General features: G+C 33.3%; 58 protein-coding genes and 5 tRNA genes (1 of these 63 running past the window's edge). 24 read left to right on the top strand and 39 right to left on the bottom strand.

Translation table 11 applies throughout. The features are described 5' to 3' along the window. The 9 genes from C6H31_RS03915 to C6H31_RS03875 all read right to left on the bottom strand — a co-directional run. A protein-coding gene (locus C6H31_RS03915) for a tetratricopeptide repeat protein (RefSeq protein WP_104697513.1) crosses the window boundary here: on the bottom strand, positions 1–344 show its 5' portion. It extends 919 nt beyond the left edge of the window; the window shows 344 of its 1,263 coding nt (coding positions 1–344); the start codon lies at positions 342–344; its stop codon lies off the left edge, out of view. Then, complete coding sequence (locus tag C6H31_RS03910; RefSeq protein ID WP_104697512.1) at positions 328–717, bottom strand: YkgJ family cysteine cluster protein; 390 nt, start codon at positions 715–717, stop codon at positions 328–330. Before C6H31_RS03910 ends, C6H31_RS03915 begins: the two co-directional genes overlap by 17 nt. Further along, entirely contained in the window at positions 717–2,087 is a 1,371-nt protein-coding gene (locus tag C6H31_RS03905) for a major outer membrane protein (protein WP_104697511.1), read from the bottom strand. The genes C6H31_RS03910 and C6H31_RS03905 overlap by 1 nt, the downstream gene beginning before the upstream one ends. 110 nt (positions 2,088–2,197) lie before the next feature. Beyond that, positions 2,198–2,767, bottom strand: a complete 570-nt coding sequence (locus tag C6H31_RS03900; protein WP_104697510.1) for a hypothetical protein — start codon at positions 2,765–2,767, stop codon at positions 2,198–2,200. Continuing rightward, the gene (locus C6H31_RS03895) at positions 2,767–3,300 is read right to left on the bottom strand and encodes a hypothetical protein (RefSeq protein ID WP_104697509.1); all 534 of its coding nucleotides are present in this window, start codon (positions 3,298–3,300) and stop codon (positions 2,767–2,769) included. The genes C6H31_RS03900 and C6H31_RS03895 overlap by 1 nt, the downstream gene beginning before the upstream one ends. Beyond that, the gene (locus C6H31_RS03890; RefSeq protein ID WP_104697508.1) at positions 3,300–4,274 is read right to left on the bottom strand and encodes a hypothetical protein; all 975 of its coding nucleotides are present in this window, start codon (positions 4,272–4,274) and stop codon (positions 3,300–3,302) included. The genes C6H31_RS03895 and C6H31_RS03890 overlap by 1 nt, the downstream gene beginning before the upstream one ends. A gap of 37 nt (positions 4,275–4,311) precedes the next feature. Beyond that, positions 4,312–4,947: a lysophospholipid acyltransferase family protein gene (locus tag C6H31_RS03885; RefSeq protein WP_104697507.1), complete on the bottom strand. Its 636-nt coding sequence runs from the start codon at positions 4,945–4,947 to the stop codon at positions 4,312–4,314. Continuing rightward, positions 4,944–6,254 (bottom strand): tRNA (N6-isopentenyl adenosine(37)-C2)-methylthiotransferase MiaB, encoded by a 1,311-nt coding sequence (gene miaB / locus C6H31_RS03880; RefSeq protein ID WP_104697506.1) that lies wholly within the window; start codon positions 6,252–6,254, stop codon positions 4,944–4,946. Before miaB ends, C6H31_RS03885 begins: the two co-directional genes overlap by 4 nt. Before the next feature lie 16 nt (positions 6,255–6,270). Beyond that, complete coding sequence (locus tag C6H31_RS03875; protein ID WP_104697505.1) at positions 6,271–6,507, bottom strand: HP0268 family nuclease; 237 nt, start codon at positions 6,505–6,507, stop codon at positions 6,271–6,273. A 233-nt stretch (positions 6,508–6,740) separates the two neighbouring features. Between C6H31_RS03875 and nusA the strand changes: the two genes are divergently transcribed. Next, positions 6,741–7,856 carry a transcription termination factor NusA gene (gene nusA, locus C6H31_RS03870; protein WP_104697504.1) on the top strand — a complete coding sequence of 372 codons (1,116 nt, stop codon included), beginning with the start codon at positions 6,741–6,743 and terminating at the stop codon, positions 7,854–7,856. Here the strand turns inward: nusA and flgG are convergent, their stop codons facing one another. From flgG to C6H31_RS03850, 4 genes are read right to left on the bottom strand one after another with little or no spacing between them, the layout of a single operon-like run. Continuing rightward, a complete protein-coding gene (flgG, locus tag C6H31_RS03865) occupies positions 7,857–8,645 on the bottom strand; it encodes a flagellar basal-body rod protein FlgG (RefSeq protein ID WP_104697503.1) in 789 nt (262 codons plus the stop codon). Positions 8,646–8,699: 54 nt separating this feature from the next. Next, positions 8,700–9,464 carry an ABC transporter ATP-binding protein gene (locus C6H31_RS03860; protein ID WP_104697502.1) on the bottom strand — a complete coding sequence of 255 codons (765 nt, stop codon included), beginning with the start codon at positions 9,462–9,464 and terminating at the stop codon, positions 8,700–8,702. Then, a complete protein-coding gene (locus tag C6H31_RS03855; protein WP_233709967.1) occupies positions 9,464–10,429 on the bottom strand; it encodes a FecCD family ABC transporter permease in 966 nt (321 codons plus the stop codon). The genes C6H31_RS03860 and C6H31_RS03855 overlap by 1 nt, the downstream gene beginning before the upstream one ends. Next, positions 10,429–11,346: an NAD(P)H-dependent glycerol-3-phosphate dehydrogenase gene (locus tag C6H31_RS03850; protein ID WP_104697501.1), complete on the bottom strand. Its 918-nt coding sequence runs from the start codon at positions 11,344–11,346 to the stop codon at positions 10,429–10,431. The genes C6H31_RS03855 and C6H31_RS03850 overlap by 1 nt, the downstream gene beginning before the upstream one ends. 249 nt (positions 11,347–11,595) lie before the next feature. On the opposite strand from C6H31_RS03850, the gene C6H31_RS03845 reads away from it, so the two are divergent. Continuing rightward, complete coding sequence (locus C6H31_RS03845) at positions 11,596–12,282, top strand: di-trans,poly-cis-decaprenylcistransferase (RefSeq protein WP_104697500.1); 687 nt, start codon at positions 11,596–11,598, stop codon at positions 12,280–12,282. 9 nt (positions 12,283–12,291) lie between these two features. Here C6H31_RS03845 and C6H31_RS03840 read toward each other — a convergent pair whose 3' ends face one another. The 9 genes from C6H31_RS03840 to C6H31_RS03800 form a co-directional block, all read right to left on the bottom strand. Next, the gene (locus C6H31_RS03840) at positions 12,292–12,624 is read right to left on the bottom strand and encodes a putative quinol monooxygenase (RefSeq protein ID WP_199768131.1); all 333 of its coding nucleotides are present in this window, start codon (positions 12,622–12,624) and stop codon (positions 12,292–12,294) included. Between the two features lie 254 nt (positions 12,625–12,878). Next, on the bottom strand, positions 12,879–13,448 hold the full coding sequence (locus C6H31_RS03835) for a nucleotidyltransferase family protein (RefSeq protein WP_158654746.1): 570 nt from the start codon (positions 13,446–13,448) through the stop codon (positions 12,879–12,881). Beyond that, positions 13,435–14,025, bottom strand: coding sequence for a sugar O-acetyltransferase (locus tag C6H31_RS03830; protein ID WP_104697498.1), 591 nt, complete (start codon positions 14,023–14,025; stop codon positions 13,435–13,437). The genes C6H31_RS03835 and C6H31_RS03830 overlap by 14 nt, the downstream gene beginning before the upstream one ends. Continuing rightward, a complete protein-coding gene (locus tag C6H31_RS03825; protein ID WP_104697497.1) occupies positions 14,013–14,795 on the bottom strand; it encodes an XdhC family protein in 783 nt (260 codons plus the stop codon). Before C6H31_RS03825 ends, C6H31_RS03830 begins: the two co-directional genes overlap by 13 nt. Next, complete coding sequence (locus tag C6H31_RS03820) at positions 14,795–16,930, bottom strand: xanthine dehydrogenase family protein molybdopterin-binding subunit (protein ID WP_104697496.1); 2,136 nt, start codon at positions 16,928–16,930, stop codon at positions 14,795–14,797. The genes C6H31_RS03825 and C6H31_RS03820 overlap by 1 nt, the downstream gene beginning before the upstream one ends. Next, the gene (locus C6H31_RS03815; RefSeq protein WP_104697495.1) at positions 16,927–17,385 is read right to left on the bottom strand and encodes a (2Fe-2S)-binding protein; all 459 of its coding nucleotides are present in this window, start codon (positions 17,383–17,385) and stop codon (positions 16,927–16,929) included. Before C6H31_RS03815 ends, C6H31_RS03820 begins: the two co-directional genes overlap by 4 nt. 92 nt (positions 17,386–17,477) lie before the next feature. Then, complete coding sequence (locus tag C6H31_RS03810) at positions 17,478–17,891, bottom strand: MerR family transcriptional regulator (protein WP_104697494.1); 414 nt, start codon at positions 17,889–17,891, stop codon at positions 17,478–17,480. A gap of 8 nt (positions 17,892–17,899) precedes the next feature. Further along, positions 17,900–18,481 (bottom strand): NAD(P)H-dependent oxidoreductase, encoded by a 582-nt coding sequence (locus tag C6H31_RS03805; protein ID WP_104697493.1) that lies wholly within the window; start codon positions 18,479–18,481, stop codon positions 17,900–17,902. A gap of 500 nt (positions 18,482–18,981) precedes the next feature. Continuing rightward, complete coding sequence (locus C6H31_RS03800) at positions 18,982–20,190, bottom strand: argininosuccinate synthase (RefSeq protein ID WP_104697492.1); 1,209 nt, start codon at positions 20,188–20,190, stop codon at positions 18,982–18,984. 186 nt (positions 20,191–20,376) lie between these two features. Here C6H31_RS03800 and C6H31_RS03795 point away from each other — a divergent pair, with 186 nt between their 5' ends. Continuing rightward, a complete protein-coding gene (locus tag C6H31_RS03795; RefSeq protein ID WP_158654745.1) occupies positions 20,377–21,930 on the top strand; it encodes a phosphoethanolamine transferase in 1,554 nt (517 codons plus the stop codon). Between the two features lie 58 nt (positions 21,931–21,988). After that, positions 21,989–23,356: an amino acid permease gene (locus C6H31_RS03790; protein WP_104697490.1), complete on the top strand. Its 1,368-nt coding sequence runs from the start codon at positions 21,989–21,991 to the stop codon at positions 23,354–23,356. Here C6H31_RS03790 and C6H31_RS03785 read toward each other — a convergent pair. The 4 genes from C6H31_RS03785 to accD are packed head-to-tail and all read right to left on the bottom strand — an operon-like array spanning position 23,336 to position 26,035. Then, positions 23,336–24,355, bottom strand: coding sequence for a hypothetical protein (locus C6H31_RS03785; RefSeq protein ID WP_104697489.1), 1,020 nt, complete (start codon positions 24,353–24,355; stop codon positions 23,336–23,338). The genes C6H31_RS03790 and C6H31_RS03785 overlap by 21 nt on opposite strands. Beyond that, entirely contained in the window at positions 24,352–24,723 is a 372-nt protein-coding gene (gene dksA / locus C6H31_RS03780; protein WP_104697488.1) for an RNA polymerase-binding protein DksA, read from the bottom strand. Before dksA ends, C6H31_RS03785 begins: the two co-directional genes overlap by 4 nt. 18 nt (positions 24,724–24,741) lie before the next feature. Further along, positions 24,742–25,191, bottom strand: coding sequence for a 23S rRNA (pseudouridine(1915)-N(3))-methyltransferase RlmH (gene rlmH / locus C6H31_RS03775; RefSeq protein WP_104697487.1), 450 nt, complete (start codon positions 25,189–25,191; stop codon positions 24,742–24,744). After that, positions 25,163–26,035 (bottom strand): acetyl-CoA carboxylase, carboxyltransferase subunit beta, encoded by an 873-nt coding sequence (gene accD / locus C6H31_RS03770; protein ID WP_104697486.1) that lies wholly within the window; start codon positions 26,033–26,035, stop codon positions 25,163–25,165. Before accD ends, rlmH begins: the two co-directional genes overlap by 29 nt. A 227-nt stretch (positions 26,036–26,262) precedes the next feature. On the opposite strand from accD, the gene recO reads away from it, so the two are divergent. From recO to C6H31_RS07005, 7 genes are all read left to right on the top strand, one after another. Continuing rightward, positions 26,263–26,880, top strand: a complete 618-nt coding sequence (recO, locus tag C6H31_RS03765; RefSeq protein WP_104697485.1) for a recombination protein RecO — start codon at positions 26,263–26,265, stop codon at positions 26,878–26,880. Positions 26,881–26,882: 2 nt separating this feature from the next. Then, positions 26,883–27,371, top strand: coding sequence for a CinA family protein (locus C6H31_RS03760; protein WP_158654744.1), 489 nt, complete (start codon positions 26,883–26,885; stop codon positions 27,369–27,371). An 83-nt stretch (positions 27,372–27,454) separates the two neighbouring features. Continuing rightward, positions 27,455–27,530 (top strand) — tRNA-Lys (locus C6H31_RS03755). A 13-nt stretch (positions 27,531–27,543) separates the two neighbouring features. Continuing rightward, positions 27,544–27,618 (top strand) — tRNA-Glu (locus C6H31_RS03750). 31 nt (positions 27,619–27,649) lie between these two features. Then, a tRNA-Val gene (locus C6H31_RS03745) sits at positions 27,650–27,725 on the top strand. Between the two features lie 6 nt (positions 27,726–27,731). Continuing rightward, positions 27,732–27,808: transfer RNA gene (locus C6H31_RS03740), tRNA-Asp, on the top strand. A gap of 26 nt (positions 27,809–27,834) precedes the next feature. After that, positions 27,835–27,910: transfer RNA gene (locus C6H31_RS07005), tRNA-Glu, on the top strand. Here C6H31_RS07005 and C6H31_RS03735 read toward each other — a convergent pair. Genes C6H31_RS03735 through flgB form a run of 5 tightly spaced genes read right to left on the bottom strand, consistent with a single transcriptional unit; the run spans position 27,911 to position 31,669 of the window. After that, on the bottom strand, positions 27,911–28,609 hold the full coding sequence (locus C6H31_RS03735; protein WP_104697483.1) for a hypothetical protein: 699 nt from the start codon (positions 28,607–28,609) through the stop codon (positions 27,911–27,913). It abuts the tRNA gene before it with no gap. Positions 28,610–28,613: 4 nt separating this feature from the next. Next, positions 28,614–30,383, bottom strand: a complete 1,770-nt coding sequence (locus tag C6H31_RS03730; protein WP_104697482.1) for a peptidoglycan D,D-transpeptidase FtsI family protein — start codon at positions 30,381–30,383, stop codon at positions 28,614–28,616. Between the two features lie 7 nt (positions 30,384–30,390). Continuing rightward, entirely contained in the window at positions 30,391–30,693 is a 303-nt protein-coding gene (gene fliE / locus C6H31_RS03725) for a flagellar hook-basal body complex protein FliE (RefSeq protein ID WP_104697481.1), read from the bottom strand. Positions 30,694–30,710: 17 nt separating this feature from the next. Further along, positions 30,711–31,205, bottom strand: coding sequence for a flagellar basal body rod protein FlgC (flgC, locus tag C6H31_RS03720; RefSeq protein WP_104697480.1), 495 nt, complete (start codon positions 31,203–31,205; stop codon positions 30,711–30,713). Positions 31,206–31,231: 26 nt separating this feature from the next. After that, positions 31,232–31,669, bottom strand: coding sequence for a flagellar basal body rod protein FlgB (flgB, locus tag C6H31_RS03715; protein WP_104697479.1), 438 nt, complete (start codon positions 31,667–31,669; stop codon positions 31,232–31,234). 150 nt (positions 31,670–31,819) lie between these two features. Here flgB and C6H31_RS03710 point away from each other — a divergent pair, with 150 nt between their 5' ends. Continuing rightward, entirely contained in the window at positions 31,820–32,998 is a 1,179-nt protein-coding gene (locus C6H31_RS03710) for an FtsW/RodA/SpoVE family cell cycle protein (RefSeq protein ID WP_104697478.1), read from the top strand. On the opposite strand, the gene tpx is transcribed toward C6H31_RS03710, so the two are convergent. Further along, a complete protein-coding gene (gene tpx / locus C6H31_RS03705; RefSeq protein WP_104697477.1) occupies positions 32,992–33,489 on the bottom strand; it encodes a thiol peroxidase in 498 nt (165 codons plus the stop codon). The two genes, C6H31_RS03710 and tpx, sit on opposite strands and share 7 nt — an antisense overlap. Before the next feature lie 69 nt (positions 33,490–33,558). Continuing rightward, the gene (locus C6H31_RS03700) at positions 33,559–34,599 is read right to left on the bottom strand and encodes an AI-2E family transporter (protein ID WP_233709965.1); all 1,041 of its coding nucleotides are present in this window, start codon (positions 34,597–34,599) and stop codon (positions 33,559–33,561) included. Between the two features lie 98 nt (positions 34,600–34,697). Here C6H31_RS03700 and dapF point away from each other — a divergent pair, with 98 nt between their 5' ends. Then, entirely contained in the window at positions 34,698–35,462 is a 765-nt protein-coding gene (gene dapF / locus C6H31_RS03695) for a diaminopimelate epimerase (RefSeq protein ID WP_104697476.1), read from the top strand. On the opposite strand, the gene C6H31_RS03690 is transcribed toward dapF, so the two are convergent. Genes C6H31_RS03690 through C6H31_RS03675 form a run of 4 tightly spaced genes read right to left on the bottom strand, consistent with a single transcriptional unit; the run spans position 35,459 to position 41,129 of the window. Beyond that, positions 35,459–36,013, bottom strand: a complete 555-nt coding sequence (locus C6H31_RS03690) for an outer membrane beta-barrel protein (RefSeq protein WP_104697475.1) — start codon at positions 36,011–36,013, stop codon at positions 35,459–35,461. The genes dapF and C6H31_RS03690 overlap by 4 nt on opposite strands. Next, the gene (locus C6H31_RS03685; protein ID WP_104697474.1) at positions 36,010–39,090 is read right to left on the bottom strand and encodes an efflux RND transporter permease subunit; all 3,081 of its coding nucleotides are present in this window, start codon (positions 39,088–39,090) and stop codon (positions 36,010–36,012) included. Before C6H31_RS03685 ends, C6H31_RS03690 begins: the two co-directional genes overlap by 4 nt. Next, positions 39,090–39,794, bottom strand: a complete 705-nt coding sequence (locus C6H31_RS03680; RefSeq protein WP_104697473.1) for an HlyD family efflux transporter periplasmic adaptor subunit — start codon at positions 39,792–39,794, stop codon at positions 39,090–39,092. Before C6H31_RS03680 ends, C6H31_RS03685 begins: the two co-directional genes overlap by 1 nt. A 3-nt stretch (positions 39,795–39,797) precedes the next feature. After that, positions 39,798–41,129, bottom strand: a complete 1,332-nt coding sequence (locus C6H31_RS03675) for a TolC family protein (protein ID WP_104697472.1) — start codon at positions 41,127–41,129, stop codon at positions 39,798–39,800. 417 nt (positions 41,130–41,546) lie between these two features. Between C6H31_RS03675 and C6H31_RS03670 the strand changes: the two genes are divergently transcribed. The 4 genes from C6H31_RS03670 to ileS all read left to right on the top strand — a co-directional run bounded on the left by C6H31_RS03670 (position 41,547) and on the right by ileS (position 46,872). After that, positions 41,547–42,191, top strand: coding sequence for an outer membrane beta-barrel protein (locus C6H31_RS03670; protein ID WP_104697471.1), 645 nt, complete (start codon positions 41,547–41,549; stop codon positions 42,189–42,191). A 78-nt stretch (positions 42,192–42,269) separates the two neighbouring features. Next, entirely contained in the window at positions 42,270–42,986 is a 717-nt protein-coding gene (locus C6H31_RS03665; RefSeq protein WP_104697470.1) for an outer membrane beta-barrel protein, read from the top strand. A 100-nt stretch (positions 42,987–43,086) separates the two neighbouring features. After that, the gene (locus tag C6H31_RS03660) at positions 43,087–44,061 is read left to right on the top strand and encodes an asparaginase (protein ID WP_104697469.1); all 975 of its coding nucleotides are present in this window, start codon (positions 43,087–43,089) and stop codon (positions 44,059–44,061) included. A 57-nt stretch (positions 44,062–44,118) separates the two neighbouring features. Next, on the top strand, positions 44,119–46,872 hold the full coding sequence (gene ileS / locus C6H31_RS03655; protein WP_104697468.1) for an isoleucine--tRNA ligase: 2,754 nt from the start codon (positions 44,119–44,121) through the stop codon (positions 46,870–46,872). A 19-nt stretch (positions 46,873–46,891) separates the two neighbouring features. On the opposite strand, the gene uvrA is transcribed toward ileS, so the two are convergent. After that, on the bottom strand, positions 46,892–49,717 hold the full coding sequence (gene uvrA, locus C6H31_RS03650) for an excinuclease ABC subunit UvrA (protein ID WP_442778071.1): 2,826 nt from the start codon (positions 49,715–49,717) through the stop codon (positions 46,892–46,894). Positions 49,718–49,815: 98 nt separating this feature from the next. Further along, complete coding sequence (locus C6H31_RS03645; RefSeq protein ID WP_104697466.1) at positions 49,816–50,508, bottom strand: Bax inhibitor-1/YccA family protein; 693 nt, start codon at positions 50,506–50,508, stop codon at positions 49,816–49,818. Between the two features lie 163 nt (positions 50,509–50,671). On the opposite strand from C6H31_RS03645, the gene gap reads away from it, so the two are divergent. From gap to mqnF, 7 genes are all read left to right on the top strand, one after another. After that, positions 50,672–51,652 (top strand): type I glyceraldehyde-3-phosphate dehydrogenase, encoded by a 981-nt coding sequence (gene gap, locus C6H31_RS03640; RefSeq protein ID WP_199768132.1) that lies wholly within the window; start codon positions 50,672–50,674, stop codon positions 51,650–51,652. An 18-nt stretch (positions 51,653–51,670) separates the two neighbouring features. Further along, complete coding sequence (locus C6H31_RS03635; RefSeq protein WP_104697464.1) at positions 51,671–52,813, top strand: DegT/DnrJ/EryC1/StrS family aminotransferase; 1,143 nt, start codon at positions 51,671–51,673, stop codon at positions 52,811–52,813. Positions 52,814–52,880: 67 nt separating this feature from the next. Then, on the top strand, positions 52,881–53,405 hold the full coding sequence (locus C6H31_RS03630) for a hypothetical protein (protein ID WP_104697463.1): 525 nt from the start codon (positions 52,881–52,883) through the stop codon (positions 53,403–53,405). Positions 53,406–53,510: 105 nt separating this feature from the next. Further along, positions 53,511–54,014, top strand: coding sequence for a ferritin (locus tag C6H31_RS03625; protein ID WP_104697462.1), 504 nt, complete (start codon positions 53,511–53,513; stop codon positions 54,012–54,014). Positions 54,015–54,066: 52 nt separating this feature from the next. Then, on the top strand, positions 54,067–55,278 hold the full coding sequence (locus C6H31_RS03620; RefSeq protein ID WP_104697461.1) for an amidohydrolase family protein: 1,212 nt from the start codon (positions 54,067–54,069) through the stop codon (positions 55,276–55,278). Then, on the top strand, positions 55,271–56,086 hold the full coding sequence (gene mscS, locus C6H31_RS03615) for a small-conductance mechanosensitive channel MscS (RefSeq protein ID WP_104697460.1): 816 nt from the start codon (positions 55,271–55,273) through the stop codon (positions 56,084–56,086). Before C6H31_RS03620 ends, mscS begins: the two co-directional genes overlap by 8 nt. Further along, complete coding sequence (gene mqnF / locus C6H31_RS03610) at positions 56,073–57,296, top strand: aminofutalosine deaminase family hydrolase (protein ID WP_104697459.1); 1,224 nt, start codon at positions 56,073–56,075, stop codon at positions 57,294–57,296. The genes mscS and mqnF overlap by 14 nt, the downstream gene beginning before the upstream one ends. The last annotated feature ends 375 nt before the right edge of the window (positions 57,297–57,671 follow it).

The raw sequence follows: 57,671 nt of genomic DNA, 5'->3' as shown, positions 1-57,671 counted from the left end.
AATAAAACAATAGCCTTTTGAATTTCTCCTGATTTAATATAACTATCTGCAACAATTTTACTTGTCAGAAGATCTTTTGTATCTTTTGTTTCATTACGATAGATAAGTGCATATTGAAAAGCCGAACTCAAATCTCCAGCAGAAGCGCTTGCAATTGCAATCTGCCTTGCCAATGCACTTGATTTGGTTTTATTATAAAGTTTTTGATAGATTTCTTTTGCTTCATTAAAATTACCCCTTGCAAGCATATCTCCACCAAGGGCTATTTGTAAATCTTCCTGCTGAGATGCATTCAATAAAGACAAAAACAACAAAAACAAAATCTTCTTAAGAATCTTTATCAAGCCTTATTCCTAAACACATTTTTAATAACATTTTATAATCTTCTCCCTTTTGGTCTTTAAAGCTATCCCAAAATGGAAAAGTTCTGCACTGCTTTGGTCGTACCTCATAAATTTTACATCTTTTTGTTTTCTCATCAAAAAAAACACAAGCATAGCCATCAAAATAAGGCTTCTCAATCAGCGAGAATTTATATCCCACCCTTTTAACATATTTTTGTGTAAATTCATCAAATGAGAGATTTAAAAAAGCACTGATTTGTTCCATTTCAGAAATGGAACAAAATATATAACCACTCTCACCTGTGCAACACTTCCCTCCACAAGCTTCGCAGGCATTAGGTTCAAAAGAAAAATTAAAGCCCAAGCAATCCATTAAAAATTATAAAGCAATGTTACCACAGTCCTACTTAATTGCATATCACCAAAGAGTTGAGAAAAGGTTAGATTCATACTAAACTCCTTAGTAAATTGATAAGTAACTTGTGGAGAAATTTCAAAAATGTTTGCATTTCTTGTTTTGGTGGTTGAATTCCCAACAACAGAGTATCCCGTATCATTCGCTGCACTAATTTTTCCACTACCTCGACTCATATAAGGCATCCTATTGTTACCACCCACATACACCAAATCAAGTCCGACTTTCCATTTATCAATCTTATAGCTATGAGTGCTATAAGCTACAATAATATCAGTATTTTTTATACCACCTACACCTGTCCATCCAAATCCAGCTTGACTTCCAGGCACTATAGAACTCCAAAGCTGTCCTCCTATACTTAATGATCCTTGCCCATCAAGCATTGCACCATAACCCTCACCAAAACTACCTGCATATCCAATATTGCCACTATAGCCTGCTACATTTACGCTAACTTGCAAGTTATACATTCCCCTAGTTTTTGCATAATCAAGCCCAGAGCCAAGTTTTTGAATTCCTTTTGTAAAATACCCATCTGATAGCGTGGTATTGCCTGATCTAAAATTTGGCTTATCATTCATTACTGTGCTAGCAATCTGTCCTAACACCTTTAATTTGATATTACTTAAACTAAACTCATAGCCAACATCTCCAAAAAGCATCATATCAAAGAGCCTGTCAGCATAAGCATAATACAAAGTTGCACTTAAATCTTTCAACCCTACAGATTCAAAATTACCCTTCGCACCAAAAATAACAAGTTCATTGCCAATGCCATAACCACTAGTTTGTTTAACTTGAATCTGAATATTATCTGTCATCCAAGAATCATATACAGATGCAAAAAACTCCATTCCTTCTATACTTTTATTGGTAGCCATTACCCCAATACCTCTATCACCCCATCCTGAAGTATTATTTAGTGGAGTATTAATTTGCATAGCTCCTACTCTTAGCATTGTCTTGGCTTTTTCAAATCTTTTTGTTACATAGAGATTGCTAACATTAAAAAAGTCTAAAAAGTTTGAAGGCTTAAAAGTTCTGCTTCCACCAATTGCATCATCTGACTGGTTTCCATCAGGAGCATTAGAGCCCCTTGCAAAAAAGATACCTCCTGTAAAGCTGAAACCATAAATCTCGCCTGAAGTAATATTAGGTCTAAGAAAGATTTGATATCCCTTTCCATAGCCATCCTCACCCTCTGAGAAAAGGTATTTACCCCTAGCATATCCATCTAATGTTGCATTTTCTACAAAATCTTTTAAATTTGAAGCATTTAAACTGATAGCGCCCATTATGCTCAAAGTCAACATAACCCTTTTCATTACTTTCTCCTTTTACCAATGATTGATATTTTAAATGCGTAAATTTTACGAATTTTTCAAAAAAAAATCAATTTTTCTAGCAAACAAAATTAAATAATTAATTAAAAAATCTACTGCAATAATTTATAAGTATTTTTTTTATTTTTTAATTTAAAGGCGACAAAAAAACCTTTCTCTTGCTTTTGGATGACAAAAGGGATACTTACTCTTAAATTGATTGGAGAATCCTTAAGTGCATTAAAGAAAATTTGTATTGCCTGTAAATCTTTGGCTTTAGCTTGGATTTCAAAATCTGTTTCTAAGAAATTCTTTTCTTGATTTTCTTTACTCTGATGACCTGTAATCACAACATCTTCAAAAAATTCCAATAAAAAATCATGGATTTTTTGGCTGGTGACACTGACTTCTAATGTTTCTAAAAATTTTTCATTTCTTTGCTTAAGTAAAGAAAAGCCACCTTGTGTTTTATTAAAGTTGCTCAAGACGGTGTTATAAACTAGTTTTTGTTTCTTTTCATCAAGAATTGCAAGCTTATAATCCTTAATGGAAGGTAAAATAAAATAATTAAAAGAAAAAATTAAAATTAAGCAATAAAGAGAAAAAAATAATAGATTTTTAATCACAAGCTCAGGGTCTAAATCTACATACCATTTTCTTTTTATTTTAGGCTTATTTTCCATCAATCAACCTCTTGAATATTGCTTATAAAAGACTGTTCTGTCAAACTTTCTGAAACAAATTCATATCCACCATTTGAGAGCATAAAAAAACTTACTTTGCTTTTACCAAAGATTGCCTTTAAAGGATCTTGAAGCAGATATTTAAACACTTCTTTTGAAGGAGTATTGCCCTTGATAATCAAAGATTGCTCCTTAATTTCAACAAGACTAATTGTAATTTGATCTGGAATTAAGTTTAATAAATTCTCAATTGCATCTTTAATTACCATATTATCTGTGATATCATTCTTAATCACCAATAATTGATATTCCAATCTCTTTCTATTTGTTAAAATTTTTTGGGTTTGTTGTTGATAAAATTCTTGCTTTTGTTCCATTTCACTGCTATTTTTTAATGCAACCCTTGTTTGCATTTGCAGATTTAATACAAACCCCACCATCAAACCAACACTTATAAAAATATAAAACCACCAAATCTTTACAATCTTACTAAAGATGCGCTTGGGTTGTGCAAGAGTAAAACTATATTGCATTATTTGTTTCCAAATTCCTTTTGTATTAGCATTAACAATTGTTCTTGAAGGAAAAAGTGTTGTCTTTTTGTCTCAAGCATTGTAACATTTTGAATATAAGTTAACATCTCTGAAGACATTTTTACATTATCTAAAAAAATAATTTCTTCAACAAAATTTTCATCATAAAAATCATTAGTATAAAACTCATTCAAAGAGCTTTGAATAATATTTACAATGATCGAAGCCTTGGTAATATCATCAATAGTCTGATTAGCATCTTTATTCTGATCCACCTCAGCATCCTCTTCATCCTCATCTTGAATAAACCCAAGATCTAGATTCTCAAACTCATCTAATGAATAAGGGTCATCTTGCAACGCACCTCTCTCCTCTTCAACTATCTGGCCAATATCACTAACCTGCCTCCCCACTTCTCCTTCAACCATAAAATATCCACCAAAATAAACCCCTGCTTCATTTGCAATAAATAAGGCAATATTGCTTCTTTCATACAAAACATAAAGTTTAAAACTCTGATCCAATTCCTTTTGAATATGCAAGAATGCAAGAATAAAGGGTGAAAAAATAAAATCAACTCCCCCAAAACGAGAAAAATATCTCTGTGTCTCTATGATTTCATGTCTTTTAATATATGCACACCAATTCTTAAATTTCAAAACCCTACATTCACTAGGCTCAATACCTATCTTATATATTTCATCTAGTTTTTTAATATGAAAAACCCCTTGATTATAGGTCTTTGAAATCACTCCTACATAAGAAAAAGGAAAGCGTCTTTTGTAATTTTTTATAAACTTAATCATTTCAACAGGCAACTCATCGCCTATAATTTTAAACTCTCTGTCAAAATCTTCTATGACCCTGCCTTCCTTAAGGCGCAAAACCTTCACAAAACAGAGATTTTCATCTATATTAACAGCAATAAAAACATTAGAAAAAAAAGGTCTAATAATTTTATTTAAGCCAAACATCTAAATCCCTATTTAGTCGTAAATAGCAATGATTCTATCATAAAGCTTGCATTTTTTCATAGATTTTTGCCCTAGCTTCCTGTTCGCTTAACATACTCTCTAAAACAAAAGGTTGGGACAAAAAAAACTCAATCTTACTAAAGGGTTTTGGAATTTGAAATCTATCCCAAGTCTTTAGTTCCCAAAAACTCTGGCTTTTTACTCTAAATGCGCTCAAAGGAATCCCTGTTTTTTGTCCCATCACAATGACACCACTTGCAATACTGTGATAAGGACCTTTTGGTCCATCTGGAGTAATTCCCATATCCCAACCTTGCTTAAGCTTTTTAAAAGATTCCAACAAGACTTTCATGCCCCCTCTATCTACTCCATTATAATTTGTTGATCCCCTGATTGTTTTAAATCCAAAACAATGGCAAACCCTAGCAATCAATTCACCGTGAAAATGCTTACTAGTGATAACAAATATTTTTGGTTGCTTGCGAAGTTTTAGGTAAGCAAAGGGGAGCATCAAAAACTCACCATGCCAAAATGTAGCAATACAATTTGTTGTTTCCAGTTCTTGTGAAATATGAAAGCGTTTTCTACAAGTAAGATAAACAGCCCACATTAAAAACCACATCAAACGTGGTAAAAGCAATAAAATTACCCTTCGCCTTAAAGAGAATTTCATTTCTTGCTTCTACCTATCAAACTTCCACCGTTTGTAGCAATTACTTCTACTTTTATCAGATCTCCTAATGGCAAAACTTCATTTTCCAATCTAATCAGCCTGCCATTATCGCTACGACCCTCTGAAAAAACCTCTTTTTGGCTATTTTTATGATTTTCTATTAAAACAATATGTTCCCTGCCAATTTCTTTTTGAGAATCCTCTTGCAAAATCTCTTTATGTCTTTGTTGCAGTTGTGCTAATCTTTGTGTTGCAACCTCTTGTGGAACTCTCAGATTATCAGCCCAACTAGCAGATTCTGTATGGGGTCTTGGAGAATAAACAAAACTATAAAGAGTATCAAATCTCACAGCCTCCAAAACTTCAAGTGTATCTTGAAAATCAGCCTCTTCTTCTGTAGGAAATCCCACGATAATATCTGTGCTAATTCCAACATTGGGAACCAATTGCTTTATCTTTGCAACACGATTTAAATACCATTCTTTTGTATATCCTCTACGCATTGCTTTTAAAACCTTTGTAGAACCGCTTTGCAATGGTATATGTATAGACTTGCATACCTTGGGGTTTGATGCAAATTCCTCTATAAATTCATCATCCATATGTAGTGGATGCGGGGAAGTAAAGCGTATGCGCTCCAACCCTTCAATTTTTCCCATCTCCCTTAAAAGATTACTAAAATTAACCTTTGGGTGTCCTTGAGAAAACCTCACTCCATAATTATTTACATTTTGTCCAAGCAACATAATCTCTTTGACCCCATTTTCAACAAGCTTATGTGCCTCATTTAATAATAAATCCAAAGGAATAGAAATTTCCTTACCACGAGTATGAGGAACAATACAATAAGCACATTTTTTATCACAACCAATAGAAATATTTAATAAAGCCTTTACTCCGGTGTTTCTAGCGATATCAAAAACATAAGTACTATCATCATAATCAATAGACACTTCTACGGCTTTTGGCCTATGGATTACTTCTGTAATCTTTGACACATTCCTTGCACCTAGCACAAAATCTACATGAGGGGCTTTTTTAATAATCTGCTCCCCCATATGACTTGCTGTACAACCACATACACCTATCTTAGCATCTGGTTTTTTTATCTTAGCAAATTGCCCAATCTCAGAAAATAGTTTTCTTTCTGGCTTTTCACGCACACTGCAAGTATTAATCAATATCAAATCCGCATCTTTAGGAGAATCAGTAAGGACATAACCCTCTTTTTTTTGCAATTCTGATATCATATGCTCGCTATCGCGAGTGTTCATCGCACAACCTAAAGTCTCGATATAAAGTTTCATTTACTAGACTTCTCTTTTAAATTATATGTAGCTCAAAAATAAAATCTTTTTCATCTAACCCAAAAAAAACTTTATTTAATTTTGCTGATCGTCTCTTACTAGCAAAAGTTTTAATCACCTTTTGCAAATCCTTCTCTTTATTTTCCTTATCAAGATAAAAAAATTTCTCACCAATAGCTTGCTCTAGCATATCATCTAAAGTAATAACCTGCTCTTTTGAATTCTTACTTGTTAATGCGAGTTTTAATTCCATAAAATCACTCCATGCAGTCTAGTTTAAATAAAATGAAATTATAACCTTAAAAGTTAAAAAACAAAATATAGTATTGCAGTGGAATATCAAGTTAATTTGTTTTTGATATAATCCAAACATACTCCTTGGAGTTTCACTAAAGCGGAACTCCAAAAAAGATTCAGACTCTGTTTAAAAATCAAAAAGTTAGAGTATCAGGTTTTAGAAAAAAATAATATAAGGATATTTTAATTATGGAAAAAATATTAGACATAATCGAGATTCTCTCCTATGAAAAGGGTATCCCCAATGACTTGGTATTAGATATTGTAAAAAATCTTATTATCAAGACGGCAAAACAAGAGATTGGTGAAGATATTGATTATAGTGTGGAAGAAAATCAAAAAGAAAGAACATTAAAATTAATTCACAATCTCAATGTATGCGAAGATAATGCCCCAATGCTTCAAGAAGGCTTACGAAACTTCATAGGAATAAGTGAAGCAAAAAAAATTGATGAGACTTTAAACATTGGGGATATGATTAAATCAGAATTAACCCTGGAGAATATGAGTCGCAGTGCAGTCAATAGAATTTTCAAGGATTTAGAGTTTCATTTACAACGCACCATTGAAGAGCAACTCTTTAAAAGCTTTAAAGAAAAATTAGGAAGCTTGGTAAGTGGGGTTGTTTTAGAGGTAGATTCTGAAGAAACAACCTTTATTGAAATTAATGAGATTAGAGCCTTCCTTCCTTTAAAAAATAGAATAAAAGGTGAAAAATTTAAAGTAGGCGACAGTGTTACTACTATCTTAAAAAGCGTTAGAATGGATAAAAATGGAATACGGATTGAATTATCAAGAACTACACCAAGAATGTTGGAAGAACTCTTAAAACTAGAGGTGCCTGAAATTAAAGATGGCGAAGTAAATATTTATAAAACTGCGAGAATCCCCGGAGATAGAGCAAAAGTTGCAGTATTTTCAAACAATCCAAAAATAGATCCAATAGGCTCTACCGTTGGAGTTAAGGGAGTTAGAATTAATGCTGTTAGCAAACAACTTTGTGGAGAAAGTATTGATTGTATTGAATACTCTGATGTTCCAGAAATTTTCCTAACTAAAGCCCTAGCTCCTGCAAATATTATCAGTGTCCAAGTAAATAAAGAGACTTCAAAAGCAACTGTGAAAGTCATGTCAGATCAAAAAAGTAAAGCAATTGGTAAAAATGGAGTAAATATTAGATTAGCCTCAATGATTACAGGTTATGAAATAGAAATTCAAGAAATTGATTCTCATCAAAATCATGACAAGAATCCTAGTGCAACTAAGCTTAGTCTTGATGCATTAGAATCCCTATTTAAGTCTTAATTATCTCTTTAATCCATTCACAGTTTGTAACATTGCATCTGCTGTTTGAATGGATTTTGAGTTGGCTTCATAAGCTCTTTGTCCTGTTATAAGATCTGTCATTTCTTCCACCAACCTCACATTACTAAGCTCTAAAAAACCTTGTTTAAGCTGACCCATTCCATTGGTTCCTGCAACACCCACAATAGGATCTCCTGAAGCATTTGTATTAATATAAAGATTGTCTCCAAGACTATGAAGTCCTGCAGGATTGATAAAATTTGCCAATTCAATTTGTCCTAGTATATTGCTTACACCCTGATTACCCTGAACCACACTTACAGTTCCATCATTACCAATATTGATTTGTGTTGCATCTTGTGGAATAGTAATTTGTGGAACCAATAAATACCCTTCTGAAGTTACCACATTTCCATTATCATCAAGTTTAAAATTACCACTTCTTGTATATGCCATGGTACCATCTGGAAGCTGGATTTGAAAAAATCCCTTCCCTGTAATAGCCACATCTAAATTATTTTCTGTCTCCTTTGGACTGCCTTGAGAGAACATTTTTGTAATAGCCCCTGCACGCACCCCAAGACCTACTTCAATCCCTGTTGGAGAAATAGTATTTTCACTTGTTGCTGTGCCGGCATATTGCATAGTTTGATAAAACAAGTCATTAAATTCTGCACGCTGTTTTTTATAGCCTGCAGTATTAACATTTGCAATATTATTTGAAGTGGTATCTATCTGTAACTGCTGTCCAAGCATACCAGTAGTTGCAGAATACAAAGAACGCATCATTTTTTATCCTTTGGTTTTATTTACCAAATAATGAAGCAAAAAAGATTCCAAAATCTAGGTCAGCACAATAACTTGAGAAGATAATTGCTCTACCCAAACAGGTAACCCATAAAGTTGGGTAAGATTTTCTTGCGTCATTGTTTCTTTGATGCTTCCATCACAAAAATTCTTTCCATTCCTTAGCATAAAAACCCTCTCTGCATATTTACAAACAAGATTAGGGTCGTGGATATTGATAAGTGCGCAAAGATTATTTTCTTTGATTTTTTCTTTTAAAATCTCAAAAAAGAGACTTTGATTTTTTAAATCAAGCCAAGCGGTAGGCTCATCTAAAAACAAAACTTTGCTTTTTTGAAGCAGTGCCCTAGCAAGCAATACCATTTGTTTTTGCCCTCCACTTAAAGCATTCAATGATTGATTTTTTAAGCTTAGAATTCCCAAATCTTTTAAAAGAAGCTCTGCTTGTTCCAAGAGTTTTTTATCTGGATTCCCATACCATTTTAGTTCGTTATTTCCTCCTAGTAAAACAAAATCCAAAACACTATAGTCAAAAACACATTCAAAATTCTGTGGAATAAATGCAATAATTTTAGAGCGCTGTAAGCAAGAGAGCTTTAAAACATCTATTTCATCATAAAAAATGCTTCCATCATCAAGTCTAATGCCTCCAATAATAGCCTCCATTAAAGTCGTTTTTCCACTTCCATTTGGAGCTAAAATTGCCGTAAGCTGGGAAGAAAAAATCTCTAAATTAACACCTTGTAATATTTTCTTTTTATCACGACTTACATAGAGATTATTGACCTTAAAGCAGTGCATTAATGCTTCCTTAAAAGCAAAAAGAATAAAAAGAGTGGGGCTCCAACAATTGCTGATAAAGCTCCTACAGGCAAGTCACTTGTTGTAATATTTTTAGCCAAAAAATCCATAAAAAGCAAGATGATAGCGCCAAGTAACATACTACTTGGCAATAAAACCTTCATATTAGAACCTACAAAGATTCTGGCAAAATGTGGAACAATAAGACCAATCCAGCCAATAGTCCCACTCACACTTACAGCAACTCCACAAATACAACTAATAAGCAAAATACAAATAATCTTTAAAGTCTTTGGGTTGATTCCTAAGCTCAAGCACTCCAAGTCACTCAAAGCAAGCATATTGATTCTAAAGCGCAATAAAAAAAGAGGAGTAAAACAAATTATCACTACACCTAGAAGCAAAAAAACATCCTTCCAAGTTGCTAGAGACAAACTTCCTAAAAGCCAAATCACAATAGCTTGAGCCTTTTCAGGGCTCACAAAATATTTAATTAATCCAGAAACTGCCCCCAAAAATGAGGAAAAAATAATCCCAACAAGAACCAAAGAAATTTGTGATTGTTTTAAAAGACCAGAAAAAATTAGGATTAAAAAGGCTGCAAGCATTGCGCCTACAAAAGCAAAAAAGCCCACTCCATATCCATTAAAAAAACCTATACACAAGGCACATCCAAGGGCTGCACCTGATGAAATTCCTAGTAAAAATGGATCAACCAATGGATTTCTAAAAATATTTTGCATTATGGCACCACAGCCTGCCAAACTTGACCCCACAAGAAGAGCTAAAAAAATCCTAGGTAGTCTAATCTCATAAAGCACCATTCCATTAGAATCTAGCTCCTGTTGATAAAATAAATGCAAGAAAACATTTTGAATTCCATCTAGATAAGAAAAATTAGAACCATTAAACAAGAGTGCTAGAAAAACGCATAAAACCAAACATAGCCAAAGTAATTTTTGCACTATCGCATTAACCTTTCAAGACTTTGTTGCGGGGAACTTTGTTTATTCAAAATCTTATAAACTTCATTTGCAATGGGTGTATAAATCTCTTTTTCTTGAGCAATTTTTACAATAGCCTCAGTAGTTTTTACTCCCTCTGCAACTTCCCCAAGGTCTTCTAGAATCTCTTTGATATCCCTACCCTGTGCAAGTCCCATACCAACACGATAATTTCTTGATAGATTCGAGCTTGCACTCAAGAATAAATCACCAGCTCCTGATAAACCTAAAAAAGTTTGTATATCAGCCCCAAAGGCTTCTCCAAAGCGATTCATCTCAATCAGCCCCCTTGACAGGAGTGAGGCTCTTGCATTGTTTCCTAGTTTTAATCCATCACAAATTCCACTTGCAATAGCAATAACATTCTTATATGCACCTGCTATTTCTCCACCTACTATATCATCTTTAATATATGCTTTAATAAAACCAGGAAAGCAGTCTGCAAACTCTTTAGCCACCTCTTTATTTTGAGTATGTATGGAGAGAGCACAGGGAAGAGACTGCATTACTTCTTTGGCAAAAGAAGGCCCAGCTAAAAAACAGAGGTTTTTTGCATCCAAGAACTCATAAGCAATATCACTAACAAAAGATCCAGTACTTGCCTCTATCCCCTTACAAGCAAAAAGCATCTTAGAATCTCTGGGAATTTGATGAAGCCTAAACCACTCCCTCAAGGCTGTTGTCGTGATTACATTGACAAACAAATCACTTTTTAAAGATTCCTTAAAATCAATTTGTTTAATTGGATATCTCATATGTAAAGAATCTAAAAATAAACTAAGATCTTGCCTTGAGACAATTCCAACTTCATTTTTAAAACTAAAAGCATATGCAAGTGCTCTACCCCAAGCACCTCCTCCAAAAACACTAACCTTCAAACATATCCTTTCATCACAATCCCAATCATACAACCACTAATTTCCTAAAGGTCTATTAGGGTTTTAAATCTAGCAATTAGTTATTTGATTGGTATTAATACATTTTTTTACTTTTTGTAATTCTATCATTTTGTATGGTTTTAATAGAATCTTTATAGTTATTTTAAGTTCTAGATAACATAAGAGAATAGCTTTATATTATTTTTGATACAATCCCATTCACACTAAAAAAGAGCATAAGGAGGCAAGGTGAACCCATTAACACATCTTGCAATTATTATGGATGGAAATGGAAGATGGGCACAAGATCACAATAAAAGCCGATCAGAAGGCCATAAAGCAGGTGCAAAAATTGTAAGAGATATAACTATATGGTGTGCAAAAAATTCCATTTCCTATTTAACACTCTATGCATTTTCTACAGAAAATTGGAAACGCCCCAAAAAAGAAGTAGATTTTTTGATGAAGCTTTTACTGCAATATTTAAAAAAAGAAAAAACCACATATTTACAAAATCAAATTCAGTTTAAGGCAATCGGGGATTTATCCTCTTTTAGCACTCCTTTAAAAGAAATGATATTAGATCTTGAAGAATGTACAAAATCTTTTAACAATCTTACCCAATGTCTTGCTCTAAACTACGGAAGTAGAAACGAAATTGCAAGATGTTTTAAAAAAATGATTTTAAACCAAAGCTATGATTTAGAAAATCTTGAGCAAAGCATCCAACAAAACCTTGATACCCATAACGTCCCTGATGTGGATTTATTAATTAGAACAGGAGGGGAGCAAAGAATTTCAAATTTTCTACTGTGGCAATCAAGCTACGCAGAGCTATATTTTTCTAAAACCTTATGGCCAAATTTTACTTCCAAAGAACTAGAAGAGATCATTCAACAATACAAGATTAGAAATCGTAGATTTGGTGGTCTGTGATTTTTTGACTTATCTTTTAAAACTTTTCACAAACACAAGTGGATTTACATCAATCAATTCTAATTTTAAAACCATATGCTCAGTCTCTCTTTTATACTTTAAAAAATGATCTGTCTTAATATGTTGTTGATAAGCTTTTTTATTTGCATAAATTTCAAGTACATAAAAATAATTTGGTCTTTGTCTATCAACGACAGGATAAAGTAAAATCACCCCATCCTCAAGCTTCATCGAAGCTTCTACCCCCTCTTTTAGTAATTTTTTATAATCCTGTAAATACTTCACATCAACAATAATCTCTGCTACACGCACAAAATAATCATTTGCTACACCTATCATCATAAAAACACAAATATAAAATATTTTTTATTCTATTGCTCCAAAATGGCTTAGTTAAAAGTATTATCAAGCTAAACTTTAAGCCAACTTACTAAAAAAGATCACAAAGCAAAAGTATAAAAGATAAGAGTAGCTATCAGTCAAGAAAAAGATTCCGAATAAAGAAGTGTGATTTGGACTAAAAAATCTAATCTAAGTGGTAATATCTCAGGTGTATTTATAAAATATTCTTTTAAAAACTTATATTTGGTGCTAGATTAAATTAGACTAGAAAGTCTTTTTATATCTTCTGTTGTATCAATGTCTAAAAGATATTTTTTATCAAGTTTTACGGGAATATTAGGATTATTTTGAATGATTGTCTTTGCTCCTTTTTTATCCTCTAATTCTAAAAGCAAGGGATAAATTTTCTTAGGAAAAATTGCAGGTGAGGATAAAAAATTATCACAAAGAGTTGCTGTAATTTTTTGAGTGTCCCTATGATCTATCAAAGCCCTTAAATGCTCCTGTGGCAAGAGTGGGTAGTCACAAAGGGTAATAAGTATAAAATCAAAATCTAATAGCTCCCTCACCCCTGCCTTAATTGAGCTACCTATACCCTTATCATAATCTTGATGATAAATAATCTTTGCACCCTGACTTTGTTTTTTACACTCTTCAAACATATTGCCTAAAAGCACATATACATTCTTGCATACACTTAGAGATTTTACAATAGAATTTTGCAAAAGGCTCTGACCTTGATATTCCACCAATTGCTTGGGATAGCCCAATCTCTTGGATAACCCTCCTGCAAGAATTAGTATGGCTAAATTATCTTGTTTCAATCTTTTCTCTATGTGGCACACAATCTATTTTTCTAATGATTCTAGCAGGGTTGCCACCTACAATACTATTTTTAGGAACATCTTTAGTTACAACGCTTCCAGCCCCAATGATAGAGTTTTCTCCAACTCTTACGCCTGGACAAACTGTTGCACCAATACCTATCCAAACCCTATCTTCAATTACAATGGGCTTACAAAAGGTAGCACGACGATTATAGGGATTAAAATCATGATTAATGGTGGTGAGATTAACCTTAGGAGCAATAAAAACATCATCACCAATATAAATTCCACCCCTATCCATCAAGGTGCAACACGAATTCATAAAAAAATTTTTTCCAACTTCAATATTGCGACCAAAATCTGTATAAAATGGAGGCAAAATCCATACAGAAGGATCCACATCCTTGCCAATAATTTGAGAAAAAATCTCTCTTACTTTTTTGGGTTCGTGATACCCCGTATTGAGCTTACTTATGAGTTTTTGTGTCTGTGTGATAATCTCTAAAATCTTATAAAAATCTTTATCATCTGTACTCACCAATTCACCTTTTAAATCTCTCTCTAAAATATCCATTTTTCTCCTTTTAGTTTTTGTATTTGTGCACAAATACAAAGAGCTATTGTATAAGCATCTCCTTTTCCTAAATCTAACCCTATAGGTGCAAAGATTCTTTTATCCTCTAATAAATCTAGATCTTTTAACATTTTTTGCATTCTAGTTTTATTCCCCATGATTCCAATATATCTAATGGGGCTTTGCACTAAGGCTGTAATATAGCTTTTTTCTTCTTTGGCACAATGATTTAAAATGACTGCACTATGATAAATTCTCAAAGAAAGATCAAAAATTTCTTCAGATTCTTTTAGGAAAATAAAAGAATCACTAAGTGCTATACTTTTTTTATCTCTCTTTGTATCAATTAGACAGATACGCCATCCCATAAACCTTGCAAGCTCCAAAAAAGCTGTGGAAATACTCCCACCTCCAAAAACTAAAACCCAAAAATTTTGTCCTAAAAATTTTTCCAAATGATTATAGTCTTCTTTAAAAAAATAAGGTGTAATTACAAACTCAGTTTCCCCGTGCGTTGTATCTTTTGGAGAATTTACAAAGATTTGTGGTTTTTTTGTTTCTAGGGCTAATTTAGCAAACTGCTTCAGTTTTTCACAAAGTGTATTGCCTCCTAAACATCCCTCAGAATCTAAGTGAGAGTTAAAAATCATCAAATCTTCTTTTTTTGCAAAAGTAGAACCTTTGGTTCTACTTACTTGCACCAAAACCAAATCAAGTTGAGTGGCTTTAGCTTGATAAAAAAAATCTAAAAAACGCCTGTGGATAAACATTATAATACCACCGGAAAATGCGTATAACGCTTCTTTGTAGCATCATAAAGCGCGTTGATAATTCCTGCAAAAACAGGCGGAACCCCCACTTCTCCAATTCCACCAATCTTATCTCCTGAGTTGATAATGGATACATCAATTAAATCAGGAGCATCTGCAATTGTATTAAGGGAATAATCATAGAAATTCTCCTGCTCTGTAGCACCATTTTTGATCGTTATTTTGGCATATTTTGTATAGCCAATTGCAAAATTTGCCGCGCTAATCATTTGTTGTTCCACTGCCAAGGGATTAAATGCAAAGCCACAATCAACCCCAAACCAAATTTTTTGCACCCTATAATCCTTATCTTGCACCAAAACCTTAACCACACAAGCTACGATACTACCAAAAGACTCAGCAATTGCCACACCATAGCCACTGCCTTTTTCTCTCTCATACCAATTGCTTCTTTGGGCTACTCTTTTTAATAGATTCACAAAACGAGGATTTTTAATATTTTTAATTCTAAAATCCAGAGGATCCTCACCAAGTGCAAATGCTGCTTCATCAATAATATTTTCAATAATAGGAGCAGAAACCGTGTGCCCTACAGACCTAAGCCATAAAGCAGGTATGGGCAATTCTGGACAAAAAGCACTCAAATTATGGCTTGCAATACTATAGGGATGATTTTCTAATCCCTCTCTTTGTGTGTGATCAATTCCATCTACAAAACTTGCTTTTTCAAATAATGTGCCTTTTGTTAGGGATTGATTGATGACAGCCCCCTCTAATGCAGTCATCTCTCCTTTTTTATTCAGTGCAATTCTTACTTTTGCAAGTGTCAAGGGACGATACCAACCCATTTGGATATCATCCTCTCTACTCCATAGTGTCATAATAGGATAGGGCTCATCTTTAGCAGTATAGGCTGCATCACCAATGCAGTCTAACTCCATTTTATTGATACTTCCCCTTCTTCCAAAACTTCCTCCAAGATAAGGGGTTTGATACTCCACATTCTCACTTTTAACCCCTAAAATATTTGCACAAAAATCCCTGTAAATTCCCTGAAATTGTCCCCCAAGCACTACTAAAGCCTTATCTCCTTGATGATGGATTGTGCAATTTAGTGGCTCCATAGGAGCATGTGCTAAAAAGGGAAAAGAATATTCTGCACTCACAACCTTATAGGCCTCTTTAAAGGCTTTATTGCTATCGCCTTCTTTTCTCATCACAGGCAAATCCTGCCTTTGTAAGATTTGTTTATATTGGGTATATAAATCTTCACTGCTTACCTTTGCAAAATCTCCCTCATCCCAATTAACTTGAACTTTTTGTAATGCCTCTCTTGCTTGATACCAGGTATTGGCAATAATGGCAATTTTTTGGTTAGGCAGTCGCTTAACCTTTAAGATTCCATCCATTTTTAAAGCTTCTTTAGCATCAAAACTCTTTATCTTTGCTCCAAAAACCCTAGGTTGTATAATGGCTGCAAATTTTAGATTAGGCAATCTTGTATCAATTCCAAACCTTGCTTTACCTGTAATTTTTTCCATCACTTCAAGAGGATGACGCTTATTTGGTTTGCCAATAAGATTATATTCTTGTGGGGTTTTAAGTGGTGCATTCTGTGGCACTTGCATTACCCTTAACTCATCAATCAAATCCCCATATGCAATTTTCTTATCTTTATAAATTACATAGGAATCTTTAGTTTTTAAATCTTTGACTGCTACACCTAGTCTCTTTGCTGCGGCCATTTTTAGCATCAATCTTAAAGTCGCACCAAATCCTCTAACATATTCTTGATTATTACGGATAGTGCGTGATCCTCCTGTGATCATCAAACCCCAACTAGGTTCTGCATAGATAGGATCCACAGGAGCTGGCTTAAAGATAATTTCTTCCCATTTTGCATCTAGCTCATCAGCAATACAAGTAGCAATTCCGCTATAAGCACCCTGCCCCATCTCTACATTAGCTAGCATAAAACTAATAGTATTATCCCTTGCAATTTCAATAAAAGCATTTGCCCTAAAGCTTTGATCTTGTGGCAACACATCTGCTTTTGATTTTGATGGTATGTAAAAACTAACTAATAAAGCCCCTGATAAACTTGAAGTATATTTTAGAAAATCTCTCCTATTCATACAAGTTCCTTTGATGTCTTTTCAATTGCACTTAAAATTTTGTTGTAAGTTCCACAGCGACATAAATTTCCAGTCATTGCTTCAATAATTTCTTGTTTTGTAGGATTTTTTTTACTTTTTAAAAGACCTGCTGCATTGACAATTTGCCCAGGTTGGCAATAGCCACATTGCGCAACATCTTCTTCTATCCAGTATTTTCTTAAAAGATTGATTTCTCTATCTTGAATATTTTCAATGGTTTTTATTTCTTTTCCCTGTGCTTCTTTTAAAGCAGTAGAGCAACCCCTTATTACCTCATTATCTAATAAAATAGAGCAGGCACCACAGGACCCAACACCACAACCAAATTTTGCCCCTGTGAGATTTAAATAATCTCTCAAAACCCATAAAATAGGGGTATCTTCGGGCACATTGCTTACATCATAACTTTTGCCATCAACTAATAAACTTTGCATTTTTACTCACTTACTAAAGGATTAAAATACAATTATAAAAGATGAGAGTAGCTATCAGTCAAGAGTAGATTAAAAACTTTTTAGGCTAAAGATCATTCTTGATTTTTATAATAATCCTTGCTTTCTGGATTTAATAAATCTTTACCACTTTGTATCATTTCTTCATAAATCTTTATTTTGTGCTCCACCATCTCTAAGGATTTCTTAGTGGTTTTTAGCAGTTGTTTTACTTTATTTCTCTGTTTGCAGAGCATTTCTTTTCTCTCTTTGATGCTATCCATTCCTTGAGATGCTGAAAGAATATATTTTTTTATATCTTCTAAGCTCATTTGCATGGATCTCAAACACTCCACCCACAATGCCCAATCAATATCTCTTTGAGAAAAATATTTCACACCATTTTTATCTCTTTGAATAAAAGGAAACAAACCCTTTTTGATCCAAAATCTTAGGGTATGCGAAGAGATGCCTGTTTGTCTTTCTACTTCAATAATTGTATATGCCATTGATTTCCTTAACCAAAAATTTTTCTAAGATGTGCTTCATAATCTTTCTTATATTGTTGCACCTGTGGATCTTTGATCACATTAAAGCAAGCAAAACTCTCTAAAGCCTGCATTCCAATAAACTGATGTGCTTTATGTAAATGAAACAATACTCCATCAATTCCCACTCCTTCAAAAAATTGATTTTTTTCTATAAAAGCCTCTAGTGGCGCATTCCAAGTCATGGAGAAAAGATATTTTTTATGATGATTTAATCCGCCACTGCCATATTTTTTACTCTCATCATCCCTGCTTCTACCATCTCCACTAAAAAGCTTTCCATAAAGGCCCATAAAAACCTCATCTATATACTTCTTTACAATCCAAGGTTCCCCCATCCACCAAGCAGGCATTTGATAAATCATCACATCAGAATCTAAAATCTTTTGCACCTCATCTTCAAGGATATATCCTTTGTCTATATGAGTTTGCTGTATCTTATAACCCAAATCACTTAAAACTTCTATGGCTAGATTATGCAATGTATTATTAATTCTTCCCTCAGAAGCCCCAAAAACCTTAGCACCATTTAAAAGTAAAATATTTTTCATTTTTTATCCTTAAAAATTTAGTCTTAACCCTAAAAAACACAAGCAACTAAAATTAGCTACAAAAATTAGCATTTAATTATAAAAGATGAGAGTAGCTATCAGTCAAGAGCAGATTAAAAACTTTAGATTAAATAAGGCAATAAGGTGTGTATAAAAATGGAGGGATGGCCGGGGTAAAGCTATCATAAATTATGGTTTCACATCATCTTTGCAATCTCTAAAAAAACACAAACTTTTATAATCTATGTGAGAGCAAACCACAAAATACTAAACTCATACAATCTTTTATCACTTATTTCTTTTAAAATCCAAGCAACCATTAAAAGAACTAAAAACTAATAACCCTATAAAAGAGTATTTTTAAATACTCAAGGGATAAAATATTTTTATCAAAAAGAAAAATTGATTTTAATCCAAGTAAGAAGAAAACAACTCTAAAAGTATCTCTTAGAATCTAGCTAGATTCTAAGATTTTTATTTATTTTTAGCAACTAAACCAATTATTTTTTTAAACCTGCTTTACCTGCGATAATAAAGCGCAATGCATTCAACTTAATAAAACCTGCTGCATCTTTTTGGTTATAAACACTATCTTCTTCAAAAGTGCTATAAGCAGCATCAAACAAAGAATTCTTAGATTCTCTACCCAAGATTGTTACATTCCCTTTATAAAGCTCTAGTCTCACAATCCCCTCAACTCTTTCTTGAGTTTTATCAATCAGTGCCTGCAAAGCCTCTCTTTCTGGAGAAAACCAATAGCCATTGTAAATTAAACTTGCATACTTTGGCATTATTTCATCTTTAAGATGCATCGCCTCTCTATCTAGGCATAAAGATTCAATTGCACGATGAGCCTTTAGATAAATACTTCCCCCTGGTGTCTCATAGCAACCACGCGATTTCATCCCCACATAGCGATTTTCTACAAGATCCAATCTACCAATTCCATGCTTACATCCAAGCTCATTTAATTTTTCCCAAAATTGCGCAGGAGAGAGCATATCTCCATTGATTGCTACCCCATCTCCTTGTTTAAATTCAATTGTAATGACTTCAGCTTCATTGGGTGCTTCCTTAGGCGATTTTGTCCATCGCCACATATCCTCTTCAGGTGCCATATTTGGATCTTCTAGAATCTGTCCCTCATAAGAAATATGCAATAAATTTGCATCCATAGAATATGGGGATTTATTTTTTTTCTTTTCAATTTCAATTCCAGCTTCTTGTGCATATGCTAAAAGCTTCTCTCTACTATTTAAATCCCACTCTCTCCAAGGAGCAATCACTTTAATATCAGGATTTAGTGCATAGGCACCTAACTCAAATCTCACCTGATCATTTCCCTTTCCAGTAGCCCCATGTGCAATAGCATCAGCACCCTTGAGAGCTGCAATCTCTACCAATCTTTTTGCAATCAGAGGTCGTGCTATGCTTGTGCCTAAGAGATACTCTCCCTCATAAATTGTGTTTGCACGAAACATTGGGAATACAAAATCCTTGATAAATTCTTCTCTTAAATCCTCTATAAAAATATTTTCTGGTTTAATTCCTAACTTTTGAGCCTTAAGTCTTGCAGGCTCTACTTCTTCTCCCTGCCCAATATCTGCAGTAAAAGTGATGACTTCGCAATTATAAGTATCACCTAGCCATTTTAAAATCACACTTGTATCTAGTCCTCCAGAATAAGCTAAAACTACCTTTTTAACCATCTCAATATCCTTTTTATATCTCTTTTTAAAACCAAAAATATAAAAATAAAATTTTTAAATCCTACCCTTTTATCCTGCATATTTTTGATATTTTTTAAGTTCTGTGATTTTATCATAAGCTAGAAAAGTTGTGCTAGAATCTGTGGCATAAAAAGCATTTCAGAGTATCTCAACAAGGCCTTGTCTTTGAAAAAATTAATCAAGAACTACCATTTTATTATTTTTTTTGTGAGTTGTTTTTTTGTATTTATCTATCAAAATACCTTTTGGAAAACTATAAAAACAACACTGGAGCTTTCTTCATTTTTTCAGCCTTCAATCTTATACATAGCTACTTTTCTTCTCTTCCTTTATGCCTTGATTCTAGAAATTTTAAATTGTATTTTTACTTATCGTATTTTTCTAACTCTTTTGGTAGCTATAGGTGCCCTTAGTGCCTATTATATGGATACTTTCAATATTAGCATTAATCCAATGATTATTGAGAGCTTATTTAAAACCAATGCTCAAGAAGCTAGGGATTTTATAAGTTTTTGGGCTATACTAAAAATCCTTGTCCTTGCTATACTCCCCTTATGTGTTATTTTTGGCATCAAAGTTAAAAAATCCTTATTAAAAACAAAACTTTTGTTAATTCTTTTTTATTTTTTTGGTCTTATTGCAATATGGTTTTTTAATGGAAAAAATATTATCTTTACCTTTAAAGCCTATAAACCAACTATTGATATGCTAAATCCTGTTGGTCCTATCCGATCCACCATTCGCTACATGTCAAACGCGCTTCACACTCCACATTCTTACACCTTTGTAGGACTGGATGCAACTTTAAGCCAAAATGATAGACCTAAAATTTTTACTCTTGTAATTGGAGAGAGTGCGAGGGCTGAAAACTTTGAACTCAATGGTTACCAAAGACCTACCAATCCTTTTATAAAATCCTTTGATTTGATTAATTTTGAGGATTTTTACTCTTGCGGTATTATCACGGCAATCAGTATTCCTTGCCTACTTACAGACCTTACACACCAAACCTATACTTCAAGAAACCTAAGCTTATTCCGTGATAATATCTTAGACATCGCACAAAGAGTAAAGTATGATGTTTGGTGGATAAGCAATAATGGGGGAACTTGTATGGGAGATGTCTGCAAAAGGATTAAAAACATATCCTATTATAATGAAGGTCACCTTGATGGTGATATGCTTAAAGAAATACAACATATCATTCAAGATGCAAAAAATAATACCTTTTTGGTGATAAACTTAAGAGGAAGCCACGGAAGCAAATATTTTGAACGATATCCAAAAGAATTTGAGTTTTTTAAACCTATATGCCAGGAAGAGAATCTTCAAAAATGTACTCAAGAGGAATTGGTTAATGCTTATGATAATTCTTTACGCTATAGTGATTATATCATTAGCCAAATTATTCGTGCGCTAGAGAAATCTCCTCTAGATGCTGGGCTTTGGTATGTTAGTGATCATGGTGAAAGTCTTGGAGAGTATGGGCAATTCATGCACGGAGGGCTTCCTTATAATCTTGCACCAAAAAATCAAAAACATATTCCTTCATATATTTGGCTAAACAAAGGTTTGAGAGAGATTTTTTTTAAAGATTTAAAAATAAAAGAACATAGAACTCTAAGCCATGATGAGGTTTTTCATACCCTGTTGCATTTTTTAAATATTCACACTAAAGATTATAACAATAAGCTTGATATCATCGGGGTTACGCAATAATTTATGCTAAAATGGGGGCTTTTATTTTTTTACAAAATAACAAGGTGGATTGAATTTTATGGAGAATAAAGAAGGCTTTCATAGAGTGATGAAAGAGCGTCATCTTATGATGATTGCTTTTGGTGGCGTAATTGGAACAGGTCTTTTTGTGGCAACTGGAGAAAATTTACATCACGCAGGAGCTCTTGGAACACTTTTGTCCTATTGTGTTGGTGCAATTATTGTTTATACAGTAATGTTGAGCTTAGGAGAACTTAGCTCAAGTTTTCCAAATACCGCAAGCTTTGGTGATTATGCACATCGTTTTATTAGCCCAAGCACTGGCTATGTTGTAACTTGGCTGTATTGGCTTACTTGGGTAGCTGCTCTTGGAGGAGAATTTACTGCTGTTGGGTTGATGATGCAAAAATGGTTTCCAAATGTGGATGTATGGATATGGGCAAGTATTTTTGGCATCATTATCTTTTCTCTAAATATCTGGACAGTGAAAATTTTTGCTGAAGGTGAATTTTTATTTTCATTTATTAAAGTTGCTGCAGTTGTCATTTTTTTATTCTTTGGTGCAGGCATAATCCTTTTTAATATTTTTCAAATTGGAGTTGCTGATACTTTCCAAAACTACTATAAAGATGGTTGGTTTCCAAATGGAGCCTCTGCAATCTTAATGACAATTTTAGCGGTTAATTTTGCCTTTTCTGGAACTGAAGTGATTGGAGTTGCCGTGGGTGAAACAAAAAATCCTCAAGTAGCTATGCCTAGGGCTATTAATGCGACTTTATGGAGATTGGTTGTATTTTTTATTGGTACTGTTTTTATTATCGCAACACTATTGCCCTACAATGATGCAAGAATTACCACAAGTCCATTTGTAGCAGTTTTAGATCGCATAGGTATCCCTTATGCGGGTGATATTATGAATTTTGTTATTATCATTGCAATTTTTTCTGTAAGTAATTCTGGACTCTATGCCTCATCAAGAATGCTCTGGAGCCTAGGAAAAGATAAGCAGCTTCCTGCTTTTTTTGGAAAAGTTAATAAGAGAGGTATTCCCACAAATGCTGTAATTTTTTCAATGCTTGGCTCATTGAGCGCGCTTGGTTCTTTGGTTTTTGCACCAGAAATTGTATTTTCAACCCTAATTGGAGTCTCTGGCTTCACTTCCATTCTCACTTGGATGTCTGTAAGTCTTGCACAGTATAACTTTAGAAAAAAATGCACCAAAGAAATGCTTGAAAAGCTCCCTTATAAGACTCCATTTATGCCTTTTACTCCACTAATAGCCCTATTTTTATGCGGAGCTTCTATTATAGGTTGTTGGTTTGATACAACTCAACAAATTGCTATTATTGCAACCTTAATTTTTATTGCTATTTGTTATGGTGCGTATTTCCTACAAAATAGAAAATCAAAGGAAAAAGAGATCTAGAGGATACCCCTTTCCTTGTTTTCTTAGGTCTATGAAGGCTCTCACAGCTAAAAAATCATCTTTTTGGATATTGGAGAGTCTTTGCTCAACTTGAGAGATCATTTCTAGATCACAAAGAATATATAAGAAACTAAGCTCTGCCTTTTCTTCCAAAAGAGTAAGATTTTCAAAAAACTTTAGCCATTCATCTGGACCAAAAAATCCTTTCAACTTTTTTGTCAGCCATATGTAATCAGAGGCTTCAAAATTAGCTTTTTTACAAAATTGAACCATCATCTTATCATCAATCATAAATTGAAGTTTCTTATATGCTTCAACTGCTTCAAATAGCATCGTCTTTGATAAATAAGTGGTATTTTCTAAAATTTTTGTAATTTCTTTTTGATTACATCTATTTAAAATACTTAAAAATACTTTTTCTTTAACTTCCTCACTATAATCGCCATCTGCTAGAATGCTAAAACCCAGCCTATAATCTTTCTTTAATCGATTTAAAATATTTTTAATATAAAAACTATTATCCAAAGATAGGTGGTATTTTTTTAAATCCTGCTCATATCCCAACTCAACTTGATTAAATACTTCAAAAATTCTATCAACTTTATTGATTCCACTATTTTGGCTATCAAGCTTTGGAGTTAAGGAGAATCTTTTTAATATCTTTGATAAAGTTAAAAAATTACGATCCCGATAGCTTATGGGCGTATAATTATCTCTGCAGGCCTGATCTAGAATCTGCAATATTAATTGTTGCAAATCTTTTTGTTGGTAAAAAACACTAATCCTGCTTACAACCCAATCTATTGCAAAAAACAATAATCCAAGTAAAAATAAAATACCTGCAAAAATACCCAATAAAACAATAAGTGGCACGGTAAAAACCTTGCCATCTTGCATTGATATTGAAACAAGAAATTCCTTGGGAAGGAAGTTATAGGCACATATCCCAACCACTAGCACTATTAATACCACAGAAGCAATATAGTACTTTAATTTCATTTACGCTCCTTGCCTTTTTTTTCCCTTTCATAAATCTCACGACATTTTATACAAAATTTTGCGTGAGGTTTTATCTTTAAACGCTCTATATTAATAATTTCATCACACATTTCACAAATCCCATAAGTATTTTTTGTAATCTTTTTTAAAGCTTTGATAATATCTCTAATCTCCCTATCATTTTTTTGAATGATCAAAGAATTAAGATTATTTTGCAAATTCGCTGAGACAATATCTGATGCATCATTTAAATTCATCTTAAATAACTCATCAATATTATGATTACTCAAATCAATGTTTTGCAAAATTTCTTCCAATCTAGATTCTAAAATTTGCTTTAATTTTTGCTTCTCACTAGGCTCTATCATCTTTCCTCCTTGTAACTCCTATTTGTGATAAGGGTGATGATTCAAAAGACTTAAACCTCTATAAATTTGCTCACATAGAACAATTTTTGCAACCTTGTGAGCAAATGTCAAAGAGCTTAAACTTAAAACTCTACCCCGTTTTAAAAATTCTTCCTCAAAACCATAAGCTCCACCAATAAAAAAACTTACTACACTATCTTGCAAAATTTTAGAAAACTCAAAGCTGTCTATCATCTTTGCTTTGGGATGTAAAATAACATTGCTTCCTTGATTTAAATAGGGAAGCAAGGCTTTTGTATATGCTGCCATAGCCTCTTTTTTTATTTTTTTCTGAGATTTTAGAATCTCAGAATTAAAAATGTTAAAAATCTTTAACTCCGCATTAAATTGTCTGCACAACTTTTGATAATGCAATATGAGTTCATCTTCCTTTTGATCCTTAGCTATACAATATAGGTTGATTCTCATTTTCTGACACCAGTATTCCAATAAGATCACTTAGTGTTTTTTTAAGATCCTTACGATGCACTACCATATCAATCAGTCCGTGCTCTAATAAAAACTCTGCTGTTTGAAAACCCTGGGGTAAATCAGCTCCTATAGTTTGCTTAATAACCCTAGCTCCAGCAAACCCAATCATTGCACCTGGTTCAGCAATAATCAAATCTCCCAAAAAAGCAAAGGAAGCACTCACACCACCAAAAGTAGGATCTGTCAGTAAAGAAATAAATGGCAATTTTGCCTCAGATAATTTATTAAGCGCAGCAGAAGTCTTTGCCATTTGCATTAATGAAAAAGTAGATTCCTGCATTCTAGCTCCACCACTTGTTGAAGAGATGATCAGAGCCTGCTTCATTTTAATTGCCCGATCAATAGCTCTTACAATTTTTTCTCCTTCTACGGAGCCCAAACTACCGCCCATAAAATCAAAATCAAAAACAACAAGTTGCACAGGTATTTTATTAATTCTAGCTTGACCAGAAATAACAGAACTTGGCCTCCCTGTCTTTTTTTGATATTTTTGTATCCTTTGCTTATAGCTTTCTTTATCAACAAATTGAAGTGGGTCTATAGGTGCTAATTCCTTATCAAATTCCAAAAAACTTCCCTCATCGCATAAAATACCAATACGATCAAGAGCAGAAATTCTAAAATGATAATTACACTTCGGACATACAAACATCTGAGAATGCACTTCCTTGTAATACATTAAAGCCCCACAACCATCACACTTTATCCAACAAGTTGAAGTGTCTTTTGACACTCTTTTTTCATCTCTTTTAAGATTTTTTAGAAAATCTGTAAAACCCATTCTTTTTCCTTGATGCTAAATAAAGTTCCACAAAATCATATCAAAATATTTACTTAGTTTATTATTAAAGTATTTTTTCTATTTTCTAAATTTTAAATTAAATTCAACTAAGTGTTCTGTTTAAACAATCTGCATCTTTTTTACCAAAACCAAGCCAGTAAATACAATCACAACTCCCATTTTATACTATCTTTTTAGTATCATAACATCTAAAAATGAGGTGGTTTTTGCAAGGCTATATCATTAAAATTACTCCACAAAAAAATGAAGATATACTTCTTTACATTCTTACACACTCTAAAATCAAAAAACTTTATCGCTTTTATGGTGCAAGACACAGTACCATTCAACTAGGAAAAAAAATTGACTTTGAGGTTGAGCAAAATGGTCTCTTTATCCCAAAGATTAGAAATATTACTGCATTAAATTTTATTTGGGAAAGAGATCTTGAGCGCTTGCAGGCCTGGCAACGCTACCTCCAAATCTTATATAAACACTTTCAAGGAATTGAAAATATTGATAGCTTCTATCTTGATATGCTAGATAATGGTGCCATTAAGCTTGCTTTACAAAATCCCTATAGGGTAATTTTAGAAATGTATGCATCTTTACTTCATTTTGAAGGTAGAACCCCAAGTTTTACTCATTGTTTTTTATGCTCTCAAGAACTTCAAGGACAAATTTCACTCGCAAGATCCTTTCTTATAGCTCATCAAAAATGCCTTGGATCCAACATATCTTTTTTTATTGATGATATAAAAGAGTATTTAATCAATCAAAGCACTGTTAAACTTAATGATAAATTAACCCTAAATTTATGGCAAATATTACTTCAAGGAATCTAAAAATGCTAAATCATTTTCTTGCAAAAAAGATTATTACTAGTCTTAATCGCCAACAAATAAAGATTTGCACAGCTGAGAGCTTCACTGGTGGTTTATTAAGTTATTATCTCAGTTCAGTTAATGGAGCATCAAATAGCTTTTTAGGGGGAATTACTGCTTACAGCAATGATATAAAAACAAATCTGCTGTCTGTCCCAGAAGATAAAATAAAACTCTATCAACCAGCAAGCTTAGAAGTATTAGATTCTATGCTTAAAGGATCTATCAATAGCTTTAATAGCGATATAGCCATTGCAAGCACAGGAATTGCAGGGCCAAGTCAAAAAAATACTAATGATCCTGTAGGCAATGTTTATCTTGGCATAATGCATAAAAATGGAAACAGCCATTTATTCCATTATCTTTTAAAGGGTAATCGCCACATGATACAGACTAAAGCCTGCACTCTAATTTTTAGAGAAACATTAAAATTTATAATATCTTTGAAATAGTCTTGACATTTTTTCAAAAAAGAAATATAATTCCGCTTCCTAGTTGAAGAAATCACTTGAAAACTTAAAAGTCTATGTTAGTAGACCCGTTAGCTCAGCTGGTAGAGCAATTCCCTTTTAAGGAATGGGCCGTTGGTTCGAATCCAACACGGGTCACCATTATAGTAGAAGTGGCCCCTTCATCTAGCGGTTAGGATACCACCCTTTCACGGTGGCTACAGGGGTTCGAGTCCCCTAGGGGTCACCACTTTTACTTACTTCTTCTTATTCTGTCAATAGGTCGCTTAGCTCAGTTGGTAGAGCGCTACCCTTACAAGGTAGATGTCACAAGTTCGAGTCTTGTAGCGACCACCACTCTATGGAGCGGTAGTTCAGCTGGTTAGAATACCTGCCTGTCACGCAGGGGGTCGCGGGTTCGAGCCCCGTCCGCTCCGCCATCAATAATATAATCCCTTTATTTTACGACCCCTTCATCTAGTGGCCAAGGATACCACCCTTTCTAGGTGGTCACGGAAGTTCAAATCTTTCAGGGGTCGCCATCATTTTATAATGATATATGGCACACCTGTTATTCCAGCATCAATAGCCACTTGATTAATCTTTTGAATAAAGTCTGTATTGAGCTTATCAGAAATCTTTACTTCATCACTAAATATTTTTTTCAAATAAGCTATTTTATCCTTTTGCTGTGTAATTGATTTTATATCTTGATAGACTTGGGCAGCCTTTTGCAAAGAATTTAAACCTAGCAAGCCACAAAATACCACTTTGATTTCTTTATAATCTTTAAGCAACTGATCTATTTTAGAAAATTCCTGTTTGCAATACTTACAATTTGCATCAAGTATCAGATAAACACTACCACTCTTAGCATTTCCCTTGAAATTAATCCAAGCATTCTGATTGAGATTTTCTAAAATTGCCTTATCACTTCTTTGCTTATTATAATCCATTACCTCTTTATAGACATCACGCATTATGTCTTGATAATGATCACTTGAAAAAATTAAAGGCTCGGCAATACCCATAACATTTTTCCCATCATTGGTTGTAAAAATAGGAATCCTCACGCCATTATTTTGTTGGATTATAGCGATACTTAATCCACTGTTTAATTCCTTAACCTCTATTACCTGAACATCAATCTCTTCTATCTTAAAGGTTTTGATTATATTTTCCTTCACATCTGATGACCATAACAATAAGCTTGTAATGCAAAAAATAAATATTTTTTTCATTCTCCTATTCCTTTCTTAAAAAATCCTGCTTTTGCATTGCCTGAACAATTTCCTTAAAAACTGGAGCGGCTGTCTGGCTTCCATAATAATCCTCTTTACCATGAGATCCAAAGGTTACAACACCAATCACATAGTTTTTGCTTCCCATTCTTACAAAACCAAAAAATGACCCATTATATAAATCGTCATAATACCCCCCTCCCTTTTTTGCAATCCTAGCAGTTCCAGTCTTGCCTCCAACCACTAAACCATCAATTTTTGCTCTCTTGCCTGTTCCATCTTCCACAGTTTTAATCAAAATCTCTTGAATTTTTCTAGCGGTTGAAGCAGAAATGGCTCTCTTTTTCTCAAATTCAAAAGTTTTAACCCCATCAATACCCACAATTTTACTAACCAAATGAGGAGTGACTAAAAAACCATCATTACAAAAAGCGCCATATGCCCTTAATAATTGGATAAAAGTACTACTCAACCCATACCCATAAGAGGCACTTGCCTTATAAATTTCCCCCGACAACTTTTTTGGACTTGGTATCACGCCACTTTTTTCATATGGCAGATCAATCCCTGTTGTTTCTGAAATACCAAAACTTTTTAATCCATCATAAAATTCTTGCCCACTTAATTTTTTGGTTAATTTCACCATCCCAACATTACTGGATCGAATGAGCACATCTTGAACTATAGAATTTTTTACAGGGAATGTGTCATCTTTTATCGTGTATCTCCCCAATTGATAGAATCCCTTATTTAAATCAATGGATTCTAAGGGGTTAATGAGCTTTTTTTCTAAAAGAATTGAAAATACAATAGGCTTAATGGTGCTACCTGGCTCAAATGATTTCTCCGATATACTGGCATTTAAATAATCATTTGTCCAAATATTTTTTGGATCAAAACGGTTGGTGGTTGCAAGCACCAAGATTGATCCATCACTTGGATCCATTACACCTGCCACAATCTCTTGTGCTTGATATTTTGTATTGAAACTATCCAAAAGGGCTTCTATTTTCTTTTGCAATCTTAAATTAATTGTCAGATAAATATCTGCCCCATCTTGTCTATCTTGAACTAGAGTGTCCCTATCATAAATAATATTAAACCCTATATCTCTTTTTCCTTTTAAAAGACCATCTTTTATGGGTTCTAAAAGTTGGTTATAATATCTCTCAACCCCCTTTATACCATTTGGTTTAGTCAATAATCCCTCTTCCTTTTTTTGCACATAACCCAAAACTGGCTCTAAAGCATCATTATAGGCATAAACCCTGCTAACACCACTAACTTCAACATTTAAGCCCATTTTCTGAAAGAATCTGCCATCTTTATCCACATATTCTTGAAACACATTTAATGCCAAAAGCTTGCTATTTAGTTGTTTTAGATTCTTAGCAACATCAGATGTGAGATTAAATGATAAAACTACATATCCTCTTCTTTTAAGCTTTTCTAAGATTTCTGGGATTGCAATCCCACTATAAATAGAGAAAAGTCTAACAAAAAGTGCTTTCTTATCAGGATTGATGGAATTAGTATTAACACTTACTTTATAGAGTTTTTTACTTGAGGCTAGTGTAAAATCATCACTACTAAATATATCGCCTCTAACTGCAATATCAGTTTTTGAAGTGATCAAAGAAAGACTGCGACTTGAGTTTGAAAAAACCTTATAGCTTATTACAAAAGCAAAAATTGCAACGCATACAGAAAGAAAAGAGAGAGTAAAAAAGACCTTAAGGGCTCTTGTACTCTTTGAACTAGATTGCACTTCCATTGCAACACTAGACTTGCGTTCTTAAAATCTCTTTATATGCGCTGATGGCTTTATTCCTCACCTCTAGCATTAATTTCATGTTAGTTTCAGCCTTACCAATTGCTATGGCTGCTTGATGCAAATCTTTTACTTGCCCTGTTGCCATATCCGCTAAAGCCTTATCAGAAGCCTCTTGTGTTTCATTTAACTCATCAATTGACTTTTTTAGTAGTTTTGTGAAGTCATTTCCATTAGCTCCATTTACTTTGCCAACAGAAGAGCGATTAAGAGAATTTAAATCTGATATTTTATTTATTTGAACTTTTTCCATTCTTTCTCACTTAAAAACTAAGCTTGCAACATCATAATAGCATTATTTGCCATATTCTTTGCACTCTGAAAAGCTGCAACATTAGCCTGATAAGCTCTAGTTGCTTCTACCAAATCAGCCATTTCCACAACTGGATTTACATTTGGATATGCAACATATCCCTGCGCATTTGCATCAGGATGACTTGGATCATATTTCATCAATGGCTCCCTGTCATCCCTAACAACCTTATCCACATAGACGCTCATTATAGCAGGTTTTGGTAATATAGCGAAATCTCCCTCATCCAAAGGATCCTCATATTTTAGATGTCCATTGTCCTTAGCCAATTTCTTATTTAAAACTTCATTAAAATCAAAAGCTTTAAAAACAACTTCTTGTCTCCTGTATGGACCACCCTCTGCTGTTCTTGTGGTGTTTGCATTTGCAATATTACTTGAGATGATGTTAGTTCTAAATCTTTGCGCAGATAACCCATACCCACTAATATCAAAACTTGATAAAAATGACATAATAACTCCTCTACTTCACTAAAATCTTATAAGTTCTTTCCAGAATCTACTGCATAAGCAAAAATTCCTTTATGCTTCTTTAAAGCCGCAGTAAGTGCCTGATACATTACACTATTTTTTCCCATCTCACTTGTTTCCACATCTAGATCTACACTATTTCCATCATTTCTGGCCAAATGCCCATCTCTAAAGAAAAAAGTTGCCTCATTGGGATACATTTCCTTTCCTTTGAGATGTTTTTTTGACGTTTGAGCCATTGGCAACTCTTGAGATTGTTGGTAGTTAAATATCCTTTCCTTCTCTCTAGATAAATAATGTTCAAAGTCAATATCCTTGGGTCTATAAAAGGGCGTATCCACATTTGCAATATTACTTGCTATTAAATCTTGTCTTAATGAACGATAATCTAAAGCCTTATAAACTAAAGAATAAGCCTTTGAACTTTCAAATGTAGAATCTAACAAGGTCACTCCTAACTTCAAGTTAAAAATATACAAGCAAATATTATTCCGTTTTATTGCTATATTATTACAATCCTAAGGATATGAAGTTATTAAGTTTTTGGTAGAATCACTTACTACAACAAAAGCAAAATCTAATCCCTTGAGGTTCTTATGGCAGATACTAAGCTCTTTATCTATACTACAATACTAATCACAGTTGGAACGATTATGAGCTATTCCCTCTCCACATATCCTACAATACTTTATCATTACAGTCCTATGCATTTTTTTTCAAGGGAATTTGTCATAGCCCTAATTGGTATTTTTTTGATGTGGGGAATTTCTTATTTTGATATGGACAAGGTTTTGGGGAAAATTGGCATTATCTTTCTTGCAATCTTTTCTACCCTGATTGTTTTTTTTATCTTTCTTCCTGAAAGCATTGCTCCTACTATAAGTGGAGCTAGAAGATGGATCAAATTGCCATTTTTTCCTATTGCAATAGCCCCTATTGAATTTTTCAAAATAGGCTTTATCTGGTTTTTATCCTGGAGTTTAACAAGAAAATATCAAAGCAAAACTAGTGTCAGTATGCGTTTTTTAGAAGAATTCTCAAAGATTTTGCCCTATGGTTTTCTACTAGCACTTGTTTTTGTTTTTGTAGCAATTTTTCAAAATGATTTAGGGCAGACTGTTTTGCTTGGTATTGTTATGGCAGGGATGATACTACTCTCTGGTGGTAGCTTTAGAGTAATTAGTTCTATGACTCTTTTAGCAATCATAGGAATTGCAATGAGCGTAGTTTATAAACCACACAGATTAAATAGGATTAAAACTTGGTGGTCTGGTGTTCAAGATCCTATTTTGGCTATTCTCCCAAAGAATGTTGCAAACTTTATTAAAACAGAGAACTTGCCAGAACCCTACCAAATTCTCAATGCAACGCAGGCAATTCAAAATGGTGGAATTACTGGACAAGGTATTGGTCAAGGCACTATAAAACTTGGTTTTTTAAGTGATGTGCATACTGATATGGTACTAGCTGGAATTGCCGAAGAAGCTGGTCTTATAGGACTTGGATTTTGTTTTTTATTGTTTTTTGTTATTGTTTTTAGAATCTTTAAAATTGCAAACAGAATGGAGCAAATGCCTCATTTTCTCTTTTGTATGGGTACTGGATTAATGATTTCTTTTTCACTCCTAATCAATGCTTGGGGGATTGCATCTATTATCCCCTTAAAGGGGATTGCAGTCCCATTCTTAACATATGGAGGAAGCTCACTGCTTGCTAATTGTATTGCAATAGGACTTGTCTTAGCCTTATCAAAAAAGGCAAAGAATCTTTATTGAATGCTCTTTAATGGAGCCTCATAGTCTGGTTCATTTGTAATTTCTGAACAAATTTCCTGATATACAATCTTTCCTTGAGGATCTACTACAATCACTCCCCTTGTTAAAATTCCCTCTAGTGGTCCCTCAGCAATTAAAACTCCATACTTACTAGCAAACTCTTTTCTTCTAAAATCGCTTAGCACTTCTAAGTTAGCAATTCCCTCTGTTGAGCAAAATCTCCCCTGAGCAAAAGGCAAATCCATTGAAACAACAAATACTTTTGCATTCTTAATCTCTGAAGCTTTTTTATTAAAAGTTCTTGTTTGAGTAGCACAAACTCCTGTATCAAGGCTTGGAACAATATTAATAATTTGATAAAATCCTTGGGCGCCTCCCACTTTAACTTCAGTTAAATCCTTGCTCACCAAACTTACTTCTGGAGCAACATCACCTACATTTTTTACATTTCCTTCTAATAAAACATCTTGTCCTTGAAATTTTACTTTCATATCATTTTTCCTTTTACGAATTTATATAACTAAAGTCTCATTTAGCACCAAAGATTCTAATATATTTTCTCAAATATCACTAAACCTTTTTGTTTTTTGAAAAAATCGAACCAAAGAGATAAACAGAGCAGTGATTGCAGGTCCTACAATAATTCCCCAAAATCCAAAAGAAGAAAATCCGGCAAAAATTGCAAAAAATATGATAATTTCATTGAGCTTCAATGGCTTTTTCAAGATTCTCTTATTTACAAACCCAATAATAAAAGGCTTAATCACATTATCAATAAAAAATCCAATAAATACCAAAGAATAAAGAGCTATAAAAATGGCTTGATTAATATGTCCAAAATAAAGTTCATAGCCTACAACTGGAATCCAAACCAATGCACCACCTACTACAGGAATCAAGGAAGCAATTCCATATAAAACTCCTAGCAACATAGCATTGTTATAGCCAAAACAATAAACCAAAATACTAAAAGCCACACCCTGCAATAATACATTTATAAAAGAAGTAAAAAGTACAATTTTTAAAACCCCACTTACTTCCTCAAAAATCTCGTGTGTTTGGTGAATGTTTAGGGGAATGAAGCGCAAAAAATTTATATAAATGCTTCTCCCATAATAAAATAAGAAAAATAAAAAAATTACAATAAAACAAATATCCACAACAAAATAAATCCCCTCTTTTCCAATATATGAACTGATCAAAAAAATATAGTCCATAATATTTTGCGTAGATAACTTTGTTTTTATAATCTCTAAATGAGGTTGTAAAAAAGATAATAAATCTAGCACCTTAATAATACCTGTTTTACTTGCCTCAATATAACTAGAAAACTGTTCGGGTTTAAAATTTCTAAAAAATATCATTGCTTGTTGCAACAAAAATATAAGAGGTAAAATCAAAAACATTAAAAGAAATAAAACACTTAATAAAGTGCTTAAAAGATTAACTCTACAAATTTTATCTAGGCTTACTTTTATATTAAAAGTTGCAATACAAATCAAACTAGCAACCAAAAAACTCATTAAAAAACTCTTATAGAGATAGAGCATACCTGCAAGCATTCCAAAAACAAGAATGGTAAAAAAATACTTTCTTTGCAAAATCCTACCTTTAAAACATTCTATCTGACTGATGATAAGTAGCAATTATAGTCTTTTAGTTTATAATTAAGAAAAAATTTTTTTAATAGGCCAAGTAAATGATTTTAGAAAAATATTCTGGCAGTGGAAATGATTTTTTAATTACCCACTTTTATCAATCTACAAATCCAAAACAAATAGCAAACCTTGCTAAGGAGCTTTGCAATAGAAATCTTGGCATTGGTGCAGATGGATTGATTATATTAAAACCACATTTAACTTATGCCTATGAATGGTTGTTTTTCAACTCCGATGGATCCTATGCAAAAATGTGTGGCAATGCAAGCAGATGTGTGGGACATTATGCCTTCAAACATAAACTAGCTCCAAGAAAACATACATTTTTAGCTACTGATTTGTTAATAAAAATAGAAGTTAAAGGCTTTAATGTCCTAAGTAACCTAGGAAAGTTTAGCCCAATCACATCATTAAATCTTAAAAGCTTCTATGGAGATATGGCCTATCTTATTGACACAGGGGTACCTCATTTGGTTATTTTTACACAGCAACTAAAAAATCTACCTTTACATAAAACACAAGAATTAGAACAACTAAGAAATCTCTATAATGCAAATATTAATATTGTTTATAAAGAGAATAATCATAAACTTTATGTCCATACATATGAAAGAGGGGTAGAAAACATAACATTGGCTTGTGGAACAGGAATGGGAGCTGCTTGTGTTGTAGGACATCACCTATTTCAAATGGATACCAAAATAACATGTATTCCACCTAGTAAAGAGGAACTTGTATTTTTTATAAACAATAATGAAATTAGTTTTGAGGGGAAAGTAAAATATATTGCTACTTGTATAATCTAAAATTTATAAGCATAGGATAGAAAAACCTGAATAAGCCTCATATTCTCCGTAATTGACTTTAAGTCAAAGGGGTATTTCATTCCAAGCCTTATGAGGTGACTCTCATCAATACAGCTTTGAATCCCCGCATTTAAAAACATCAGACCTTTATTTTGGACTTCATTACTTGTTATATTCTCAATCACAATTGCATTTTCTTCTCTTGAATAGCCAAACCCAATTCCGCCATATCCTCCCAATCTAGCCTTTTCACTAATTTGAGCCTCAAGTACAAAATCTGCATTAAGAGAAACTTGTAAATTGACTTTGGTTGCCAATCCACTGGGTTTTAACCCAATTGAAGATTCAATATAAGCCATTATCGAAATCTCTCTTAATGGCTTAAACTCATACCCCCCAAGTAAATACCAACTTGGTATTAGAGTATGTTTTTTTTGAGAAAAGTTATCATTTATCCCTATCCCAAAACCTACAAAAATATTATTTCTATCATATGCCCCAAGGGAAACAATGCTTAAAAAAACTAAAAGTACACATAACCTTTTTTTCATTTCTTCTTTTTCTTCTTAGATTGATAAAGTCTTTTAACTTTATCATCAATTGGTGCAACAAGTGTATATAAAATCGGAACAATCAGCAAACTTAAAAACATTGAAAGTAATAAACCTCCAATCATTGAAATACCAATGGGCGATTTCATTGCATAGCCACTACCTGTCGCAATTGCTAAAGGTAGCATACCAAATACCATTGCAATTGTTGTCATCAAAATTGGCCTAAGTCGAGACTCCCCTGCATATAAGATTGCTTCATAAATGCCATCCCCAAACTGCTTTCTTCTTTCATTTGCCACATCAATTAATAATGTTGCATTTTTACCCACAATTCCAATAAGCAAAATCAATCCCATAAATGAAAAAATACTAAAGGGTTGATTAGCAAACTTGAGGGCAAAAAATGCTCCCGCAAAAGATAAAGGCATTGTTATCATAATAATTAAAGGCTCAAGCAAAGATTCATATAAGGCTGCAAGAATGAGATAAATTAAAATAAAAGCAGTAATAACTGCAACACCAAATGACACTACCGCTTCTGCCATATTATCCGATTCTCCACTCAAAGCATAATTTGCTCCTGGTTCAAGCCATTGTGATAAAACTTCTGGCTTTGTAGTTTCTTGAACAATATCTTGTAAAGAGATTCCAGAATTTTGGATTGGCGCAGCATAAACTGTTACGCTTCTTTGCCTACTAAAGCGACTTATTAGCGATGGTGCTTGAGAGACTTCAATATCAATCAATCCATCTAAAAACATTAACTGCCCACTTGCATTCTTAACCTGTAATTTTTTAATATCCTCAACAGAAACTCTTTGGTCATTTGGAACACGCATTGTAATTTTATACTCTTTACCATTCTCCTTAAAATAGGCTGCCTGAGTAGATCCTGAAAATGCTGCATTAATAACACTACCAATTGTACTAGCACTAATACCATATTTATCTGCATATTGACGCAATATAGTAATCTTATACTCTGGTTGGATATCTGATGTGCTTGTATGATAATTCCCAACCTTTCCTTTTAAGACATCTGATTCTAAAAGTATTGCCCTAAGTTTTTCAACACTTTTATCCACAAGCTCTTGGTTTGGAGCAAATACCGTAACTTGGAATGGTGTATTGTCTCCTCCACCCAATGTTGGCACTTCTGAAGTAAAGAGATTTAACCCTTGTGCTACTTTGGTAGCCTTAAGCTCACTTTGAACCTCTTTCATTATTTCAAATTGCGTCTTTTTTCTCTGTGAAATTGGCTTTAAAGATACATAAATTCTTGATTTAAAGACACTTTGTATTGATCCATATCCAACCTCTGCTGTGGTATATTCCACATCTGGATTCTCACCAACAATCTGTCTAAGTGCCTCAGTCCTTTGTTTCATATCTTGGATACTAATACCTGGTTTTGTTTCAACCCAAACATAAAACTCTGACTTATCTTCTTGTAACATAAACTCTCCACCCAAAGATTTTGCAAAGTATAAAGAAAGACTAAAAATTGCAACAACAAGAACGATAAATACCACTCTTTGTCTTAATACAAAATTTAAAACCTTGGCATAAGTATTTTGCATTTTTTCAAAAAATGGCTCACTCCAATGATAAAATTTAGATTGCTCTGAACTCACAATCAATGAGCTCACCATAGGAATTACCGTAATTACCACAAAATATGAGATAACAACTGCTAAAGCTACTGTAACCCCAAAGCTCTCAAAGAATCGACCCATAATTCCTGACATATTACCTATAGGGATAAACACAGAAAGCAACATTGCTGAAATTGCAATAATTGCAAATGCAATTTCTTTTACCCCCTCATAAGCGGCCTTCTTTCTTGGCATTCCTTGTTCAAGCTTTTTGTGAATATTTTCAATCACAACAATCGCATCATCTATAATAATACCAATTGCTAGAGTCAGGGCCATCATTGTTAGCATATTAAGAGAATATCCCATCATCTGAATCAGTGCAAAAGTTCCTAAAATAGAAACAGGCAAGCTCACTGCTGCAACAAGTGTAATTGTAACACTGCGCAAGAATAAAAATACAATTAATACTGCAAGAACACCACCCAAAATAAGATCAAATTCAACATCTTTAATAGAACTTCTAATATATGTTGTTGTATCCAAAAAAGGTCTTATCTCATAACCTTCACTCACTGTTTTGATGTTTTCTAAAGCATCATAAACCCCATTGGCAATTTCAATATCATTTGCACCAGAAACCTTTTGTATCTGGAATATTACCCCAGGCTCATTGTTATAAGTTGCATAAGTAGTTTCTTCTTCAAGCCCATCTTCAATTACTGCAATATCACCAAGTTTAATATTATTACCTACTCTAATATTGCTAATATCTTCAATGCTATATCCATTTGCATCTACAGTAATTGTGAAATCTTTGGTCCCATTATCAATTTTTCCACCATTAACCTCAATATTTTCTTGTCCCAATGTATTAAAGACAGTATTATAGGTAAGATTGTATTTATTCATCAAAACTGGATTTACATAAACCCTGATTTGTCTTTCTCTATATCCACTAAGCTGAACTCCACCAACTCCTGAGATTTTTTGAAGCATTGGCTTTACCACTAAATCTGCATGCTTCATCAATTCTGCACTAGACTTTGTCTTAGAGCTCATAAACAAAGAAATAACAGCCTGACCACTAGTATTAAACTTCTTTAATGCAGGTTGCTGAATATTAGAATCATCAAATTTGATAGATGAAATTTGACCAATCATATCTGTCATTGCTTCTTGAATAGGCTTTTCAAGTTGGAATTCTGCAATTACTAAACTCACATTCCTTGCACTATTTGATTTGATAGTTTTTAGGCCATCAATTCCCATTACAGCCTCTTCTATCTTATCAGTTACCTTACTCTCTATAATTTCTGCACTTGCCCCCGGATAGGAAGTAGAAACCACAATAATAGGAAAATCTACATTTGGAAATAATGAAACAGGAATCCTATTAAGTCCTAGAATTCCAAAAAACATCACCGCAAGGGCAAACATTAATGTAGTAACTGGGCGTTTAATTGCAAACTTATACATTACTTAGTCCTTATAAAACCATCACCAAAAATACCCGGTGTCATATCATTACTAGCCTTTGCTTCAGCAGTCATTTTGCGTGTATCTTCATTAATAGTAGGGTAAATTTTTGTGATCACAGCCTTCTCTTTCTTATTACCTCCCTCAATAGAGTAATAAAAAATGTCCCCAACTCTTACATCATTCAAATATCTAGAATCAAATTCAATTACAAATTTTTTTTCGTGACTAACCAATCTAAAAAGCGTTGTAGTATTTTGTCCAACCCCATCACCCAACTCAACATTTTTTTCTGCAATCACGCCATCAAAAGGAGCTAATAAAGTGGTTTTATCAAGAAGAGCCTTATAATATTTATAATCAGCTTCAAGCTTTTTATAGTTTGAGTAATATTGCTCAAGTGTATTTTTGTCGACAGCAGCGCCTGTTTTACTATAACGATTATATTGATTCTTTGCAAAAATAAATTGTTGTTTAACCGCCAATGTTTGGGCAATCCTATCTTGATTTGCCAACTTCAACAAAACCTCACCCCTCTTTACAACACTTCCAACATCTACCTTGATTTGATCAATAGTCCCAGAACTATCTAGAGTAAGTTTTGCATCTTGAACTGCTTTAACATTAAAAAGTGCATAAACCTCTGCTGAAAACATAAAACCAATACTAGATGCTACAAGAATAAGCTGTCTTAAAATTTTCATATACTACTCCTTGATAAAGTCTTTTATTTTTTGTCCGCTATAAAAAATGTAGTTTGCTTTTTGCAACTCATAATTATTTAAACTTTGATTAAAGGTTGATTCTGCGTCAAATTTTGTACTTAACGCCTGTAAATAGTCTGTGAAGTTAATCAAATTAGCCTCATATTTTTTCTTTATATTTGCATAGGCAATATTTGCAGATTTAAGATTATCTCTTGCAGATTGAATCTTTTTCTTTGCTATTTCTAAAGTTTTTCTATAAAGCTCCTCATCCTTTTTTTGCTCCAATCTCTTATAAGCAAGAAGTTTTTCATTGGCAAGTTGCCCTGCCTTTAAATATTGCTTTTGAAATGTTAAACCAACATCATCAAGTAACTTTAAAGTTACGGTGATACTCACTACATTTTGCATATCAGGATAGAGGGCAGAAAAGGCTGGATTTCTTGATACATAGGCTGGCTTTTGAATATTATAGGTAAAAGTATTATTAAGATCTACGGTAGGAAAATAATGCAACTGCTTATTTTGAAAAATTTGAGCATTGATCTGCTGTCTTAAAGAGACAATATCACTTCTATCTTGAATCTTAAATTCAGGCAAAGACATCTTTTCATAAATCAATCCCCCTATTTTTAAGTTTGTAAGATATTCAAGCATTAATTTATTTTGCTCCACAGACATCTGGGCATCCGCAATCTGATATTTACTCAATGAAGCTTGTGCTCGAAGCGACTCAAGATTATCAATAGGAGTGAGACCTTGAGAATAGAGCTTTTCCACTCTTTGAACATCAGAACTAATCTGCTCAAGCTTTTTTTGCAAGGAAATAAGCTTGGAGAGATTATCAAAATAGCCATAATACTGTTGCAAAACTTGCAAGTAGATACTTTGTCTTGTATATTCCTCATCAGAGAGGGTGGATAGGTAAGTTGCATTTTTTTCACGCACTGTATTTAAGTCGGCAAGTCCATTAAACAAATTTAGTTTTAACTTAGCATTTGCATTCTGCATATCATATTGGGAATCTGTTTGTGTGTTCCTATAAACATTTTGAAAAGAATAGTCTAGATCCAAAGATGGTAAGAACATTCCTTTTGCGACCAAAATACCTCTTTTTGCCTGAACTACACTCAAAACTTTGGCTTGTATTGAATAATTAGAATCTGATGCTTTAATTAATTCCTTTAAAGTATATTTGTCTTTTACATTTTTCTGCATCTTTTGGATGTCAGACATAATACTTAGATCAGATGCAATATCCTGCTGAGATTGTGCAAAAACGAAACTAGCAATAAAGAGGACTTTAAAAAAAACTACTCTATTTCTCGCAAACATCTGTTCTCCTAGTCTTTTTGTGTTTAGTTATAAAAAAATAATATAAGGTGGAATTCTACCAAAAATTTATATTAAATATAGTTGCATATACAATGATTTTTATTTTTGGTTAGATGTTTTTCTATGACAACAACTAAAGGACTAGCAAAAAATCGGTTGAAGTTTTTTTATCAAACCAAAGATCTAAAAATCCATCTTAAGAATTGCTAATGTAGTAAAAATGTAAATAAGAATTTACAGAAGTTTAAGTTTTAGACCAAAAAAATCTAAAAATTATTCCAGTAAAAAATTAAGAATATGCCCTAATATCAATGGTTCAAGTTATTTATTACACTTCTGCTTTAATCTTATGAAATTTTATACGATATAATGGTTGGAGGGGAGGGGTTAATTTTTTGAAGTATTAAGGGGTTAAATATGAAAAAGAAAATATTATCACTAGCATTAGCTAGTTTAAGCTTAGCAAGTATTGCTCAAGCGAGATTCTTTGTGGGTATTGAGGGAGGTTATACTGTAACATCTTTTAATGCGACAAGTATGAAGGCAAATCGCTCGGGTGCATATGCAACAGCTTTTGGTCCAAGTTTATTGACTGATGCTTTCAAGGATTCTTATGGCTATAGTGCGGCATTAACATTAGGAACAGAACACTTTTTTGGAAACTATTTTGGTGTAAGATCTGCAATTTTTGGAGGTTACACATACGCGAATAAAAAAATTGGCAATACAAAAATTGGCAGTGATTTTATCGATGCTGGATTAAATCTTGATTTGATCGTAAATGCCTTTAATAATGGTCAAACAAGCTTTGGTATATTTGGAGGAGTTGAGGCAGGTTATCACTATTGGCTTAACAAAAATTCTGCGTATAAATCAGTGGCTAGCAACAATTTGATGGACTTTTCTGGAAGAGTTGGTATTAGTATGTTACTAGGAGGTCACAATAGGCTTGAATTACTTGCTAAAATACCTTTTGCTTCTGTAGGTTTTGGAAGCTCTCTTGGTGGAACAACCGTTCCTCTTAATGTAACTGTAGGAGTAGGTTACAAAGTAGTATTCTAAAATAAGCTTATTTTTAACAGACTTAGGAAGTTTCTCCAAGTCTGTATATCTATCTGCTCTGCATAAAAAAGGGATTCTATGAGAAAATACCACGTCGTATTATTTTTTTTATTGTGTATTTTTACTACAGCAGTTCAAGCAAGATTCTTTGTGGGTATTGAGGGAGGTTATCTTGGTTCTGCAACCTATCAAGATCTAAGCAAGGATGGGACATTATTTGTAGTTGCTAAACCTAGCATTATTCCGAGTGCGTTTAGTGATTCTCTTAAGGGTTTTAACACTTCTTTAAGTATTGGTACAGAGAGCTTTTTTGGGGATTATTTTGGTATCAGGCTTGATTTTTTAGCAGGATACAATCAAATGACTCAACACTTTGATTCCATTAAAGCACAATTTAATCTCATAAACACTAGTTTGTATTTTGATTTTTTAGTAAATTTTTTGAAATCAAGCCATGTTGATCTTGGATTTATTGGAGGCATTGGTATGGATGTTTATTATCGTCTAAACTACCTTAAAGAAATAAATATAGACGACTTTGATATGCTTCCAATGTCTGATTTTTTATCCAATTTTATTCAAGCTTATTCTCTCTACACAAATAGTGCTTTAACCAGTAGAGTTTTGATGAATTTTGCCGGAAGGGTTGGTTTTACAGCGCTAATTGCAAATCATCACCGTTTGGAGTTTGTTGCTAAGTTACCCATTGCTTCTATCAGTAGTTTTCCACTTATTGGAGGAAATATGAATCTAGCAAATGTGACTTTCAATGTAGGATATAGGTTTATTTTCTAAACTTAAGATTTTTAGTCTGTCCATTATCTAAATATTGACATTCCACATAAGAATTTATACAATACCAGCCCTATTACTTTATGATATGGTTGGTTGATCTATGTTTCAGATTTCTATTGGCTCTATTGGTGGAACCATTTCAATGACAAAAAATCATTCCAATGAAGGAATTACTCCAACACTAGGAGCCAATGATCTTATTCAAGCACTGCCACAACTTCCAGATTCTATAAAAATCAAGCCCTCTTTACTTTTTTCGATTGCAAGTGCCAATATTAGTTTTTCACATCTATTCAAAGTCTATCAATGGGCTAAAGATGAAATAAAAAATGGATCTAATGCCATTATTATTACCCAAGGAACTGATACTCTTGAGGAAAGTGCTTTCTTTTTAAGCTTGTTGTGGGAATTGGAAGCACCTTTAATCTTTACAGGAGCAATGAAGGGAGCAAATTCCATTGGTTCAGATGGAATCTCAAATCTATATTGCTCCCTTCTAGTTGCCTTGCATTCGCAATCCAAAGGTGTAATGGTTGTTATGAATCATACAATTCACCATCCTTTATGGCTACAAAAAACCCATAGTCTATCGCTTGAAACCTTTAGTTCTTTTGGCAAGGAAATTGGGGTGGTTTTGGAAGAAAATGTAGAGTTTTTTTACCTACCTAAGCTTATGCCCATCTATTCAAACTTCACGCTCTCTAATAAAAAAGTTTTTGCTTATGAGCACAAGCTTGATGATGAGGAAAAAATATTACAATGGGCTAGTCAAAACTATGATGGAATTGTTATAGAGGGTTATGGAGCAGGCCATACGCATTTAAAATCTCTGCCCATTATAGAAGAAATTGCAAAGCAAATTCCTGTAATTATGTGTGCAAGGACACACCAAGGTCCAAGTGCTATTAAAACTTATGGTTATGATGGTGGAGAAATTGATCTTCAAAGCAAAAATGTTATTATGAGTAGATGGCTCCAAGCAAAAAAGGCAAGAATCTTACTCTATGTCTTGCTAAATTCCAATCTAAATACAGAGGATTTTATTTCTTATCGTGATCTAATCACACAAAGATAAATCTTATTTTTAAACTTTTGTTAAAATTCAGAGCATTTTAATAATGAGGATTTTCTAATGGATTATAAAGAGACTTTATCCTTACCTACAACAGGTTTTGCAATGAGAGGTAATTTACCGAGTTTGGAACCTATACGCTATGCAAAATGGAAGCAAGACAGGGTTTATGAGCAAATGCTAGAGAATACCAAAAATGCTCCAAAAGACTTTATTATACACGATGGCCCTCCTTATGCAAATGGAAATTTACATATTGGACACGCACTAAATAAGATTTTAAAAGATATCATCATTAAATATCACTACTTTAAAGGTGAAAGTATTCGATACACACCTGGTTGGGATTGCCATGGACTACCTATTGAACAACAAGTAGAAAAAGCTCTTGGTAGAGAAAAAAAAGAGCAGTTAAGTGTGGTAAAAATTAGAGAATTATGCAGAAATCACGCTGATAAGTTTGTAAATATCCAAAGTCAAGAATTTCAGCAACTTGGAGTAGTTGGGGATTTTAAAAATCCCTACAAAACAATGGATTTTAAATTTGAGAGTGAAATTTTTCATACACTTTGTCAAGTTGCAAAAACTGGATTATTAGTGCAAAGAAACAAGCCTGTGTATTGGAGTTGGGCTTGTCAAACTGCTTTGGCAGATGCTGAAGTAGAATATAAAGACAAACAATCAGATTCTATTTTTGTTGCCTTTAAACTTTCAAATCAAGCATTAGAGAAGCTCCAAATCAATGATGCTTCTTTGGTGATTTGGACTACTACACCTTGGACTCTTCCTGCAAATGTTGCTATTGCACTAAGACCAAACTCTATTTATGTTCTGACAAAAAAGGGTTTTATTGTGGCAAAGGCTCTGCATCAGAAGCTTGTGGAAAATGGTGTTGTGGATGAAACCATTATCAAAGAACTTGATGCAAAGGATTTAGAAAACCTAGAAACAATCAATCCTCTCAATCAAAGGACCTCTCTGATTATTTTAGGCGATCATGTTAGTATGGAAGATGGGACAGGAGCTGTTCATACTGCCCCAGGTCATGGAGAAGAGGATTATCATATCAGTCTTAAATACAACCTAGAAGTTTTGATGCCAGTAGATGATAAGGGTTGTTATAGTGAACAAATCATTCACAAGAACCTACTTCCAAAAGAATTTTTGGGAAAACATATCTTTAAGGCACAAAAGGATATTCTTGTTCTACTTAAAGATTCTCTATTAAAGCATGTTGTAATCACCCACTCCTATCCACATTGCTGGAGATCGCATGAACCTGTAATCTATCGTGCAACTACCCAATGGTTTATTTTGATGGATAAGCCTTTTAAAGACAATAAAACACTTAGGCAACTTGCCCTTGAAGCTGTTGATAATACGACCTTTTATCCAAAAACTGGAAAAAATAGAATAAGGTCAATGATAGAAAATAGACCTGATTGGTGTATTTCAAGACAAAGAGACTGGGGGGTTCCTATTGCATTTTTTCAAGAAAAAAGCACAGGAGAACATATCTTTGATGATGAAATTTTTGATTACCTCAAGAGTTGTTTTGAAAAAGAAGGTTGTGATATTTGGTGGAGTAAGGATATAAAAGAACTCCTACCAGAAAGCTGGAAGCACAGGGCTAAGGATTTAGAAAAGGGTATGCATATTCTTGATGTATGGTTTGAAAGCGGTAGCACTTGGCAAGCAGTTTTAAAAACCAATAAAAATAATCCTTCTTATGATGCTGGTAAATACCCTGCGGATATGTATCTTGAGGGCAGTGATCAGCATCGGGGTTGGTTTCAAAGTTCTTTGTTGCTAAGTTGTATTTTAAATGGCAGAGCTCCTTTTGAAAGTGTTCTCACTCATGGTTTTACTGTTGATGAAAAAGGTGAGAAGATGAGTAAGAGTAAGGGCAATATTGTTGCTCCTGAAACTATATTAAAAAATCAAGGTAGTGAAATTTTGCGTCTTTGGGTAGCAATGAATGATTATCATAGCGATTTAAGAATATCTACAAATATCATCACTCAAGTTGGAGAGCAATATAAAAAAATCCGCAACACCTTAAGATTCTTGCTTGCAAATATCAATGACTTAAAAGAACTTTGCAATAACAATGATTTTAGCCCCATTGATATTTGGATTTTAAAAACCACTCAAGAAGTATTCTCGCAAGTAGAAGACTATTTCAATCAATATGATTTTGTAAAAGGACTGCAAACCTTGATGCACTACATCAGCAATGAATTAAGTGGTATTTACTTAGATCTTTGCAAAGATGGCCTGTATTGCAACAAACCTAGTAGCACAGAATCTCAAGCCTCAAAGACTACAATGTTTATTATTTTAAAAAATCTCTGCCACTTACTTGCACCAATTCTTACTTATACAATTGATGAAGTGATTGAATTTGCTCCAAATCTTTTGAAAGAAAATTTAAGAAATGTATTTGACCTAAAAAAATTTGATCTAAAATTCTTAGATTCTATCAATCTAGTAGAAGATTTTGAAGAATTATGCGAACTGCGTTCAAAATTTGGAGAAATAATTGACAATCTCAAGAAAGAAAAGGTGATCAAATCAGGTCTTGAAATCACGGTTTATAGTCCTGATTTAGAGTGTAATTTTCTGGATAAATGGTTGATTGTAAGTGAAACAATCAGTCAAAAACCTAATGAAGTGCTTTGCCAATTTGAAGTAAACAATAAGGAGTATTTTTTAGCTAGAGCAACTAAGGACAAGTGTCCAAGGTGCTGGAGATATTTAGTTGAAAGTGGCGAGTTATTATGCCAAAGATGTGAGAGTGCTCTAAGGGCTTAAAAAGCCCTTTTATCACTTTTTATCTTTTATTCTTCTGCATTTCTTGGAGTTCTTTAGCAAGATACTCTCCTGTATAACTCCCTGTTTTTTTGTAGTCTCTTGCCACTTTTTCTACACTACCACAATCTACAAGTCTTCCACCTTTTTGACCACCCTCTGGTCCAATATCAATAATATAATCAGCATTTTTTATCATATCTAGATTATGCTCAATTACAATAACAGAGTTACCAAGTTCCACAAGAGAATGCAACACCTTAGTAAGCCTATCCACATCTGCAAAATGCAAACCTGTTGTAGGCTCATCTAAAACATAAAGTGTTTTTCCTGTATCCTTACGGCTAAGCTCTTTACTAAGCTTAATTCTTTGTGCTTCTCCGCCACTAAGTGTAACTGCATTTTGTCCCAAGGTAATATAACCAAGCCCCACTTCCTGCAAAGTCTTCAGTTTCGAAGCTATTTTTGGAATTTTTAAGAAAAACTCCAATGCCTCATCTACACTCATTGCCAAAACATCAGCAATAGATTTTCCCTTGTACTTAATTTCTAAAGTTTGCTTATTATACTTTGCCCCATCACATACATCACACTTTACCATCACATCTGGGAGAAAATGCATCTCAATTTTTATCTCGCCCTCCCCTTGGCATTTTTCACATCTTCCACCCTTTACATTAAAACTAAAGCGCCCTACTCCATATCCCAGCATTTTTGCTTCTTTTACTTCACTAAACAATAACCTGATATCATCCATCACACCTGTATAAGTTGCAGGATTGCTTCTTGGAGTTCTTCCAATTGGAGTTTGATCCAAATAAATGACCTTATCTAAAAACTCCAATCCCTCAACTTCCACTCCATCACATTTTTTAATTTTTCTTGTATGATTTAGCAATTCTTGAGCAACCGGCAATAGGGTTTGCAAAACCAAAGAGCTCTTACCACTACCACTTACTCCTGTCACACAAACAAAATTTGATAATGGAATATCCACATTAAGATTAGAAATGTTATTAATGCTTACATTTTTGATTTTTAAAAATTTTTCCTGCTTTCTAAAATACTGATGTCTGATTTCTTTTTCGCGATTGATATATTGTGCAGTTTGTGTCTTTGATTCTAGCATGGATTCCACACTACCGCAAAACACAATTTCCCCACCATTTTTACCTGCAGCAGGTCCAATATCCACAATGTAGTCTGCATGTTTTATAGTTTCTCTATCATGCTCTACCACAATTACACTATTGCCCTTTTGTTGCAAGCTTCGTAGTGTTTTAATTAGTTTTAGCGTATCCCTCTCATGCAATCCAATACTAGGTTCATCTAAAACATACATTACTCCTGTCAGACCGCTTCCTATTTGACTGGCAATGCGTATTCTTTGGCTCTCTCCCCCACTAATAGTTCTTGCATCTCTACCCAAACTCAAATATCCCAATCCCACATCATAAAGAAAAAATAATCTTTCTCTAATCTCTTTAAAGATACTGCTTGCAATAAATTGTTGCTGAGGACTTAAATAGCTAAAGTTCTCCTCATTAATAAAAAAATTATACACCTCTTCAATTGGCATATCAATCACTTCACCTATGCCCTTATTTCCAACCTTTACAGCCAACATTTGAGGCTTTAGTCGATGTGCATTACAAGAAGAGCAAGGCTTCTCGCTCATATAATCACTTAAATCTTTTTCATCTTTAAACATATCATATGCAATTTGCAAAATTCCCTTCCAAGGTCTTTTTAGCGGAGAATTTTTCCACATAAATTCAACCTCAACACTATTTCCATATAAAAGAGATTTTTGATCTTGCTCATCTAACTCGCTAAAGCTTTTATTTGCATCAATATTATTTGCTCTACAAAACCCCATAAAAAGCTCTGCATAATAATTTCGATTAAAACCAAAAATTACCTTAATTCCCCCTTTATTCAAAGGTAAAGATCTATCTAAAATCTTCTTAATATCAATACTATACTTACTTCCCAAACCTCCACAATCCTCACAAGAACCCTTAGGGGAATTAAAAGAAAAGCTTAAAGGCTCAAGAGCCTCAAAGCTTACCTTACAATCAAAACAAGCTAAGTGCTCACTATAGTGCAACAATCTATTTTTTTCACCCAATATCTCAACTTCTACTTCTCCAAAAGATTCCACTAAAGCCTTTTCAATTGCCTGTGCAATACGAGTTTTATTATCCTCATTTAAGACCACACGATCAATTACAGCTTTAATTGTATGTTTTTTGGTTTTTGAGAGTTCAATATCCTCATCAAGCCTAGTTAGAACTCCATTGATATAGGCTCTTACATATCCCTTCTGTCTCAAAGCCTCAATTTTATCTGCAAAGCTTCCCTTTTTTTCTTTAACAATAGGAGCTAAGATCATCAGTTTAGAATCTTGAGGCAATTTCAAAACTTCATTGATAATATCTGTTTGGCTCATTTGAGAAATAGGTTTTCCACACAAATGGCAATGTTGAATCCCAACTCTTGCATACAACAACCTTAAATAGTCATAAATTTCAGTAATGGTTCCAACAGTAGATCTTGGATTTTTAGATGTTGTTTTTTGGTCAATTGCAATCGCAGGTGTAAGTCCTTCAATCTTATCAACATTTGGCTTACCCACTTTATCCAAAAACTGCCTTGCATAACTTGAGAGCGATTCTATATAGCGTCTTTGACCCTCTGCATATAAAGTATCAAATGCTAGAGTGCTTTTACCACTTCCACTTAGCCCAGTAAAAACAACAAGCTTATTTTTTGGGATCTCTAGATTAATATCTTTTAAATTATTCTCTTTAGCACCAAAGATTCTTATAGTATCAAACATTGCCATTTCCTAACTTTTCTAAAAATAAAAATTCTAAGTAATAATTTGAGTCTTGAGTGTGTGGAAGAAGTTTCATCTCTCAAAAAAGAGAGATGAAAAAACTCTTAATCATTCTTACTATTGAAAATTCCTAAGAGTTGTAGAATACTAATAAAAATATTCAAGAAGTCAAGATAAAGCGCAACTGCTGCTTCAATAGGACTGCTATATAAACCCTTTAATATATTTTTTGTGTCATAGGCTACAAATAAGCTAAATAAAATTGTACAAGCCCCAGAGATTAGAATCTGAAACATTGAAGACTTTAAGAGAAAAGCATTCAATAAAGAGCAAACTACAACCACAATGAGTGAAATAAATAGCATCTTACCCATATCTGCAAGATCTCTTGGAGTCTTAATTGCATAAATGCTCATAATTCCAAAAATAATTGTAGTCATTCCTAAAGCTTGCCAAATTGCGCTCAATCCACTTGTAGCAATTACAAACCCTAAAAGTGGAACTAGCGTCACTCCACTAAAAGCTGTAAAAACAAACAACATAAAAATATTTAGCGTTGGGGTAGTCTTTAGAAACATTAAACCAAGCAATGCCACTAATTCAATGATGAAAAACACCCACTTATATTGCATTACCATCTCAAAATTTGAAAGGCCCCATAGTGCGCCACATGTTGCAAAAAGCAAACTTCCTGCAAAAAATTTATAAGTAGTCTTTACAAAACTTATTAACCCCCCTTGGCTTTCTATCTCTTGAGAATATCCACCCACTTGTTGTTGTCTATCGTATAAATTCATTGCTAACACTCCTAGATTTCTATCTACCGATATTTTAAATATCATTTTAGAGCTAAATACTACAAAAAATCTGTTAATAAAAATACAAAAGTTACTTTGTTGTAAGCTATAATTTCGTGAAATTTCTAAATTATAAGTTAGATACCTAAGGATAATGAAAAAAATAAAAATTGCACTTAATGGTTTTGGAAGACTTGGTAGGAGTATTACAAGGGTTATTTCTATGCAAAGCGATATGGAGTTGGTTGCAATAAATGACCCTAGCTCTTGGGAAATCTTATCCTATCTTCTAGAACATGATAGCACTCATGGTAAATTTTCTAAAGATGTCTTATTTCAAGACAATGAGCTCTACATAGATAATAGAAAAATACGCACTTCCAACGAGACAGATCCTCAAAAACTTGATTTTAGTGATGCAGATGTTGTCATAGAATCTTCTGGTAAATTTCTTTTAGAAGCAGAATTAAAGCATCATATAGAAAAAGGGGTCAAAAAAGTAATCTTATCTGCTCCAAGTTTAGATTGTATGCCAACTTTTGTTCTTGGAATCAATCATCAAGATTATGACAACCAACCAATTATCTCAAATGCATCTTGCACCACAAACTGCCTAGCACCAATTTGCTATATTCTTGACAAACATTTTAAAATCCAATCTGGGAATATCATTACAATCCATAGTTACACTAATGATCAAAATCTATTGGATAGTGCCCATAGAAATGACAAAAGAAGATCAAGGGCTGCAGCAACCAATATTATTCCCACAACAACTGGAGCAGCAAAAAATCTCTACAAAGTCTTGCCAAATCTTAAAGATAAACTACATGGCCATAGTCTTAGGGTTCCTGTGCTTGATGTTTCAATGTTGGATTTAAACTTAAATCTAGAAAAAACCCCCTCGCTATCCACTCTAAATGATCTTTTCTTATCCTATGCACAAAATGAGTTAAAGGGAATTTTAGCCATTGATGAAAAATATGGCGTAAGTAGTGATTTTCTAGGCAACGCACATAGTAGTATTATTGCAAAGGATTTAAGCTTTTGCATCCAAAATCTTGTAAAAATTATGGCTTGGTATGATAATGAATGGGGTTATTCTAATAGAATAATTGAACTAGCTAGATATGTTACTAACTAAAATATTAAAAGACTTGAAATGAAAGTTGATTTTTTAGATCTTAAGGCAATCAATTCTCCCTACTTTGAAACTTATCTAAAAATTGTAGAGGAAACACTCCATACAAGTAGTTTCATAGGTGGATCTTATTGTGATTTATTTGAATCTAATTTTGCTAAATATCTTAATGCTAAGGGCTGTGTTGGGGTAGGCAATGGAACAGATGCTCTTGAAATTGCAATAAAATCCTTAAACCTCCCAAAGGGTAGCCAAATTATTGTTCCTGCTAATACTTTTAAAGCATCTTGTGAGGCTATTTTAAATATGGGATATAAAGCAGTGATTGTGGATTGTGATAACAATTACAATATCAATATAGGCTCTCTTTTACAAGCAATCACTCCTTTCACTTCAGCTATTATGATAGTCCATTTATATGGTCGTATTTGTGATGTTGCAAGGATTGTAGAAATTGCAAGAGATCACAATCTCTTTTTAATTGAAGATTGCTCACAAGCACACGGAGCAAAAATAAAATTAGATAATGAGATCTTATTTGCTGGAACCATTGGAGATATTGGAACTTTTAGTTTTTATCCAAGTAAAAATTTGGGAGCTATTGGGGATGGGGGTTGTATTGTTAGTAATAATGAAACTCTTTTATCTCGTGCTAGGAGTATTGCAAACCACGGCAGTCAAACTCACGAAAAACTTTCTTTTGTTGGTAGAAACTCAAGATTAGACAACATTCAAGCAGCATTTTTAAATCTCAAGCTACAAGACTTAGATAAGCAAAATGCCCATCGAAGGTATATTGCAACACTCTATCAAAAATATCTCTCAAAGCTAGATTCTTTAGTACTACCTGAAATTCCATTCTATGACTACCAATGTGTGTGGCACCTTTATGTTATTAGACTCCAAAAACAACTGGAGGAAAAAAGGCAGGACTTGATAGAATTTTTAATGCAAAATGGCATAGAAACCCGCATTCATTACCCACAAAATCTTGGAAGAATGAAAGAAATCAAATTTCATATTCACACGATAGTGCGCTCCACACTCAATGCAACAAACTGGGATAAAACAATTCTATCTCTTCCTATGGGGGAACATATCCAAGAAGAACATGTAGCCTTTATTGCAAAAAAGATTGAAGAGTTTTGCAATAAAAACACTTAGTTTTTTTATTTTTTTATTCAGGCTTGTTATAATCTAGAACCCAAATTTTGAAGTTAAAGGCAAAATAATGTCAAGATTCTTATCTTTTATAGGTTCTGCTATCTTAGCAGTTGGTATTAGTGGTTGTGCAATCTCAAATCTTAAAGATACTCAAACAGAAATTTCAAAATGTCAGAGCCCTTATGCTTTTGTAAAAGCACCTATTTTACAAGCTCAAAACAATGACTTAGAAATTAGCAATGAGGAAATCATGATTGCTTTAGAAGAAGTGATGAAAGACAATTGTCTAGATTTTAGTGACAGTGATGAAGCATATGATTTCATCATCACCTATGCAAGCAGTCTTAGTACTCACAAAAAAGAAGGCATAGTATCCTCAACTCAGGAAAATGTCGCTAAAGTAAAAGTTGGTTTTGCACTAAAAAGAGATCGTTTGACAAAAACCTTTAGTTCTGAACAGTCCCTTACTATTAGTGGCAAGAAGATTTTAGGAATTGGGAAAAAAGCCGTTGTTGCAAAAGAGGATAGACAAAAATTACTTTCAGAATCAACCAAAAGGGCTTATTTACAATTAATTAATTCCCTAAGGTAAAAATCTGATTTTATTTATTCTCATTTTTTTAAAAAAATGAAAAATATTTACATTTTTTTTCTATAGTTTTTATCTATTACAAAATTCTATTTTAGGAGATTTATTATGTTATCACAAGAGACGATTAAACTACTAAACCAGCAAGTTAATAAAGAAATGTATGCTGCAAACCTTTATCTTAGTATGAGTTCTTGGTGCTATGAGCACAGCTTTGATGGTGCTGGTAAGTTTTTATTTAATCACGCAGGGGAAGAAAGTGATCATGCTAAAAGATTAATCACTTATTTAAATGAAACAGATTCTAAAGTAGAACTTGCAGCAGTTCCTGCACCAAAAACAAATTTTAAAGATCTTTTAGAAGTTTTTGAAGAAACTTTCAAACACGAGAAAGAAATTACAAAATCCATCAACGAACTTGTGGATTTTGTTTTAAAAAACAAGGATTATTCAACTTTTAACTTCTTGCAATGGTATGTATCAGAACAACACGAAGAAGAAGCTCTTTTTAGAGGAATTTTAGACAAAATAAAATTAATTGGTGATGCAGGTAGCGGGCTTTATCTCGCAGATGAATACATCAAAAATATTGCACTCACAAGAAGCAAATAGTCTTTTGAGCTTTAAAAAAATATAGTAAAATCCCATAAAAAAGGATTTTACTATGTTGCTTATAAATGGCGTAATTTGCGATTATTCTGGCACTAGGGAATCTAACATCCGTGTCAAAGATGGTAAAATTTTTGCCATAGATTCTAAACTTACTCCTGAAAGCGGTGAGGAAGTTATTGATTGTAAAGACAAAGTTATACTACCAGCACTCATTGATATTGGTATCTATCCAAAAAATAAATCTCTCTCAACCCAAACTCTAAAATCCTTATCAAAAAAATGTTTAAGCGGTGGCGTTGGAAGTGTCCTTCTTTATGCAGATTATAATCCACAAGCAAGCACAGAATCTATCATTGAACTTGTTGAACTCATCAATCACACTCTGCCACAAAATATCTTCTCAAGTATTTATCCCCTTGATATGCAAAACAAAATTGCAAATATCGCATCTTTAAAAACTTTAGGAGCAAGAGCTATTCACATACAAAGCCAAGATTTGGAAGGACAAAATCTCCTTACGCTCACACATTATGCAAACATGCTAGATATTCCCTTTATTTCTTTACCCTGTGATAGAGAGCTTGCTTATGGCGTGGTAGATGAAGGGCTTTTAGCAACCCAGCTTGGACTGCCAAGCATTCCTAGCATTGCTTGGGAAAAAGAAATCATAAAAATGTGTTGTATCAGTAAAAATACACAAGCAAGAATGCTTCTAACAATTACTGATGCCTTTGAAGATGTATTATTTTCCAATCAAAAAGGAGCAAAGATCACGATACAAACTCCTGTCCATCATCTAGTTCTAAATGAAGAGGCCTACATCAATTATGCAACAAAGGCAAAAATGTTTCCGCCTCTCAAGCACAAAGATAAACAACAAGCACTCATTTCAAGGTTGCAAAATAATCAAATACATTGCTTAAGCAGTCTTCAAAATGCAACCTACAATTCTCAAAAAGACAAGGTTTTTGAACTTGCAAGTTGTGGAGTAGATATTATCCATCATTATTTTTCAATCCTATATACTTTTCTTGTCAAGGAAAATATTATCACACTTGAAAAACTCTCTGAGCTTACCTCAAAAAATCAAGCAAATTTCCTAAAAATTCCAAAGGGAAGATTAGAAAAAGATTATGATGCAGACTTAATTATTCTGGATCTAAGCTCAAGCTTTAAATGCCAAGATAGCTATTCTCCCTATTTCAATCAAACTCTTTTTGGAAAGATAGAAAAAACAATCCTAAAAGGAAAGATTTATGAATAAAGAATTTTTCATATCCTATTTACCTCTACTACAAACTATAGGTATCAATCTTTTAAAAGCCATTATTATGCTTATTATGGGGTGGTATTTTGCCAAATTCACAAAATCAAGAATTCTAAAATTTCTTTCAAAAAAAGATGAGATCCTAGCAAACTTTCTAGCACAATTAGGCTTTATTATTTGCATCATTATTACTGTAGTTACTACCCTTGGAACTCTAGGCGTACAGACTACTTCAATTTTGACAGTAGTAGGAACTGCAGGAGTAGCAATTGCCTTAGCCCTCAAAGATTCTCTATCAAGCATTGCTGGAGGTATTATCCTTATTGTATTAAGACCATTTAAAAAAAATGATGTGGTAGAGCTTGGAACAATTTCAGGTAAAGTCGAAGCTGTCAATCTTTTTAATACTTCAATAAGAATGGCTGATGATAGATTAGCTATTCTCCCAAATCGCAATATTGTAGGTGCAAATATTATTAATTCTACAGATAGCGAGAGAAGAAGGATTGAGTGGGTTTGTGGTGTAGGATACAATAGTGATATTGAAAAGGTTAGGAGTGTTATCAAAGAAGTGATTGCAAATATGGATAAGATTGATAATGATCTTCCAGCCTTTGTAGGGATTACTGACCTTGGTGCAAGCTCTTTAAATTTTACGGTTCGCGTGTGGGCAAAAATTGAAAATGGTGTTTTTAATGTAAAAAGTGAGCTTATTGAAAGGGTAAAGGTAGCTCTAGATAAAGAGGGTATTGAAATACCTTTTAATAAATTAGATATAACAATCAAACAAGATGCAACAAATTAGAGTTATAGGTGCAAGCAAGGTTTTTTTATGTAATGAAACCTTTGATATTTTAGACAATGGTGCAATAGCCTTTGGAAATGAAATTTTAGAGGTTGGCAATTTCTCTGATCTTTCTAAAAAATACCAAGATGCTATCTTTTATGAAGATTGTGTTTTACTACCAAGTTTTATAAATCCTCACATCCATTTTGAATTTAGTAAAAATACGACCTCTTTTACTTATGGTGGTTTTGATAAATGGCTCGATAGTGTGATAAAAAATCGAGATGAGGTATTGCAAGATGATGACACAATACTACAAAATGCTATCAAAGAACAATTACAAAGTGGTGTAGGAAGTGTAGGTGCTATCAGTAGCTATGGTCAAGATATGCTAGCACTTTCACAATCTCCCCTTAAAGTCTTGTTTTTTAATGAAATCATAGGTTCTAACCCAAGTGCAGTAGATTTTCTATACAGCAACTTTTTACAGCGCCTTGAAGCTTCAAAGCAACTAGCTTCAAAAAAATTTATCCCTTCCATTGCGATACATTCCCCCTACTCCGTGCATTTTATTTTGGCAAAAAAAGTTCTAGATCTTGCAAAAAAACAAGATCTTAAAACTTCTGTCCATTTTTTAGAATCCTTACAAGAAAGGGAATGGTTAGAAAATAGCTCTGGATGGTTTAAAGATTTCTATATCAAAACCTTGGGTATCAAAGAGCCAAAATCTCTCTATGAAATCGAAGAATTTTTAAATCTCTTTGAAGGGTTAGATACACTTTTTGTGCATTGTCTCTTTGCTAATCAAAATGAGTTAGAGAGAATTTGTTCTACTGGAAGCATTGTTACTTGCCCTAGATCCAATAGACTTTTAAATAACAAACTACTAAATCTCAACTCCATTGCTTGGAACAAAATTTCCATTGCTACAGATGGAAAGAGCTCAAACAACAATCTTAATTTCATTGATGAATTAAGATATGCACTCTTTTCTTATTATGATTATGAACCCTCAAAACTTAGCCAAAATCTCATTTTGTGTGCAACTCATTATAGTGCCAAAAACCTAGGGTTAAATAATGGGATACTATCCCCTCAAAAAGATGCTGATTTCTCAATATTTGAAATTCCCAATATAGCCTCATCCACACAAGAGGCACTTCATTTTTTACTCCATGCCAAATGTGTTAAAAAGCTTCTTGTTGATGGAGTGGAAATAAAGATATAAAAAGTAAAACAGCTTATAAAGTATCTCATTAAAGCTTCTAGTTTTTTCAAATCAAACAGGACCTAGAAGCTTATTTTAAATCTCTGGATGGTATCAAATTTTATGTATTTTAACTAAACAACTCATACAAACCATTCTTTAGAATCAGGAGAATTTTATTTTATTTACATAAAAAATCAAGAAATAACAAAGAGACAATAAAGATAATTTTAATCAAACCAATAAATTTTTGGATTAAAAACATTAAAAAATAAATTAACTAGTATTAATTTTTTAGAGATTTTTTGCCATAAATGAATATAAAAATTAAATAAAAATTTTTATTAAAAACTGTTAAAAACAGCTCCCTAAAAGTAAAAAAAAGTAAATGAAAAC

The sequence above is a fragment of the Helicobacter sp. 'house sparrow 1' genome, assembly GCF_900199585.1.
Lineage (GTDB): Bacteria > Campylobacterota > Campylobacteria > Campylobacterales > Helicobacteraceae > Helicobacter_H.
The sequence above is the reverse complement of the archived record's forward strand: the minus strand, read 5'-3'. Positions and strand labels throughout refer to the sequence as shown.

What these genes read in the sequence shown, in the direction of transcription:
- C6H31_RS03910 (WP_104697512.1), bottom strand. Translation starts at nt 717, where the DNA reads ATGGATTGCTTGGGCTTTAATTTTTCTTTTGAACCTAATGCCTGCGAA.
- C6H31_RS03905 (WP_104697511.1), bottom strand. Translation starts at nt 2,087, where the DNA reads ATGAAAAGGGTTATGTTGACTTTGAGCATAATGGGCGCTATCAGTTTA.
- C6H31_RS03900 (WP_104697510.1), bottom strand. Translation starts at nt 2,767, where the DNA reads ATGGAAAATAAGCCTAAAATAAAAAGAAAATGGTATGTAGATTTAGAC.
- C6H31_RS03895 (WP_104697509.1), bottom strand. Translation starts at nt 3,300, where the DNA reads ATGCAATATAGTTTTACTCTTGCACAACCCAAGCGCATCTTTAGTAAG.
- C6H31_RS03890 (WP_104697508.1), bottom strand. Translation starts at nt 4,274, where the DNA reads ATGTTTGGCTTAAATAAAATTATTAGACCTTTTTTTTCTAATGTTTTT.
- C6H31_RS03885 (WP_104697507.1), bottom strand. Translation starts at nt 4,947, where the DNA reads ATGAAATTCTCTTTAAGGCGAAGGGTAATTTTATTGCTTTTACCACGT.
- miaB (WP_104697506.1), bottom strand. Translation starts at nt 6,254, where the DNA reads ATGAAACTTTATATCGAGACTTTAGGTTGTGCGATGAACACTCGCGAT.
- C6H31_RS03875 (WP_104697505.1), bottom strand. Translation starts at nt 6,507, where the DNA reads ATGGAATTAAAACTCGCATTAACAAGTAAGAATTCAAAAGAGCAGGTT.
- nusA (WP_104697504.1), top strand. Translation starts at nt 6,741, where the DNA reads ATGGAAAAAATATTAGACATAATCGAGATTCTCTCCTATGAAAAGGGT.
- flgG (WP_104697503.1), bottom strand. Translation starts at nt 8,645, where the DNA reads ATGATGCGTTCTTTGTATTCTGCAACTACTGGTATGCTTGGACAGCAG.
- C6H31_RS03860 (WP_104697502.1), bottom strand. Translation starts at nt 9,464, where the DNA reads ATGCACTGCTTTAAGGTCAATAATCTCTATGTAAGTCGTGATAAAAAG.
- C6H31_RS03840 (WP_199768131.1), bottom strand. Translation starts at nt 12,624, where the DNA reads ATGATGATAGGTGTAGCAAATGATTATTTTGTGCGTGTAGCAGAGATT.
- C6H31_RS03830 (WP_104697498.1), bottom strand. Translation starts at nt 14,025, where the DNA reads ATGGATATTTTAGAGAGAGATTTAAAAGGTGAATTGGTGAGTACAGAT.
- C6H31_RS03825 (WP_104697497.1), bottom strand. Translation starts at nt 14,795, where the DNA reads ATGTTTATCCACAGGCGTTTTTTAGATTTTTTTTATCAAGCTAAAGCC.
- C6H31_RS03820 (WP_104697496.1), bottom strand. Translation starts at nt 16,930, where the DNA reads ATGAATAGGAGAGATTTTCTAAAATATACTTCAAGTTTATCAGGGGCT.
- C6H31_RS03815 (WP_104697495.1), bottom strand. Translation starts at nt 17,385, where the DNA reads ATGCAAAGTTTATTAGTTGATGGCAAAAGTTATGATGTAAGCAATGTG.
- C6H31_RS03810 (WP_104697494.1), bottom strand. Translation starts at nt 17,891, where the DNA reads ATGGCATATACAATTATTGAAGTAGAAAGACAAACAGGCATCTCTTCG.
- C6H31_RS03805 (WP_104697493.1), bottom strand. Translation starts at nt 18,481, where the DNA reads ATGAAAAATATTTTACTTTTAAATGGTGCTAAGGTTTTTGGGGCTTCT.
- C6H31_RS03800 (WP_104697492.1), bottom strand. Translation starts at nt 20,190, where the DNA reads ATGGTTAAAAAGGTAGTTTTAGCTTATTCTGGAGGACTAGATACAAGT.
- C6H31_RS03790 (WP_104697490.1), top strand. Translation starts at nt 21,989, where the DNA reads ATGGAGAATAAAGAAGGCTTTCATAGAGTGATGAAAGAGCGTCATCTT.
- C6H31_RS03785 (WP_104697489.1), bottom strand. Translation starts at nt 24,355, where the DNA reads ATGAAATTAAAGTACTATATTGCTTCTGTGGTATTAATAGTGCTAGTG.
- dksA (WP_104697488.1), bottom strand. Translation starts at nt 24,723, where the DNA reads ATGATAGAGCCTAGTGAGAAGCAAAAATTAAAGCAAATTTTAGAATCT.
- rlmH (WP_104697487.1), bottom strand. Translation starts at nt 25,191, where the DNA reads ATGAGAATCAACCTATATTGTATAGCTAAGGATCAAAAGGAAGATGAA.
- accD (WP_104697486.1), bottom strand. Translation starts at nt 26,035, where the DNA reads ATGGGTTTTACAGATTTTCTAAAAAATCTTAAAAGAGATGAAAAAAGA.
- C6H31_RS03760 (WP_158654744.1), top strand. Translation starts at nt 26,883, where the DNA reads ATGCTAAATCATTTTCTTGCAAAAAAGATTATTACTAGTCTTAATCGC.
- C6H31_RS03735 (WP_104697483.1), bottom strand. Translation starts at nt 28,609, where the DNA reads ATGAAAAAAATATTTATTTTTTGCATTACAAGCTTATTGTTATGGTCA.
- C6H31_RS03730 (WP_104697482.1), bottom strand. Translation starts at nt 30,383, where the DNA reads ATGGAAGTGCAATCTAGTTCAAAGAGTACAAGAGCCCTTAAGGTCTTT.
- fliE (WP_104697481.1), bottom strand. Translation starts at nt 30,693, where the DNA reads ATGGAAAAAGTTCAAATAAATAAAATATCAGATTTAAATTCTCTTAAT.
- flgC (WP_104697480.1), bottom strand. Translation starts at nt 31,205, where the DNA reads ATGTCATTTTTATCAAGTTTTGATATTAGTGGGTATGGGTTATCTGCG.
- C6H31_RS03710 (WP_104697478.1), top strand. Translation starts at nt 31,820, where the DNA reads ATGGCAGATACTAAGCTCTTTATCTATACTACAATACTAATCACAGTT.
- tpx (WP_104697477.1), bottom strand. Translation starts at nt 33,489, where the DNA reads ATGAAAGTAAAATTTCAAGGACAAGATGTTTTATTAGAAGGAAATGTA.
- dapF (WP_104697476.1), top strand. Translation starts at nt 34,698, where the DNA reads ATGATTTTAGAAAAATATTCTGGCAGTGGAAATGATTTTTTAATTACC.
- C6H31_RS03690 (WP_104697475.1), bottom strand. Translation starts at nt 36,013, where the DNA reads ATGAAAAAAAGGTTATGTGTACTTTTAGTTTTTTTAAGCATTGTTTCC.
- C6H31_RS03685 (WP_104697474.1), bottom strand. Translation starts at nt 39,090, where the DNA reads ATGTATAAGTTTGCAATTAAACGCCCAGTTACTACATTAATGTTTGCC.
- C6H31_RS03680 (WP_104697473.1), bottom strand. Translation starts at nt 39,794, where the DNA reads ATGAAAATTTTAAGACAGCTTATTCTTGTAGCATCTAGTATTGGTTTT.
- C6H31_RS03675 (WP_104697472.1), bottom strand. Translation starts at nt 41,129, where the DNA reads ATGTTTGCGAGAAATAGAGTAGTTTTTTTTAAAGTCCTCTTTATTGCT.
- C6H31_RS03670 (WP_104697471.1), top strand. Translation starts at nt 41,547, where the DNA reads ATGAAAAAGAAAATATTATCACTAGCATTAGCTAGTTTAAGCTTAGCA.
- C6H31_RS03665 (WP_104697470.1), top strand. Translation starts at nt 42,270, where the DNA reads ATGAGAAAATACCACGTCGTATTATTTTTTTTATTGTGTATTTTTACT.
- C6H31_RS03660 (WP_104697469.1), top strand. Translation starts at nt 43,087, where the DNA reads ATGTTTCAGATTTCTATTGGCTCTATTGGTGGAACCATTTCAATGACA.
- ileS (WP_104697468.1), top strand. Translation starts at nt 44,119, where the DNA reads ATGGATTATAAAGAGACTTTATCCTTACCTACAACAGGTTTTGCAATG.
- uvrA (WP_442778071.1), bottom strand. Translation starts at nt 49,717, where the DNA reads ATGGCAATGTTTGATACTATAAGAATCTTTGGTGCTAAAGAGAATAAT.
- C6H31_RS03645 (WP_104697466.1), bottom strand. Translation starts at nt 50,508, where the DNA reads ATGAATTTATACGATAGACAACAACAAGTGGGTGGATATTCTCAAGAG.
- C6H31_RS03635 (WP_104697464.1), top strand. Translation starts at nt 51,671, where the DNA reads ATGAAAGTTGATTTTTTAGATCTTAAGGCAATCAATTCTCCCTACTTT.
- C6H31_RS03630 (WP_104697463.1), top strand. Translation starts at nt 52,881, where the DNA reads ATGTCAAGATTCTTATCTTTTATAGGTTCTGCTATCTTAGCAGTTGGT.
- C6H31_RS03625 (WP_104697462.1), top strand. Translation starts at nt 53,511, where the DNA reads ATGTTATCACAAGAGACGATTAAACTACTAAACCAGCAAGTTAATAAA.
- C6H31_RS03620 (WP_104697461.1), top strand. Translation starts at nt 54,067, where the DNA reads ATGTTGCTTATAAATGGCGTAATTTGCGATTATTCTGGCACTAGGGAA.
- mscS (WP_104697460.1), top strand. Translation starts at nt 55,271, where the DNA reads ATGAATAAAGAATTTTTCATATCCTATTTACCTCTACTACAAACTATA.
- mqnF (WP_104697459.1), top strand. Translation starts at nt 56,073, where the DNA reads ATGCAACAAATTAGAGTTATAGGTGCAAGCAAGGTTTTTTTATGTAAT.